Source organism: Lysinibacillus sp. NPDC097279 (genome assembly GCF_044761745.1).
Classification (GTDB): domain Bacteria; phylum Bacillota; class Bacilli; order Bacillales_A; family Planococcaceae; genus Lysinibacillus.
Genome location: NZ_JBIWDA010000007.1, coordinates 1 through 57,671 on the forward strand (window position 1 = coordinate 1; position 57,671 = coordinate 57,671).

General features: G+C 36.4%; 47 protein-coding genes, 1 rRNA gene and 2 riboswitches (1 of these 50 running past the window's edge). Of the genes, 40 read left to right on the forward strand and 8 right to left on the reverse strand.

The window, feature by feature from the left end; genetic code table 11:
• The 14 genes from rrf to purD all read left to right on the forward strand — a co-directional run.
• Positions 1-95, forward strand: a 5S ribosomal RNA gene (gene rrf, locus ACIQ1H_RS19960); the annotation flags it as partial.
• Between the two features lie 199 nt (positions 96-294).
• Positions 295-489: an NETI motif-containing protein gene (locus tag ACIQ1H_RS19965; RefSeq protein ID WP_340822203.1), complete on the forward strand. Its 195-nt coding sequence runs from the start codon at positions 295-297 to the stop codon at positions 487-489.
• A 91-nt stretch (positions 490-580) separates the two neighbouring features.
• Positions 581-679: riboswitch (purine riboswitch) on the forward strand.
• Between the two features lie 212 nt (positions 680-891).
• The gene (gene purE / locus ACIQ1H_RS19970; RefSeq protein ID WP_173479660.1) at positions 892-1,380 is read left to right on the forward strand and encodes a 5-(carboxyamino)imidazole ribonucleotide mutase; all 489 of its coding nucleotides are present in this window, start codon (positions 892-894) and stop codon (positions 1,378-1,380) included.
• Complete coding sequence (gene purK / locus ACIQ1H_RS19975; RefSeq protein ID WP_402891294.1) at positions 1,377-2,501, forward strand: 5-(carboxyamino)imidazole ribonucleotide synthase; 1,125 nt, start codon at positions 1,377-1,379, stop codon at positions 2,499-2,501. Before purE ends, purK begins: the two co-directional genes overlap by 4 nt.
• Before the next feature lie 13 nt (positions 2,502-2,514).
• Entirely contained in the window at positions 2,515-3,810 is a 1,296-nt protein-coding gene (purB, locus tag ACIQ1H_RS19980) for an adenylosuccinate lyase (RefSeq protein WP_402891296.1), read from the forward strand.
• A 127-nt stretch (positions 3,811-3,937) separates the two neighbouring features.
• Positions 3,938-4,648 (forward strand): phosphoribosylaminoimidazolesuccinocarboxamide synthase, encoded by a 711-nt coding sequence (gene purC, locus ACIQ1H_RS19985; protein ID WP_402891299.1) that lies wholly within the window; start codon positions 3,938-3,940, stop codon positions 4,646-4,648.
• Positions 4,649-4,650: 2 nt separating this feature from the next.
• A complete protein-coding gene (gene purS, locus ACIQ1H_RS19990) occupies positions 4,651-4,899 on the forward strand; it encodes a phosphoribosylformylglycinamidine synthase subunit PurS (RefSeq protein ID WP_024364458.1) in 249 nt (82 codons plus the stop codon).
• Positions 4,900-4,901: 2 nt separating this feature from the next.
• Complete coding sequence (gene purQ / locus ACIQ1H_RS19995; protein ID WP_337980354.1) at positions 4,902-5,585, forward strand: phosphoribosylformylglycinamidine synthase subunit PurQ; 684 nt, start codon at positions 4,902-4,904, stop codon at positions 5,583-5,585.
• A complete protein-coding gene (gene purL / locus ACIQ1H_RS20000) occupies positions 5,572-7,806 on the forward strand; it encodes a phosphoribosylformylglycinamidine synthase subunit PurL (RefSeq protein ID WP_402891302.1) in 2,235 nt (744 codons plus the stop codon). Before purQ ends, purL begins: the two co-directional genes overlap by 14 nt.
• Positions 7,782-9,206: an amidophosphoribosyltransferase gene (gene purF / locus ACIQ1H_RS20005; RefSeq protein ID WP_173479654.1), complete on the forward strand. Its 1,425-nt coding sequence runs from the start codon at positions 7,782-7,784 to the stop codon at positions 9,204-9,206. The genes purL and purF overlap by 25 nt, the downstream gene beginning before the upstream one ends.
• 183 nt (positions 9,207-9,389) lie before the next feature.
• Positions 9,390-10,445: a phosphoribosylformylglycinamidine cyclo-ligase gene (purM, locus tag ACIQ1H_RS20010; RefSeq protein ID WP_402891307.1), complete on the forward strand. Its 1,056-nt coding sequence runs from the start codon at positions 9,390-9,392 to the stop codon at positions 10,443-10,445.
• Positions 10,445-11,014: a phosphoribosylglycinamide formyltransferase gene (purN, locus tag ACIQ1H_RS20015; RefSeq protein ID WP_402891310.1), complete on the forward strand. Its 570-nt coding sequence runs from the start codon at positions 10,445-10,447 to the stop codon at positions 11,012-11,014. The genes purM and purN overlap by 1 nt, the downstream gene beginning before the upstream one ends.
• 183 nt (positions 11,015-11,197) lie before the next feature.
• Positions 11,198-12,724 carry a bifunctional phosphoribosylaminoimidazolecarboxamide formyltransferase/IMP cyclohydrolase gene (purH, locus tag ACIQ1H_RS20020; protein WP_402891312.1) on the forward strand — a complete coding sequence of 509 codons (1,527 nt, stop codon included), beginning with the start codon at positions 11,198-11,200 and terminating at the stop codon, positions 12,722-12,724.
• A 228-nt stretch (positions 12,725-12,952) separates the two neighbouring features.
• Entirely contained in the window at positions 12,953-14,209 is a 1,257-nt protein-coding gene (gene purD / locus ACIQ1H_RS20025) for a phosphoribosylamine--glycine ligase (protein WP_402891315.1), read from the forward strand.
• 92 nt (positions 14,210-14,301) lie between these two features.
• Here purD and ACIQ1H_RS20030 read toward each other — a convergent pair whose 3' ends face one another.
• A complete protein-coding gene (locus ACIQ1H_RS20030) occupies positions 14,302-14,763 on the reverse strand; it encodes a YgaP-like transmembrane domain (RefSeq protein WP_173479649.1) in 462 nt (153 codons plus the stop codon).
• A 310-nt stretch (positions 14,764-15,073) separates the two neighbouring features.
• Between ACIQ1H_RS20030 and ACIQ1H_RS20035 the strand changes: the two genes are divergently transcribed.
• From ACIQ1H_RS20035 to rlmD, 16 genes are all read left to right on the forward strand, one after another.
• Positions 15,074-16,795, forward strand: coding sequence for an adenine deaminase C-terminal domain-containing protein (locus tag ACIQ1H_RS20035; RefSeq protein WP_402891318.1), 1,722 nt, complete (start codon positions 15,074-15,076; stop codon positions 16,793-16,795).
• Between the two features lie 86 nt (positions 16,796-16,881).
• Positions 16,882-17,934, forward strand: a complete 1,053-nt coding sequence (locus tag ACIQ1H_RS20040) for a DUF3048 domain-containing protein (RefSeq protein ID WP_402891320.1) — start codon at positions 16,882-16,884, stop codon at positions 17,932-17,934.
• A 16-nt stretch (positions 17,935-17,950) separates the two neighbouring features.
• Positions 17,951-18,271 (forward strand): YerC/YecD family TrpR-related protein, encoded by a 321-nt coding sequence (locus tag ACIQ1H_RS20045; RefSeq protein ID WP_004225717.1) that lies wholly within the window; start codon positions 17,951-17,953, stop codon positions 18,269-18,271.
• Between the two features lie 109 nt (positions 18,272-18,380).
• Positions 18,381-19,070, forward strand: coding sequence for a heptaprenylglyceryl phosphate synthase (gene pcrB / locus ACIQ1H_RS20050; protein ID WP_337980358.1), 690 nt, complete (start codon positions 18,381-18,383; stop codon positions 19,068-19,070).
• Positions 19,071-19,101: 31 nt separating this feature from the next.
• Positions 19,102-21,354 (forward strand): DNA helicase PcrA, encoded by a 2,253-nt coding sequence (pcrA, locus tag ACIQ1H_RS20055; protein ID WP_402891323.1) that lies wholly within the window; start codon positions 19,102-19,104, stop codon positions 21,352-21,354.
• Positions 21,355-21,368: 14 nt separating this feature from the next.
• On the forward strand, positions 21,369-23,366 hold the full coding sequence (gene ligA / locus ACIQ1H_RS20060; protein ID WP_402891326.1) for an NAD-dependent DNA ligase LigA: 1,998 nt from the start codon (positions 21,369-21,371) through the stop codon (positions 23,364-23,366).
• A 106-nt stretch (positions 23,367-23,472) separates the two neighbouring features.
• Positions 23,473-24,609: a CamS family sex pheromone protein gene (locus ACIQ1H_RS20065; protein ID WP_173479643.1), complete on the forward strand. Its 1,137-nt coding sequence runs from the start codon at positions 23,473-23,475 to the stop codon at positions 24,607-24,609.
• Between the two features lie 334 nt (positions 24,610-24,943).
• Positions 24,944-25,231 carry an Asp-tRNA(Asn)/Glu-tRNA(Gln) amidotransferase subunit GatC gene (gene gatC, locus ACIQ1H_RS20070; protein WP_024364473.1) on the forward strand — a complete coding sequence of 96 codons (288 nt, stop codon included), beginning with the start codon at positions 24,944-24,946 and terminating at the stop codon, positions 25,229-25,231.
• A gap of 24 nt (positions 25,232-25,255) precedes the next feature.
• Positions 25,256-26,719, forward strand: coding sequence for an Asp-tRNA(Asn)/Glu-tRNA(Gln) amidotransferase subunit GatA (gene gatA, locus ACIQ1H_RS20075; protein WP_402891328.1), 1,464 nt, complete (start codon positions 25,256-25,258; stop codon positions 26,717-26,719).
• Between the two features lies 1 nt (position 26,720).
• The gene (gatB, locus tag ACIQ1H_RS20080; protein ID WP_173479640.1) at positions 26,721-28,148 is read left to right on the forward strand and encodes an Asp-tRNA(Asn)/Glu-tRNA(Gln) amidotransferase subunit GatB; all 1,428 of its coding nucleotides are present in this window, start codon (positions 26,721-26,723) and stop codon (positions 28,146-28,148) included.
• Positions 28,149-28,317: 169 nt separating this feature from the next.
• Entirely contained in the window at positions 28,318-28,878 is a 561-nt protein-coding gene (locus ACIQ1H_RS20085) for a thioredoxin family protein (RefSeq protein WP_402891332.1), read from the forward strand.
• A 176-nt stretch (positions 28,879-29,054) separates the two neighbouring features.
• The gene (locus tag ACIQ1H_RS20090; RefSeq protein ID WP_402891335.1) at positions 29,055-29,969 is read left to right on the forward strand and encodes a diacylglycerol kinase; all 915 of its coding nucleotides are present in this window, start codon (positions 29,055-29,057) and stop codon (positions 29,967-29,969) included.
• A gap of 358 nt (positions 29,970-30,327) precedes the next feature.
• A complete protein-coding gene (locus ACIQ1H_RS20095; protein ID WP_402891338.1) occupies positions 30,328-31,674 on the forward strand; it encodes a cytochrome ubiquinol oxidase subunit I in 1,347 nt (448 codons plus the stop codon).
• Entirely contained in the window at positions 31,671-32,696 is a 1,026-nt protein-coding gene (locus ACIQ1H_RS20100) for a cytochrome d ubiquinol oxidase subunit II (RefSeq protein WP_402891340.1), read from the forward strand. The genes ACIQ1H_RS20095 and ACIQ1H_RS20100 overlap by 4 nt, the downstream gene beginning before the upstream one ends.
• Before the next feature lie 12 nt (positions 32,697-32,708).
• The gene (gene cydS / locus ACIQ1H_RS20105) at positions 32,709-32,831 is read left to right on the forward strand and encodes a cytochrome bd oxidase small subunit CydS family protein (protein ID WP_402891343.1); all 123 of its coding nucleotides are present in this window, start codon (positions 32,709-32,711) and stop codon (positions 32,829-32,831) included.
• 188 nt (positions 32,832-33,019) lie between these two features.
• Positions 33,020-34,393 (forward strand): 23S rRNA (uracil(1939)-C(5))-methyltransferase RlmD, encoded by a 1,374-nt coding sequence (gene rlmD / locus ACIQ1H_RS20110; protein WP_402891346.1) that lies wholly within the window; start codon positions 33,020-33,022, stop codon positions 34,391-34,393.
• A gap of 29 nt (positions 34,394-34,422) precedes the next feature.
• On the opposite strand, the gene ACIQ1H_RS20115 is transcribed toward rlmD, so the two are convergent.
• The 5 genes from ACIQ1H_RS20115 to ACIQ1H_RS20135 form a co-directional block, all read right to left on the reverse strand.
• Complete coding sequence (locus ACIQ1H_RS20115; protein WP_402891348.1) at positions 34,423-35,907, reverse strand: recombinase family protein; 1,485 nt, start codon at positions 35,905-35,907, stop codon at positions 34,423-34,425.
• On the reverse strand, positions 35,904-36,065 hold the full coding sequence (locus tag ACIQ1H_RS20120) for a hypothetical protein (RefSeq protein WP_332292362.1): 162 nt from the start codon (positions 36,063-36,065) through the stop codon (positions 35,904-35,906). The genes ACIQ1H_RS20115 and ACIQ1H_RS20120 overlap by 4 nt, the downstream gene beginning before the upstream one ends.
• 388 nt (positions 36,066-36,453) lie before the next feature.
• Positions 36,454-37,953 (reverse strand): recombinase family protein, encoded by a 1,500-nt coding sequence (locus ACIQ1H_RS20125; protein ID WP_402891352.1) that lies wholly within the window; start codon positions 37,951-37,953, stop codon positions 36,454-36,456.
• Complete coding sequence (locus ACIQ1H_RS20130; protein WP_402891355.1) at positions 37,950-39,326, reverse strand: recombinase family protein; 1,377 nt, start codon at positions 39,324-39,326, stop codon at positions 37,950-37,952. Before ACIQ1H_RS20130 ends, ACIQ1H_RS20125 begins: the two co-directional genes overlap by 4 nt.
• A gap of 5 nt (positions 39,327-39,331) precedes the next feature.
• The gene (locus tag ACIQ1H_RS20135; protein ID WP_193767404.1) at positions 39,332-39,490 is read right to left on the reverse strand and encodes a hypothetical protein; all 159 of its coding nucleotides are present in this window, start codon (positions 39,488-39,490) and stop codon (positions 39,332-39,334) included.
• A gap of 714 nt (positions 39,491-40,204) precedes the next feature.
• On the opposite strand from ACIQ1H_RS20135, the gene ACIQ1H_RS20140 reads away from it, so the two are divergent.
• The 9 genes from ACIQ1H_RS20140 (at position 40,205) to ACIQ1H_RS20180 (ending at position 54,929) form a co-directional block, all read left to right on the forward strand.
• Complete coding sequence (locus tag ACIQ1H_RS20140; protein WP_402891358.1) at positions 40,205-41,410, forward strand: ABC-three component system protein; 1,206 nt, start codon at positions 40,205-40,207, stop codon at positions 41,408-41,410.
• A gap of 2 nt (positions 41,411-41,412) precedes the next feature.
• Positions 41,413-41,910, forward strand: a complete 498-nt coding sequence (locus ACIQ1H_RS20145) for a three component ABC system middle component (RefSeq protein ID WP_402891361.1) — start codon at positions 41,413-41,415, stop codon at positions 41,908-41,910.
• On the forward strand, positions 41,907-43,850 hold the full coding sequence (locus tag ACIQ1H_RS20150; protein ID WP_402891364.1) for a DUF3732 domain-containing protein: 1,944 nt from the start codon (positions 41,907-41,909) through the stop codon (positions 43,848-43,850). Before ACIQ1H_RS20145 ends, ACIQ1H_RS20150 begins: the two co-directional genes overlap by 4 nt.
• Before the next feature lie 192 nt (positions 43,851-44,042).
• A complete protein-coding gene (locus ACIQ1H_RS20155; RefSeq protein WP_402891367.1) occupies positions 44,043-44,768 on the forward strand; it encodes a hypothetical protein in 726 nt (241 codons plus the stop codon).
• Between the two features lie 20 nt (positions 44,769-44,788).
• On the forward strand, positions 44,789-45,556 hold the full coding sequence (locus ACIQ1H_RS20160) for an HNH endonuclease (protein ID WP_402891369.1): 768 nt from the start codon (positions 44,789-44,791) through the stop codon (positions 45,554-45,556).
• Between the two features lie 409 nt (positions 45,557-45,965).
• Positions 45,966-50,096, forward strand: coding sequence for an NACHT domain-containing protein (locus ACIQ1H_RS20165; RefSeq protein WP_402891371.1), 4,131 nt, complete (start codon positions 45,966-45,968; stop codon positions 50,094-50,096).
• Positions 50,097-50,987: 891 nt separating this feature from the next.
• Entirely contained in the window at positions 50,988-52,196 is a 1,209-nt protein-coding gene (locus ACIQ1H_RS20170) for an MFS transporter (protein ID WP_402891374.1), read from the forward strand.
• Positions 52,197-52,517: 321 nt separating this feature from the next.
• A riboswitch (Lysine riboswitch) is annotated at positions 52,518-52,702 on the forward strand.
• 153 nt (positions 52,703-52,855) lie between these two features.
• Positions 52,856-53,572, forward strand: coding sequence for a cysteine hydrolase family protein (locus ACIQ1H_RS20175; RefSeq protein ID WP_173479634.1), 717 nt, complete (start codon positions 52,856-52,858; stop codon positions 53,570-53,572).
• 13 nt (positions 53,573-53,585) lie between these two features.
• Entirely contained in the window at positions 53,586-54,929 is a 1,344-nt protein-coding gene (locus ACIQ1H_RS20180; RefSeq protein WP_402891377.1) for an APC family permease, read from the forward strand.
• Between the two features lie 327 nt (positions 54,930-55,256).
• Here the strand turns inward: ACIQ1H_RS20180 and ACIQ1H_RS20185 are convergent, their stop codons facing one another.
• Positions 55,257-56,150 carry a 3-hydroxyacyl-CoA dehydrogenase gene (locus ACIQ1H_RS20185; protein WP_402891379.1) on the reverse strand — a complete coding sequence of 298 codons (894 nt, stop codon included), beginning with the start codon at positions 56,148-56,150 and terminating at the stop codon, positions 55,257-55,259.
• 162 nt (positions 56,151-56,312) lie between these two features.
• Between ACIQ1H_RS20185 and ACIQ1H_RS20190 the strand changes: the two genes are divergently transcribed.
• Positions 56,313-57,395: a response regulator transcription factor gene (locus ACIQ1H_RS20190; protein ID WP_402891382.1), complete on the forward strand. Its 1,083-nt coding sequence runs from the start codon at positions 56,313-56,315 to the stop codon at positions 57,393-57,395.
• A gap of 83 nt (positions 57,396-57,478) precedes the next feature.
• Here ACIQ1H_RS20190 and ACIQ1H_RS20195 read toward each other — a convergent pair whose 3' ends face one another.
• Positions 57,479-57,671, reverse strand: the end of a protein-coding gene (locus ACIQ1H_RS20195; RefSeq protein WP_402891385.1) for a FadR/GntR family transcriptional regulator. It continues 533 nt past the right edge of the window; 193 of the gene's 726 nt are visible here — the last part of the coding sequence; its start codon lies beyond the right edge, outside the window — the gene reads right to left on this strand; it ends in the stop codon at positions 57,479-57,481.

The window sequence follows — 57,671 nt, forward strand, 5'->3', positions numbered from 1 at the left end:
GTCACACCCGTTCCCATACCGAACACGGAAGTTAAGCTCTTTAGCGCCGATGGTAGTTGGGGGCTTCCCCCTGTGAGAGTAGGACGTCGCTAGGCAATAGAAAAAGTCAAGGATATATTCCTTGGCTTTTTTGTTTTTCATTTTTTGTACTTTCGTAGATGTTTACCTATCTTTCGTTTTATTACGGCAGTATTAATTGTTACAATTTCGTGCATTCTTGCAGTGGTATATCGGGTATAATGAAGTACAAGTAAGGCAGACTAAAAAACATGAGCAAGCGGAAGGAAGAACAGTTTGGGAAAAAAGCAAATTTGGTATGAAGTAGAGGAAAATGAAACAATTGATCAATGTTTAGAAAGAATGCGTCAGGATGGGTATATAGCGATGGGACGGAAAGAGGAACCTATCTTTCATCTGGTGAATGGTGAACCTACGTATTTACGTCAAAAAATACAATTTAAAGCGATGTTGTGTCAAGATTCTGAATAAACACGACTTAAAACCGAACAATATTTAATACCAAAAATAAATTGTTCGCATTTTAGCATTGACGCCAGTGTGTGCAATTGTTAAAATGTGATAAGGAAAACAATTAAATCCCCATATATGCTAGAGAATTGGCTCTAGTGTCTCTACCCGGCACCGTAAATGCTGGACTATGCGGGAAAGCAACTTTTGGCATGTTACGGGAAGGTGTGTGTACAGATGTCTAAATCTGCATATTCTTTTCATAATAAGTCCTCAAGTAAGCTGCTTTCACGTGTAGTGTGGAGAGTAGCTTATTTGAGGATTTTCTTTGTTCAAAAAGTAAAGAAATGCAGTGACTATTGAATAATAGAGGCTTGCACAATAATCGATCATTTTTCTATCGTTTAAAAGGAGCGACAATTCATGAATCCGAAAATCGGTGTCATTATGGGTAGTTCAAGTGACTGGGAAACTATGAAACATGCGTGTGATATTTTAGATGAATTACAAGTACCGTACGAGAAAAAAGTAGTATCTGCACATCGTACTCCTGATTTAATGTTTGAGTACGCAGAGGCAGCACGTGAGCGAGGTATTCATGTGATTATTGCAGGTGCTGGTGGTGCGGCGCATTTACCAGGTATGGTAGCAGCTAAAACAACATTACCTGTCATTGGAGTGCCTGTACAATCTCGTGCACTTAATGGACTTGATTCACTTTTATCAATTGTACAAATGCCAGGTGGAGTACCTGTAGCAACCGTGGCAATTGGAAAAGCTGGTGCGACAAATGCAGGCTTACTTGCAGCGCAAATTTTGTCGACAACAGACGTAGAGCTTGCTAATAAACTAGATGCTAGACGCGAGGCGACGAAGCAACAAGTATTGGAAAGCACAGGTGACTTAGTGTGACGAAAATTATTTATCCTGGACAAACGATAGGAATTATCGGAGGAGGACAGCTTGGCCGTATGATGGCTCTCGCAGCTAAGGAAGCAGGCTTTAAAATAGCTGTTCTTGAACCGACAATGGATTCACCATGTGGACAGGTTGCAGATGTTCGTATTGTGGCACCTTATGATGATGAGGCCGCACTCGAGGAACTTGCCGAAGTCAGTGACGTTATTACGTATGAGTTTGAAAATATCGATTACGAAGGCTTAAAACGTTTAACTCAAATGGCTTATGTACCACAAGGAGCAGAATTAGTACGCATTACACAAGACCGTGTGACTGAGAAGGCAGCAATTGTGAAAGCTGGCTGTCCAGTAGCTCCTTATATTGTAGCAAATACATATGAGGAGTTAGTAGCTAGTATTGATCAAATCAACTACCCATGTATCGTAAAAACTGCAAGAGGTGGCTATGATGGCAAAGGGCAGCAACTTCTCAATTCAGCAGCAGATTTACCATTGGCAAAAGAGCTTTTTACTCATTCTCAATGTATTGCTGAAGGTTTTGTACCTTTTGTTAAAGAAGTATCAGTTATTGTACAACGAAACGGTGATGGCGAATTATATTGTCAGCCAGTTGGTGAAAACATTCATGTTCATCATATTTTACATGAAACAATTGTACCCGCTCGTATCCAAGAGGTGACAGCACAGGCTGCTGAACAAGAGGCTATTAAAATAGCTGATTACTTAAATCTAGTAGGAACGTTGGCAGTGGAAATGTTTGTTTTAGAAAATGGCGACATTATTATTAATGAACTAGCACCGAGACCTCATAATTCTGGTCACTATTCGATAGAGGCATGTAATATATCACAATTCCATCAGCATATCCGTGCTATTTGTGGTTGGCCACTGCGTAAACCACAACTTTGGGAGTCATCTATAATGGTGAATGTATTAGGGCAGCATGTTATGCCACTTAGTAACTCAATTGCAAAATATCCTGAATGGTCATTACATCTTTATGGGAAAGCTGAAGCTAAGGTGAACCGTAAAATGGGCCACGTAACGATTATGACAAAAGACTTAGAAGCAACACTACAACAAATCGAGAGTTCTGGCATTTGGTCAGAATAGAAGGAGATAAGCGATGATTGAACGTTACACAAGACCTGAGATGGGTGCAATTTGGACAGAACAAAATAAATACCAAGCTTGGCTAGAGGTTGAAATTTTAGCATGTGAGGCTTGGGCAGAGATTGGCGATATTCCAAAAGATGATGTGGCTAAAATTCGCGAAAATGCTTCATTTGATGTAAATCGTATTTTAGAAATTGAGAAAGAGACACGTCACGATGTAGTTGCCTTTACACGTGCTGTATCTGAAACACTAGGCGAGGAACGTAAATGGGTACACTACGGTTTAACTTCAACAGACGTTGTGGACACAGCCCTTTCTTATATAATTAAACAAGCAAATACTATTTTAAGAAAAGATATTGTGAATTTTATTGATATTATTGCCGCAAAAGCAAAAGAGCATAAGCATACCGTTATGATGGGCCGTACACATGGCGTGCACGCTGAACCAACAACATTCGGTTTAAAATTAGGTTTATGGTACGAAGAGATGAAGCGTAACCTAGAACGCTTTGATGCTGCTGCAGCTGTGATTGAAACAGGTAAGATGTCTGGCGCTGTTGGCACATATGCAAATATTGATCCACGTGTTGAACAATATGTTTGTGACAAATTAGGGCTTGCTGCATCGCCAATTTCTACGCAAACATTACAGCGTGATCGACATGCACAGTATTTAGGTGCTCTTGCATTAATTGCAACATCTATCGAAAAGTTCGCAACGGAAATACGTGGTTTGCAAAAATCTGAAACGAGAGAAGTAGAAGAAGCTTTTGCAAAAGGCCAAAAGGGTTCATCTGCTATGCCGCATAAACGTAATCCAATCGGCTCTGAGAATATGGTTGGTATGTCACGTTTAATGCGTGGTTACATGGTGACAGCTTATGAAAACGTAGCATTATGGCATGAGCGTGATATTTCACATTCATCTGCTGAGCGCGTTATTTTACCAGATGCGACAATTACATTGAACTATATGCTAAATCGCTTCGGTAACATCGTGAAAAATTTAACAGTATTCCCTGAAAACATGAAACGTAATATGGGTCGTACATTTGGTCTGATTTACTCCCAACGCATTTTATTAGCACTAATCGATAAAGGATTAGTACGTGAAGAAGCGTATGATACAGTTCAGCCATTAGCGATGCAGGCGTGGGACGAGCAAGTACAATTCCGTACGTTAGTTGATGCAAGTGAAAAAATCACTTCATACTTAACGAAGGAAGAGCTTGATGAGTGTTTCGATTACAACTACCATTTACAGCATGTAGACATGATTTTTGAACGTCTTGGACTTAACTAACCGTATTGAATTGATAGACAGTTAGTGCCACGACGGATGTTACGGATTTTGAATCTTATTGTAGATTCAAAATCCATAACATCAATACGTCGAGGCGTATTTCATAATAATCTGGGGGAATGACGAAATGACGAATGACCAACTTTTGTATGAAGGTAAAGCCAAAAAATTATATGCAACAGAAGAGCCTACTATTCTCTTAGTAGAATACAAGGATAGTGCAACTGCATTTAATGGTGAAAAAAAAGAAGAGATTGAAGGCAAAGGCGTGTTAAATAACCGCATTACTTCCTTAATTTTCGAAAAATTAAAAGCTAACGGAATTGCGTCACATTTCGTAAAACAATTGTCTGCTACGGAACAACTAGTGAAAAAGGTTGATATTATTCCAATTGAGGTTGTCGTACGTAATATTGCGGCAGGTAGCTTAGCAAAACGTCTTGGCTTTGAAGAAGGCACACCATTAAAGCGCCCAATCGTTGAATTTTATTATAAAGATGATGCGTTAGGCGATCCAATTATTACAACGGAGCATATTGATGTACTTGACTTAGCGACAGCAGATGAAGTAACAGCAATGTATGATGGTGCATTAGCCGTTAATAAAGTACTGCAACCGATTTTCGCTGATGTAGATGTCACGCTAATTGACTTCAAACTGGAATTTGGCCGTGATACAAACGGAGATGTTCTACTGGCAGATGAAATCTCACCAGATACGTGCAGACTTTGGGATACAAAAACAAAGCAAAAGTTGGACAAAGATGTCTTTCGTCGAGACCTTGGTAATTTAACTGAAGTATATACTATTATTCTTTCTAGACTCGGAGGCAAATAACAATGAAAAAAGTTAAAATTTACGTAACATTACGTGAGAGTATTCTAGATCCACAAGGTTCAGCTGTACAAGGTTCTTTAGCAAAAATGGGCTATGGTGAAGTAGAAGATTTACGTATCGGTAAATATCTTGAACTAACTGTCGGAGATTCAGCGCGTGATATAGATACTCTAGTTAAAGAAATGTGTGAAAAAGTTTTAACGAATGTAGTAATTGAGGACTACCGTTACGAAGTCGAGGAGGCTAACTAATCATGAAATTCGCAGTACTCGTATTCCCTGGGTCAAACTGTGACATCGATATGTATCATGCGATTAAAGACGAACTAGGTGAAGAAGTAGAATATGTATGGCACACAGAATCAGATTTAAGTGGCTTTGACGGTATTTTAGTACCTGGAGGTTTCTCTTACGGCGACTACTTACGTTGTGGCGCTATGGCAAACCAATCAAACATTATGGTTGAAGTTAAAAAAGCAGCAGATGCTGGTAAGCCTGTATTAGGCGTTTGTAACGGGTTCCAAATTCTTACTGAGGCAGGATTATTGCCAGGTGCTTTACTTCGCAATAAAAATCTGAAATTCATGTGTCGTACTATACAGCTGAAAGTTGAAAACAACAATACATTATTCACAAATCAATATGAGCAAGGTCAAGTAATTAATATTCCAATCGCACACGGTGAAGGCAACTACTACTGTGATGAGGAAACATTACAAAAACTAAAAGATAACAATCAAATCGTGTTCACATACTCAGGAGAAAATCCAAACGGTTCTTTAGAAGATATCGCAGGGATTATTAACGAGCGCGGCAATGTATTAGGAATGATGCCTCACCCAGAAAGAGCTGTCGATACACTAGTGGGCGGAGCAGACGGTCTAGCAGTATTTAAATCAATTGTGAAGCAGTGGAGGGAAAATCATGTCAACAACTAAGTTTGAGCCAACAGCACAGCAAATTAAAGATGAAAAGCTATACGCTGGAATGGGGATGTCAGACGAAGAATTTGCAATGGTAGAAGGTATTTTAGGCCGTTTACCAAACTGGACAGAGACTGGTCTTTTCTCAGTAATGTGGTCTGAACACTGCTCATACAAAAATTCAAAACCAGTTTTACGTAAATTCCCTACAAAAGGACCTCAAGTATTACAAGGTCCTGGTGAAGGAGCAGGTATTGTCGATATTGGTGATGAGCAAGCAGTTGTATTTAAAATGGAGTCACATAACCACCCTTCAGCAATTGAACCTTATCAAGGTGCAGCAACAGGTGTAGGCGGCATTATTCGTGACGTTTTCTCAATGGGTGCACGACCAATTGCTATGCTGAATTCACTACGCTTTGGTGAGTTGAAATCAGCACGTGGTAAGTACTTATTTGAAGAAGTTGTTGCTGGTATTGCTGGATATGGTAACTGTATCGGGATTCCAACTGTTGGGGGCGAAATTCAATTCGACCCATGCTACGAAGGAAACCCACTAGTGAACGCAATGTGTGTTGGTTTAATAGACCACAAAGATATTCAACGCGGTATTGCTGCAGGTGTAGGAAATACAGTGATGTACGTAGGTGCAAAAACTGGTCGTGATGGAATTCATGGTGCGACATTTGCATCTGAAGAATTAACTGAGGAATCAGAAAACCAACGTCCAGCTGTGCAAGTAGGGGACCCATTTATGGAAAAACTACTACTTGAAGCTTGCTTAGAAGTTGTTAAGTCTGATGCGCTAGTTGGTATTCAAGATATGGGTGCTGCAGGTCTTACTTCTTCTTCAGCAGAGATGGCTTCTAAAGCTGGCTCTGGTGTAGAAATGAACCTAGATTTAGTACCGCAACGTGAAACAGGTATGACTGCTTACGAGATGATGCTATCCGAGTCTCAAGAGCGTATGTTATTAGTTGTGAAAAAAGGTCGCGAAGATGAAATTAAAGCGATTTTCGATAAATATGATTTAGATGCAGTCGCTATTGGTGTCGTTACAGACGATAAAATGCTTCGATTACTTCACAACGGTGAAGTTGTAGCAAATGTACCAGCGGATGCACTTGCAGAAGATGCACCAGTTTACCATAAACCATCTGCTGAGCCTGCATATTATGCACAATTCCAAGGAATGGCTAACACAGAACCAGTAGTAACAGATTACAAAGAAACGTTAAACGCACTTTTAAAAGCACCGACAATTGCTTCAAAAGAATGGGTTTATGATCAATATGATTATCAAGTACGTACATCAACAGTTGTAGCACCTGGATCAGATGCTGCAGTTATCCGTGTGCGTGGTACAAACAAAGGCCTTGCAATGACTACAGACTGTAACTCTCGCTACATTTATCTTGATCCTGAAGTGGGCGGTGCCATTGCAGTAGCTGAGGCGGCTCGTAACATTGTAGCAACGGGTGGTACCCCACTTGCCATTACTGACTGCTTAAACTTCGGTAATCCAGAAAAGCCAGAGATTTTCTGGCAAATCGAAAAATCTGCTGATGGTATTTCTGCTGCTTGTACAGCATTAAATGCACCAGTAATCGGTGGGAACGTATCTCTTTATAACGAACGCTCAGGAGAAGCGGTTTACCCAACACCAACAATTGGTATGGTAGGTCTAATTGAAGATTTAGCACATGTAACAACACAAGATGTAAAAGTGGCAGGCGATGTCGTATTCGTTATTGGTGAAACAAAAACGGAATTCGGTGGCTCTGAGCTTCAAAAGCTAGTAAATAACGGTGTCATTTCAGGAAAAGCACCAGCTATCGACTTAGAGGTGGAGGCAGCCCGTCAACAAGCATTGCTGAAAGCGATTAAAGCGGGACTTGTACAATCTGCGCATGACGTAGCGGAGGGTGGACTTGCCGTAGCACTTGCAGAAACTACATTTGGAGCGCAAGGTCTTGGTATTGATGTAACGTTAACAGGTTCTGCAACAACGGCTCTATTCAGTGAAACACAGTCCCGTTTTGTTGTAACAGTGAAAGAAGAAAATGCTGCTGCATTTGTAGAAACAGTAGAAGGTGCACTAAAAATCGGTGTCGTAACGAACGATGCGCTTGTTAAAATCAACGGGGACAACGGTGTGCTTGTAGAAGGTACAGTGGAGGAATTCCGTTCTAATTGGAAAGGAGCAATCCCATGCTTGCTGAACTCAGAGGCTTAAACGAAGAATGTGGGGTGTTTGGTATTTGGGGCAACCCAAGTCCAGCACACCTTAGTTATTACGGGCTTCATGCTCTTCAACACCGTGGACAAGAAGGTGCGGGTATCGTCGTTTCTGACGGTCTTCACCTTCGCGCGGTGAAAGGCGAAGGATTAGTAAATGATGTTTTCAATGAAGAGAAATTAAAAGCAGTGGACGGCAAAGCCGCAATTGCGCATGTTCGTTATACGACTGCTGGTGGTGGCGGTATTGAAAATGTACAGCCATTACTATTTCATTCATCAACAGGTAGCCTTTCCATTGCTCATAACGGTAACTTAGTCAATGCGACACACTTAAAGCAGTATTTAGAGCGACAAGGAAGTATTTTTCACTCAAGCTCAGATACAGAAGTGTTAGCGCATCTTATTAAGAAAAGCTCGCATTCACCTTTCAGAGCAAAGGTGAAAAATGCCCTTTCATTACTAAAGGGTGCGTATTCGTTCTTAATTATGACAAAAGATGAAATGCTTGTTGCGCGTGATCCACATGGTTTACGTCCATTATCTCTTGGCAAACTAGGAGATGGATGGGTTGTTGCTTCTGAAACTTGTGCGTTTGATTTAATAGGGGCAGAGTTTGTTCGTTCTGTGGAACCAGGGGAATTATTAATCATAAACGATGAAGGTGTAAAATCAGACCGTTTTGCTAATATGGAAAATCGCGCAATGTGTGCGATGGAATATGTATACTTAGCGCGTCCTGATTCTGATATTGATGGCATTAATGTGCATATGGCACGTAAACGTATGGGGAAACAACTTGCACGTGAATGTGCACATATTGAAGCGGATGTCGTAACAGGTGTACCTGATTCAAGTATTTCTGCGGCTATTGGCTTTGCTGAAGAAAGTGGTATCCCGTATGAGTTAGGGTTAATTAAAAACCGTTATGTTGGCCGTACGTTTATTCAACCGACGCAAGAATTACGTGAACGCGGAGTGAAAATGAAGCTTTCGCCTGTAGTTCAAGTTGTGAAAGGAAAACGTGTGGTGATGGTGGATGACTCGATTGTTCGTGGTACAACATCACGTCGTATTGTCAAAATGCTAAAAGATGCAGGTGCAGCTGAGGTACATGTAGTAATTTCTTCTCCACCAATGACTGACCCTTGTTATTACGGTATTGATACTTCGACACATGAAGAGTTAATTGCTTCAAGCCATAATGTGGATGAAATACGAGATGCGATTGGTGCTGATTCACTAACATTCCTTTCAGTTGAAGGTATGGTGGAAACAATCGCACGTCCATTTGAGGACGAAAATAAAGGTCTTTGCCTAGCATGCTTTACAAGCAAATACCCGACTGAAATTTTCCCAGATACAATCTTACCGCACGAAAAAGAACTTTTACGCTAAGTGTATGTTCATCAATGAAATCTTGTCGGACTGCCCATAGATAGTTAGTCGGTGGGTATCCGCTAAGAATGGAATGACATGGAGGAAGGATTGCTATTCCTTGCTGGATGTTGAACAGGCACATATCCTCTACTATTAAAAGTAATGGATTGCTGCGTATATAATTTAAAGGAGGATCTCTGCATGTCAAAGGCATATGAACAAGCAGGTGTAAATATTGAAGCAGGCTACGAAGCTGTAAAACGAATGAAGTCTCACGTTGAACGGACGAATCGACTAGGTGTGATGGGTACGTTTGGTGGCTTTGGTGGTATGTTTGACTTGTCAGAACTAAATCTTAAAGAACCTGTTCTTATTTCAGGTACAGATGGTGTTGGCACAAAATTAAAATTAGCATTTATGGTAGACAAGCACGATACAATTGGCGTGGACTGTGTTGCTATGTGTGTAAATGATATCGTAGCGCAAGGTGCAGAACCACTTTACTTTTTAGATTATGTGGCACTTGGTAAAGCAGAGCCAGCAAAAATCGAACAAATCGTAAAAGGTGTTGCAGATGGCTGTGTGCAATCTGGTGCTGCCTTAATCGGTGGTGAGACAGCTGAAATGCCTGGTCTTTATGAAGAAGATGAATACGATTTAGCAGGATTCGCTGTAGGCGCTTGTGAAAAATCAGCCATTGTAACTGGTGACAATATTGTCGAAGGTGACGTGCTTGTTGGTTTAGCGTCAAGTGGTGTCCATTCAAACGGCTATTCATTAGTACGTAAAATCGTATTTGCAGACAACGGCTATGCAGTAGACGCAGTTGTTGATGGCTTTGAAGATTTAGGTCCAATCGGTGAAGCACTTCTAGTACCAACTAAGCTATATGCAAAACCAGTGCTTGCAGCATTAAAAGCAGCTGATGTTCATGGCTGCGCACATGTAACAGGTGGCGGCTTCTATGAAAACCTACCACGTATGATGCCAGAAGGCTTAGCAACAGAAATTGACTTAGGCTCTTGGCCAGTTCTTCGCATTTTCGAATTTTTAAAGGAAAAAGGTCAGCTTGAAGACAAGGATTTATACAATGTCTTCAATATGGGTATTGGTTTCGTGTTAGCTGTACCAGCAGCAGAAGCAGATAAAGTAATTGCTACAGCAGAAGCGAATGGTGAAAAAGCATACAAAATCGGTCGCGTTGTGAAAGGCGAGGGTGTTGTATTTAACGGCTCACATGATGGGAGCTTAGTGTAATGACTGCACCAGTTAAAATTGCCGTATTTGCATCAGGGAGCGGCAGTAATTTTCAAGCTATACAAGAAGCGATTGAACGTGGAGAACTACATGCAAAAGTTGAGCTCGTTGTAACAGATAAGCCCGCTGCATTTGTTGTGACACGTGCTCAACAATTTGGTATCCCAGTATTGGCTTTAAGTCCGAAACAATTTGCATCGAAAGTAGAGTACGAGACTGCTATTATTGAAGCTTTACGTGAATGTGGAGTGCAGTGGATTGTACTTGCAGGGTATATGCGTTTAATTAGTGAAGTGTTGTTGGCGGCATATCCACAGCGTATTGTTAATATTCACCCTTCACTTTTACCATCCTTCCCAGGAAAAGATGCGATTGGTCAAGCAATCGAGCATGGTGTTAAGGTGACGGGTGTGACGGTGCATTTTGTGGATGAAGGCATGGATACAGGGCCTATTATTGCGCAAGCTGCTGTTGCTGTGATCGAAGGCAATCGCGAGGCAACAGAAACGGCTATTCATAAAGAAGAGCATGTACTATATACAAAGGCATTACAGCAATTATTAAAGTAGATTGGTAGGTAGTTAGGTCTGGCTTATTGAACGGGAACGCGAATGACTCTCGTAAGATTCGTTCCAATCATGATGAACTCCGCTCAAGTAGAACGAGTCATTCAATTTGCACCTAACTCCGCTAAATCAAGTTGGCTAGATATTTTCGTGGCTAAACACGAGACAAATTAGGAGGATTTCGTTGTGACAAAACGTGCATTAATCAGTGTTTCCAATAAAGATGGTATTTTAGAATTTGCAAAAGAATTAGTGGCATTAGGTTATGAAATTTTATCAACTGGTGGTACAAAAAAAATGTTACAGGACAATGATGTCGCAGTAACAGCAGTGGATGAAGTAACAAAATTCCCAGAAATTTTAGATGGTCGTGTAAAAACGTTAAATCCGATGATTCACGGTGGACTATTAGGGAAATTTGATGATGCTTCACATCAAGCACAAATGAACGAGCACGGCATTGAACCAATTGAAATTGTGTGTGTTAATCTTTATCCGTTCGTTGAAACAATTTCAAAGCCTAATGTAACATGGGATGATGCCATCGAAAATATTGATATTGGTGGACCGACTATGCTACGTTCTGCTGCTAAAAACCATCAATACGTAACAGTTATTGTAGATAGCAATGACTATGCAACTGTATTAGAAGAACTGAAAGCAACTGGTGCGACAACGATTGAAACACGTCGTAAGTTAGCGGCAAAAGTTTTCCGTCACACGGCAGCTTATGATTCGTATATTTCGAATCATTTAACTGAAGAAGCATTCCCTGAAAGCTTAACGCTTACTTACGAGTTAAAACAAAATTTACGTTATGGCGAAAATCCTCATCAAAAAGCAGCATTTTATCAAAAACGTCTCGGTTCTGATTTCTCTTTAGCGTACGCAACGCAATTACATGGGAAAGAATTATCATATAATAACATCCAAGATGGGAACGCAGCACTTCAAATCGTAAAAGAGTTCGAAATGCCTGCAGCTGTTGCGGTGAAACATATGAATCCTTGTGGTGTTGGTACAGGTGTAACACTAGAAGAAGCTTTTGACAAAGCATATGCAGCAGATTCTACGTCTATTTTTGGTGGCATTATTGCATTAAATATGGAAGTAGATGCGGCAACAGCAGAAAAGCTAAGTCATATTTTCTTAGAAATTATTATTGCACCTGCTTTCTCTCAAGAAGCATTAGCCATTTTAACACAGAAGAAAAACATTCGTTTATTAACAATTCCATTTGAGCTAGCTAAAAAAGACCAATTTAACGTTGTCTCTGTTGAAGGTGGTTTACTAGTACAAGAGCCAGACAGCTACGGCTTTGCAGACGCTGACATTAAAGTAGTGACAGACAGAGAACCGACTGAGGAAGAATGGGAAGCATTACAGCTTGGATGGTCTGTAGTGAAACATGTGAAATCCAATGCAATTGTTGTAACGGATTCGCACATGACATTAGGTGTTGGTGCTGGCCAAATGAACCGCGTAGGTGCGGCGAAAATCGCCTTTGAGCAAGCGGGTGATAAGGCAAAAGGTGCATCTCTAGCATCGGATGCATTCTTCCCTATGAGTGATACTGTAGAAGCTGCGCACGCGGCAGGTATTACTGCAATAATTCAACCAGGTGGCTCTATTAAAGACCAAGATTCGATCGATAAAGCAAATGAATACGGAATTGCAATGGTATTTACAGGCGTACGTCACTTCAAGCATTAATATTGAATTTGCAATTATAAACAAATCAAAAGAAAAAAGGTCTGTCCTAATAGGGAAAATAGTATACTGGACGTGTTTCTAGTATGCTATTTTTCATATCCACGTAAAAGTCGATTAAACAGCTATTGGCAAGTGCTATGCAGTGAAAAGCGAAGTGGGCTTTGCTAGAAAGATGATAGAGTGACATATAAGACAGCCTTTACTCTTAAAGAGGAGGATTTACTAATTATGAACGTATTAGTTATAGGAAGTGGCGGTCGTGAGCATGCAATTGCCAAACAATTTAGCATTTCTCCGTCCGTCGAAAAAGTATTCGTTGCACCAGGCAACGACGGTATGCGACAAGATGTAGAGGTTGTAGCAATTGATACAATGGACTTTGCAGGTCTTGCACAATTTGCAAAAGAAAATGCAATAGATTTAACATTTGTTGGTCCAGAGCAACCACTGGCAGAAGGTATCGTAGATTTCTTTACTCAACGTGGTCTACGAGCATTTGGTCCGACAAAGGCAGCTGCGCAAATTGAAAGTAGCAAATCATATGCAAAAGATATTATGAATAAATATAATATCCCAACAGCAGCACATGCAACGTTCACAGAAGCAGCAGAAGCAATTCACTATATTCAAGCTCAGGGAGCACCCATCGTTGTAAAAGCAGATGGCTTAGCAGCTGGTAAAGGTGTTGTTGTAGCGATGACTGAAGCAGAAGCGATTGAAGCAGTGCAAGATATGATCGGTAATCAACGTTTCGGTGAGTCTTCATCTCGTGTTGTCATTGAAGAATTCCTTGATGGTGAAGAGTTCTCCTTTATGTCCTTTGTCCATAAAGGTCAAATTTATCCAATGGTTATTGCCCAAGATCATAAACGTGCATATGACGGCGATAAAGGACCAAATACAGGGGGAATGGGTGCGTATTCACCTGTACCACAAATTTCACAGGATGTAGTTGATGTAGCATATCAAACAGTCGTTGAACCTACTATTAAAGGGATGGAAGCAGATGGGGTATCATTTACGGGTATTTTATATGCAGGTCTTATTTTAACGAAGAGCGGACCTAAAGTAATTGAGTTCAATGCTCGTTTTGGTGACCCAGAAACACAGGTCGTATTACCACGTATGCAATCTGACTTCGGTGCATTTATGAGCGCATTAATGGATGAAAAACCATTTGATTTGCAATGGTCAAACGACGCTATGCTAGGTGTTGTTATTGCTGCTGAAGGCTATCCTGGTGATGTAGTAAAAGGAAATGCTTTACCGAACTTAGAAGCATTATCTGCTTCACATGCAGTCTACCATGCAGGTACGAAGCTAGTAGATGAAAAGTTTGTAGGGAATGGCGGACGAGTTTTACTAGTCGCTGCCAAAGCATCGACATTACAAGAAGCACAAGAAAAGGTTTATGCTGGTATCGCAACAGCTGAATGGGATAACTTCTTCTACCGTAAAGATATCGGCTGGCGTACATTTAAATAACAGTTTTACCTGAAGTAATTATTTTTCATAGACATATCGTTTCTCTAAAAAAGTAAGGAGCCGTCTCATGTGGATTGAGACGGCTTCTTTGACTAAGAAGGATTTTGTGCTTTATTTGTAGAATTTTTACTGTCCGAGGAATTTTGTGTTGATGTGCTGGTGTCAGAAGCATTAAAACTTGCTGTCATATCTGACGCATTTCCAGTAATAGCAGAGGAGAAATCCTTCATTAGCTTATTGATTTGTTCAGAAGACATAGGATTTTGCTCAGAAGACATAGAATTCTGTCCGGAAGACATAGAATTTTGTCCACTGAACATACTTTGCATAGAGGTGTTCATGGCACTTTCCACATTTGTGCTCAACATTGCCTTTGAAGGACAATACTTAAAAATACCTTCAGCCATTTTCATGGCACCTAATGCAATCATAAGTCGTCCTTTCATACAGCTAGGATTTCTAGATACCTTAGCGATACCGAATGCCGTCATACTTGTCCCAAGGGCAAAGCGGCAAAAGGCATTTTTATCACTTAGATTAGCTTGTTGCATCATATAATTTCCTCCTTTAGTCATAGTGGAAAAAATAAAGCGGGGTGCACTTTGCTTTATGAAAGTGCTGTGTTACGATTGAAACAAGATGATTGCATAAAGCAGCATTATTTTATCCTCTTTTAGTAGATAAAATAAAAGAGGATATAAGGCACGGATTTTGAAAGGCGTCAATTAAGAGTCCTATTCAAAATGCGAATCATCACGCAAAAGACGCAATGAAATCAAATAAGCGTTTATGCAATAGTAGTATGTGAATTCAAGTAGGAATTACACAATGAAATTTTACGCAAATTAGGAAGGAGCGATATACATGGATCCGACATGGAGAATTTCGCAATTGCGTCAACATATAGCTGTTATAGATGGCAAAAAATCGCCTAATATTGTCTTGAAAAATGCGCGTTATTTACATAGCATGTTAAAGCAATGGGTGATAGGTAATATATGGATTTCAGGAGACCGTATTATTTATGCGGGGGAAAGAATGCCTCCATTAACCGAAGGCACAGAAATTATTGATTGTACACATAAAACGATTGTTCCAGGTTATATTGAACCTCATGTTCATCCGTTCCAGTTGTACCATCCACAGTCCTTTGCTGATTTTTGTGGGCAACTAGGTACGACCACTTTTATCTCTGATAATTTAAGTTTTGTATTATCTTTAGAGAACAAGAAAGCGTTTTCAATATTAGATGAACTAAAGAAATTACCGTTCTCTTTTTATTGGTGGACGCGTTTTGACTCACAGACTGAAATGGAACAGGAAGAAGAGATTTTTTCAAATACGTCTATTTTAGAATGGTTACAACGGGATGATGTACTGTTAGGTGGCGAGCTAACTGGTTGGCCTAAATTATTGCATGGTGATGATTTAATGCTATATCGCATGCAAATGGCTAAGGCGCATGGCAAAAAAATTGAAGGCCACTTCCCTGGTGCTTCCGAACGCACTTTAGCGCGTATGAAATTACTTGGTGCAGATGGCGACCATGAAGCGATGACAGTGGAAGAAGTAGAAAGACGGATTATGCAAGGATTTGCAGTAACGCTTCGTCATTCTTCGATTCGTCCTGATTTACCGAATCTATTAAAAGGAATCGTAGAAAAACAACTACCTATTTTCGACCATTTAATGATGACAACGGATGGCTCAACACCTTCATTCCATCAAGATGGCGTAATGGATAAATGTATTCAAGTCGCTTTAGATGCAGGCGTAGCACCAATCGATGCCTACCAAATGGCATCATATAATGTAGCGCGTTATTACAATATGTCAAACTTACATGGCTTTATTGCGACTGGTCGCTTTGCCTCTCTAAATATTTTACAAGATGAATGGCATCCAGTTCCAGAAAGTGTACTGTCAAAAGGTGTATGGTTAAAACGTGATGGCGAACGAGTGCATCGCTTTAATGCAATTGATTATAAAGCAATTCCATCATTTAAATTGGATTTTTCACTAACTTCCCACGACTTCCAATTTTCAATGCCTTTTGGAATTGAATTAGTAAACGACGTTATTACAAAACCTTATAATTCGTTAATCATTAGAGAAGGACAGCTTGCAAGCCATGATGAAAGCTATTTAATGCTCATTAACCGAAGTGGTAACTGGCATGTTAATACGATGATTAAAGGATTTGCAACAAATGTTCAAGGCTTTGCATCGTCCTATTCAAACACAGGAGATATTTTGCTTATCGGGAAAAATAAAGACGATATGCTTAAAGCATTTGAAGAGATGAAGGCATTGGGTGGAGGTATTGTCCTTGTAGAAAAAGGAGAAGTAGTAGCATCCATTCCACTTACAATTGGTGGTCTTCTATATCAAGGAGATATGGAGGAGCTTACAGTAAAAGAACTTGCCTTAAAGCAAGCATTAGCAGAACGAGGCTATCGTTTAGGAGACGCCATTTATACTTTACTGTTTTTACAATCTACGCATTTACCATATATTCGAATTACACCGAAAGGAATTTTCGATGTAATGAAGAATAAATTATTATTACCTGCAGTTATGCGTTAGGTTTAGTAGCATATTTTTTATTAGCGCCAGAGCAACAGCATACACTTTTACATCAAGGCGGTATTGACTAAAGGAGAGTAATGCAAGTGTTGAAATCAAAGAAACTATTAGTTGGCTTAGCATTTAGCGCCTTGTTTATCGGCGGATGTTCTAAAGATGCCTCTGAACCAGAAGAAGAAATATCCAAAATAGAGGATGAACCAGCTATTGAAGAGCCTGTGAAGGAAGAGACAATTTTGGCACCATTAACGGGAGAGGCTGTTACAGAAGAAGTGACACAGCGACCAATTATTGTGACTGTAAACAATCATCCTGCAGCTCGACCTCAATCAGGATTGGCAGCGGCAGATATGATTTACGAAATGTTAGCAGAAGGAAATGTCACTCGTTTACTAGCAGTCTATCAAAGCGAATTACCAGAAAATATTGGACCAGTACGAAGTGCACGTTCATATTTTATTGATATGGCAAAAGGCTTTGGTGCATTTTATGTAGCACACGGCTACAGTCCAGAGGCTAAAACGATGCTAAGCAATAATGTCGTTGATAATATTAATGGTATGAACTATGATGGCACACTATTTAAACGTTCTAATGATCGGGTAGCGCCACATAACTCCTATATAACTTCTGAAAATATTTTAAATGGTGCTGAAAAAGTAGGCGCTTCAATGAATTACAGTGAAAAAGTACATCAGGCTTTTTATGAACCCGATGAACGTGGTAAAATAGGCGTTGAAACAAGTCAAGTTGACATTTACTATGGGAATAGTAATTCTTTCCACAACACGTATGTATATGATCATCAAACAAATCGTTATGGACGACAATCGGCAGGCGTAGAAACAAAGGATATGTTGACAGGTGAAGCATTAACAGTTGCAAATGTTTTATTTTTTGAAATGAAGCACCAAACAATTGATGATGTTGGCCGCCAAGATATTGATTTAACCTCTGGTGGAAATGCGTATGTATTTCAAAATGGTTATTTAAGAGAAGTAAAATGGGCTAATATCGATGGATTACCAATGGCTGTCGAAGAGACTGGCGAACTTGTGAAGCTAGTTCCAGGAAAGTCATGGGTTCATTTCGTACCAGCTTCACCAGGGTTACAAGCAATGGTGAAAACGCAGCCTTAAGAGGGAGGAAAACCGCATGCAAATCGAAAAAATTCGAGGGCATCAAACAGATCAGTTATTTAAAGCAGTATTAGAACTGAAGGACATTGAAGAATGCTATAAATTTTTTGATGATTTATGTACGATTAGTGAGATACAATCGCTAGCACAACGATTTGAGGTAGCACATTTATTACGTTTAAAGAAAACCTATGAATCCATTAAAAAGGAGACAGGGGCAAGTACGGCAACGATTTCTCGTGTACGTCGATGCTTTGATTATGGAAATGATACATATGATGAAATGTTAGGTCGTTTGTATCCAGATGAAAAGCCATTTCAAGCGCCAAAAGAATAGTAAGTATGAGGCTGGGTAGAGTTTCTGCTCAGTCTTTTTCATTCTTTTGTAGAGAGTCATAAGCTATACTTGTAAACGGATAGATAGAAAAAGATAGGTGGTAAAATAGATGGATTATTTACAGTGGAGACATGTGTTCAAATTAGATCCAGCAAAGGAAATATCAGATGAAGCATTAGAAAAAATTTGTGAATCTGGAACAGATGTCATTTTAGTAGGCGGAACAGATGGAGTAACATTAGATGGCGTATTAGATTTACTTGTCCGCGTACGCCGTTTTGAAGTGCCGATAGCGCTGGAAATCTCTACGATTGATGCCGTAACGCCAGGCTATGACTATTATTTCATTCCAACAGTATTAAATAGTGATGACCCGAAATGGATTAAAAATTTACACCATGAGGCAATCAAAGAATATGGAGATATTATGGTGTGGGATGAGTTGGTCGCTGAAGGGTATTGTATTTTAAATCCAAATTGTAAAGTTGCAGAAGTAACACAAGCAAAAACAGATTTATCAGTGGATGATGTGGTTGCCTATGCACGTATGGCTGAAAACTTCTTTAAGCTACCTGTATTTTATTTAGAATATAGTGGTCAATATGGTGATATTGAAATGGTACGTGCTGTAAAAAATGAATTGCAAAAAACGAAACTATTTTATGGTGGCGGCATTACTTCTACTAAGCAAGCGGCGGAAATGGCACAGTATGCTGATACTGTCGTTGTAGGAAATATTATTTATGAAGATTTAAAAGCTGCGCTTGCGACTGTTAAGGCAGTTAAAAATGCGATATAATTAGGAACAAACGTTTGTAAGGTGGTGCGAAATGGAGCATTTAACAAAAAACTTATTAGTAGGAATGAACCCTGAACAAGAAAAAGCAGTGAAAACAACAGAAGGGCCATTACTTATTATGGCAGGTGCTGGTTCGGGAAAAACAAGAGTATTAACGCATCGTATTGCGTATTTAATCATAGAAAAAGAAGTATACCCATCGAAGATTTTAGCCATTACGTTCACGAATAAAGCAGCTCGTGAAATGCGCGAGCGTCTAGATGGGATTCTCGGAAATGGAACGGGCGACAGCATGTGGGTATCAACATTTCACTCGATGTGTGTACGCATTTTACGACGCAATATTGAGCAGCTGGGTATCTCGCGCAACTTCACGATTTTAGATTCTACAGATCAACTTTCCGTCATAAAGAATGTCTTGAAGGACGAAAATATTGACCCTAAGCGTTTTGAACCTCGTGCAATCTTAAACGCAATTAGCTCAGCGAAAAACGAATGTATAACTGCAGATGAATATGCAGGGCAAATTAATGAAAATAATCCTTATGAAAAAACGGTAGCGCGTGTTTATAAAGGATATGAAAAAAGATTACGACGCAATCAATCACTTGATTTTGATGATTTGATAATGACGACGATTACTTTATTTAAGCGAGTACCAGAAGTACTTGAATTTTATCAAAATAAATTTCAATATATCCACGTTGATGAATACCAAGATACAAATAAATCCCAATACTTACTTGTGCAATTACTTGCGAAGAAATTCAAAAATATTTGCGTAGTGGGGGATTCAGACCAATCCATTTATCGTTGGCGCGGCGCGGATATTGGGAATATCCTGTCTTTTGAAAAGGATTATCCAAATGCAAAGGTTATTATGCTAGAGCAAAATTACCGCTCAACAAAACGCATCCTTCAAGCTGCGAATGACGTCATTCAACATAACACAAGCCGTTACCCAAAAGAGCTGCGCACAGAAAATGCACATGGTGAAAAAATTGCTTTGTACAAGGCTTATAATGAGCAGGAAGAAGCTCAGTTTGTCGTGCAAACAATCCAACAGCTGATGGAAAAAGAAAATCGTTCATTCGATGACTTTGCCATTTTGTATCGTACGAATGCACAGTCTCGTGTAATGGAGGAAGTGTTAGTTAAGTCCAATATGGCTTATCAAATTGTCGGTGGTACAAAGTTCTATGACCGCAAAGAAATTAAAGATTTATTAGCTTATTTACGTCTCATTGCCAACAATGATGATGATTTATCACTTGCGCGTATTATTAATGAACCGAAGCGAAGTATTGGTGCGACCTCATTTGAAAAAATGGCGCGCTATGCAATCGATCAGGATCGCTCTATTTTTGATGCGATGAATGATCTCGTGTTTATGGGATTAACAGGGAAAGCTGCTGCTTCAGCAGAACATTTTTATGCAATGATTAAAGGCTTTACTGAAATGCAAAATTACTTGTCCGTTACGGAAATCGTAGAGCAAGTAATAGAGAAATCAGGCTATCGAGCAATGCTACAAAACGAAAAGAGCATTGAAGCGGAAAGTCGTTTAGAAAATATTGAAGAATTTTTATCTGTGACAAAATCATTTGAAGAACGTAGTGAAGATAAGAGCTTAATTGCCTTCTTAACTGATTTAGCGCTAATTGCAGATATTGATGCGCTTGATAAGGAAGATGCATCTAAAGGCAATATCATTTTAATGACGATGCATGCCGCTAAAGGATTAGAGTTCCCTGTTGTATTTATTATTGGTATGGAAGAAAATATTTTCCCTCATTCTCGTTCTCTTGATGATAATGATGAAATGGAAGAGGAAAGACGCCTTGCATATGTCGGCATCACACGGGCTGAGGAACGGTTATATTTAACATGTGCACAATCTCGAACGATCTTTGGTCGTTCAAGCTTTAACAATGCTTCCCGTTTCTTACGTGAAATTTCAGAGGAAATTTTAGAATCTATTTCAAAAGGTGGTCCAAAGCCTGAAGTACCATTTGGCTCAAGTAATCGTTCGGCAAGTGGTTATCAAAAACGGACACTTGGCGCGCAACAGCATACACAGCCAGCAACAGCACGTCTGCAAGCAACTGGTGGTGACCAGTTTGGTTGGAAAGCTGGAGATAAAGCGGTTCATAAAAAATGGGGAACAGGTATGGTTGTTAGCGTAAAAGGTGAGGGTGATAGTACAGAGCTAGATATCGCTTTTCCACAACCAATTGGTATTAAGCGACTACTAGCGCAGTTTGCACCTATTGAAAAAGCGTAAGCGGAGGAACTTAAATGAACGAAATTGAACAGCGCATAGCGGAGTTAAATAAATTACTGCATGAATATGGGCATGCGTATTACGTGCTAGATAAACCTCTTGTTGCAGATAGTGTATATGACCAACTACTACACGAACTCATTGCATTAGAAGAGGCAAATCCTTCACTCATTTACCCAGATTCACCGACACAGCGTGTTGGTGGTGCTATTATCGAGGGATTTAAAAAGGTGACGCATGATTATCCGATGCTAAGTCTGTCCAACGCATTTGATGAAGCGGGCTTACGGGAGTTTGACCGAAAAATTCGTCAAGCAATCGGTGATCACTTTTCGTATGTATGTGAACTGAAAATTGATGGTCTTGCCATTTCCCTAAAATATGAGAATGGTGTTTTTATCCAAGGTGCAACACGTGGTGATGGCGTAGTTGGTGAGGATATAACAGCGAATTTAAAAACAATTCGTGCTGTGCCACTTCGATTAAAAGAGCCAATTACGATTGAAGTGCGTGGCGAAGCATATATGCCTAAAAAGTCTTTTGAAAAATTGAATACACAGCGTGCTGAAAACGGTGAAGAACTATTTGCAAATCCTCGAAATGCCGCTGCTGGCTCATTACGTCAATTAGATCCGAAAATTGCCGCAAGTCGTCAACTATCAACTTTCATTTATGCAATTGGAGGAGATGGTGAGGCGTACGGTATTGATGGGCATGGCGAGATGCTAGATTATTTAGAAGGACTTGGCTTCCCATCAAATAAAGAACGTCAACGCTGTGCGTCAATCGAGGAAGTATTAACTTTTATCGAAACATGGACAGAAAATCGTCCGAATTTAGCCTATGAAATAGATGGTATCGTAATTAAGGTCGATCGTTTTGCGCAGCAAGATGAACTCGGCTATACAGCAAAAAGTCCACGCTGGGCAATTGCCTACAAATTCCCCGCAGAGGAAGTTGTAACGACATTGCTTAATATCGATTTAACAGTAGGTCGAACTGGCGTCGTGACACCAACGGCAATTTTAGCACCTGTACAAGTAGCGGGTACAACTGTGCAACGAGCATCTTTACACAATGAAGATTTAATTCGTGATAAAGATATTCGAATTGGGGATACAGTCATTATCCGAAAAGCAGGCGACATTATCCCACAAGTAGTCGGTGTATTACTAGAACAACGCCCAGAGGATTCAATTCCTTTTGAAATGCCAGCAAATTGCCCTGTTTGCGATAGTGAGCTTATTCGAATTGAGGGAGAAGTAGCCTTGCGCTGTGTAAATCCAGCATGTTTTGCACAAATTGCCGAGAGCATTAAATACTTTGTCTCCCGTAACGCCATGAACATTGATGGACTTGGTGAAAAGGTTGTTGAGCAGCTATTGCGTGCAGATTTAATTCATGATGTATCTGATTTATATCAGTTAACAGTGGAGCAATTAGTTGAGCTAGAGCGTATGGGCGAAAAATCAGCTACAAACTTAGTGAATGCTATTCAAGCATCGAAGGATAATTCGATGGAACGTCTACTTATTGGTTTAGGCATACGACATGTTGGCGAGAAGGCGGCGAAGATTGTCTCAGAAGAATTTGAGACGATGGAAGGCGTAATGGCTGCAACTGAGGAGCAGCTCGTAGCTATTCATGAAATTGGCGATAAAATGGCATCTTCACTCGTTGAATATTTTGCCAATGAAGATGCACGTGCCGTTATTAAGCGTCTTGCTGAAGCGGGTGTCAATATGACATATAAAGGCAAAAAGGTAGAGGTCGTCGTAGGTGACAATCCGTTTGCAGGGAAGACAATCGTACTAACTGGTAAACTTGAGCAATTGACACGGAACGATGCAAAGGCGAAAATAGAAGAGTTAGGTGGAATTGTCACAGGAAGTGTCAGTAAAAAAACGGATCTTGTTATAGCTGGTTCCGATGCAGGATCTAAACTGACAAAGGCACAACAATTAGGCATTGAAGTTTGGAACGAGGACGACCTAATTGAGCAACTAACTTAAACAATAAGTAAAAGATAAGCACTGGCAGATATTTGCGCTTAAACGTAAGCGTAATAGAACAGTTGCCAAAGACGAATCTGATAATAAGTAAAGGGGTACTAAAATAATGAAGTCATTTCGACTCATTCCAGCAATTGTAGCTGCTGCAATGCTAGTCGGCTGTGTGCCTTCGAACAAGAAGGAGACAGAGCTTACACAGGAAACGCAACAGGAAAAAGCGGAAACAACAATTATTCCAAGTCTACAGATTGATGAATCTTTCTATAAAACACTAATACCATATAAAGAAAGTGCAAGCCGTGGGTTAGTCGTTTCGAATATTTACACGAAATATGATATGAAGGAAGTAGAAACAGGATTAATGCGCCTTTCTCAAAATGAGTTTGACACAGAAAACTACTATTTCCAAGAAGGACAATATTTAGCTGAAAGCACAGTAAGTTCTTGGTTAGCACGTAGCTCGCAAACAGAGGATGGTTTAAACCCACCAACTACTGATGCGATGACCGCAGAAGAGCGAGCAACGAAAGCGCCTATTTATTTATCTCATATTGTGGAGCAAAATTATTTAAAGAAAACAGATGATAATAAGGTGAAATTAGCTGGTATATCAATAGGGCTCGCTTTGAATTCTATCTATTATTATCAAAAAGAAAAATATGGTGAGTATTACGAGGAGCCTATTCCTGAGTCTGCTCTTGTAGAGCAAGGCAAAAAAATGGCGGCCGAAATTGTTTCCCGTATGCGTACACGTGATGAATTAAAAGATGTGCCGATTGTCGTTGGGTTGTTTAAACAGCAAGCGCGCAACGAAATTATTCCAGGTACGTATTTTACTTACGGTGTGGCAAAAGAGGGCCAAAATGATATTGGCGATTGGCAACCTCTTGATGAAGAATATGTGATGTTCCCAACAGATGACACACATGATACTTATCGAGATGTTAGTAATAACTTCAAAAACTTCAAGCAAGATGTCGATAAATATTTTTCTAACTATACAAGTGTTATTGGCACAGGCTTCTATCAAAATAAAAAAATACAAAAGCTAACGATTGAAATTCCAATCCAATTTTTCGGCACTGCTGAAATTATAGGCTTTACACAATATTTGACGGGCGCCCTTATCAATCAGTTTGATAATATAAATGTCGAAGTGAGCATTACTTCTATTAATGGGCCAGAGGCTTTAATTATGAAAGAAGCGAATGATAAAGACCCGTATGTACACGTTTATGAATAAAAAATAGTCAGCCTTGTGCTGGCTATTTTTATGCAAATTCGCGCTTCAATCCAATAGGTATTGTTTAATAGAAGTGGACAATGTCCATCATACGTAAGTAGCTGTTAGGAAAGCCTCCAGGAAATGGAGACAAGCTAACGAGGATAGTCTTTGTTCAACAAAAGATGACATGTAAGGACAACACTTTGTTATAGTAGTGAAAGTTTCTGTATTTTTGGTGAAAGTTGTGATTTTTAATAGGAAAAATGTTATGATTATTGGCATGGTTAACTTTATTCAACCCTATTGTTATCAACAAAAACAATGAATTGGATCGTATTCGGAGGTGTAAAAAATGGCAAAATTAACAAAAGAAGAAGTTAAGCACGTTGCGAACTTAGCACGTCTTGCAATTACAGAAGAAGAAGCCGAAAAATTTGCTGAGCAACTTGGGAAAATTACTGACTTTGCAGAGCAGCTAAACGAGTTAGATACTACAAATGTTGAACCAACAACACACGTATTACCATTAGTAAACGTAATGCGTGAAGACGTGGCAACAAAAGGTCTAGACCGTGATGTAATGATGTTAAACGTAAAAGAACAAGAAGATGGTCAAGTAAAAGTACCAGCTATCATGTAATACTAAAAAATAGGAGGATTCCTCATGACGTTATTTGAACGTTCAGCAAAGGAGCTACAAGCTGAAATTAAAGCTGGTAACCTAACAATCGCTGACTTAACAAAAGAAGCATATGAACGCGTAACAAAGCTTGACGGCGATGTACAAGCATTCCTTGCTTCAAACGAAGAAAAAGCAACTGCACAAGCAGCTGAAATGGACAAAGTGCCATTTGAAGAACGTGGACCACTTTTTGGTCTTCCTATTGGTGTAAAAGACAATATCGTAACAGAAGGCTTAGAAACAACTTGTGCTTCTAAAATCCTTGAAGGATTTATGCCTATTTACGATGCGACAGTCGTTAATAAGCTACGCGAAGCTGGCATGATTACAATCGGTAAATTGAACATGGACGAGTTTGCAATGGGTTCATCAAATGAAAACTCATACTATAAAACAACAAAAAATCCATGGAACTTAAATCACGTACCAGGTGGTTCTTCAGGTGCGTCTGCGGCAGCAGTTGCAGCAGGAGAAGTACCATTCTCACTTGGTTCAGATACAGGTGGTTCAATCCGTCAACCAGCAGCATATTGCGGTGTCGTAGGGATGAAACCTACATACGGTCGTGTATCTCGCTTTGGACTAGTAGCATTTGCTTCTTCATTAGATCAAATCGGACCAATTACACGTAATGTTGAAGACAATGCGCTATTACTAGAAGCTATTTCAGGATTAGACACTAATGATTCAACTTCAGCAAATGTAGAAGTACCAAACTTCGCAGCAGCATTGACTGGCGATGTAAAAGGTTTACGTATTGCTGTACCAAAAGAATTTTTAGGTGAAGGTGTTGGCGAAGCAGCACGTCAATCAGTACTTGATGCACTAGAAGTACTAAAAGGCTTAGGTGCGACAGTAGAAGAAGTATCACTTCCACATTCTAAATATGCACTTGCGGCGTACTATATCCTTTCTTCTTCTGAAGCGTCTTCAAACCTTTCTCGTTTTGATGGTATCCGCTATGGTTTCCGCGCAGAGAACGTTAATAACTTAATGGACCTTTACAAAGAAACACGTGCACAAGGCTTTGGTGATGAAGTAAAACGCCGTATCATGCTAGGAACGTATTCACTTAGCGCTGGTACTTACGATGCTTATTACAAAAAAGCACAGCAAGCACGTACACTAATTAAAGCTGACTACGACAAAGTATTTGAAGACTTTGATGTAATCATTGGACCTACAGCACCTACGCCAGCATTTAAAATTGGTGAAAATGTTGATGACCCAATGACGATGTATGCTAACGATATTTTAACAATTCCAATGAACTTAGCGGGTGTGCCAGCGATTTCAATTCCATGTGGCTTTGAAAACGGTCTACCATTAGGCTTACAAATCATTGGTAAATACTTCGATGAAGCAACAATTTACCGTGTAGCGCATGCATTCGAGCAAGCTACAGAATTCCATAAAGAAGTTCCTCAAATTTGGGAGGGAAAATAACATGAACTTTGAAACAGTCATTGGTTTAGAAGTACACGTTGAGTTAAAAACAAACTCAAAAATCTTCTCGCCAGCGCCAGCTCACTTCGGCGCTGAACCAAATACAAATACAACAGTAATCGACCTAGGCTATCCTGGTGTCCTTCCTGTCTTAAATAAAAATGTTGTAGATTTCGCAATGCGTGCAGCACTTGCACTAAACATGGAAATCGAGCAAGAAACAAAATTTGACCGTAAAAACTACTTCTATCCAGATAATCCGAAAGCATATCAAATTTCACAATTCGATAAGCCAATTGGGAAAAACGGTTGGATTGATATTGAAGTAGATGGTTATACAAAACGTATCGGTATTACGCGCCTTCATATGGAAGAAGATGCTGGTAAACTATCTCATGCTGGCGACCATTCTTTAGTGGACTTTAACCGTCAAGGTACACCGCTTGTAGAAATCGTTTCTGAGCCAGATCTTCGCACAGCAAATGAAGCGTATGCTTACCTTGAAAAATTAAAATCAATTATCCAATATACAGATGTTTCAGATTGTAAAATGGAAGAAGGTTCACTGCGCTGTGATGCCAACATTTCAATTCGCCCATATGGCCAAGAAGAATTCGGTACAAAAACAGAGCTTAAAAACCTTAACTCATTTAACTACGTACGTCGCGGTATTGAGCACGAAGAGTTACGCCAAGCGGACGTATTACTTTCAGGTGGCGTGATTGATCAAGAAACGCGTCGCTTTGATGAAAAAACAGGTAAAACTATTTTAATGCGTGTGAAAGAAGGAACGGATGATTATCGTTACTTCCCAGAGCCAGATTTAGTGCGTCTGTCAATCGACGATGAGTGGTTAGAGCGCGTAAAATCAGAAATTCCTGAACTTCCAGATGCTCGTAAAAAACGTTATGTTGAAGATTTAGGATTAACTTCATATGATGCTGGCGTGCTTGTTATTTCTAAAGAAATTTCTGATTTCTTTGAAGCAATGGTAGCTGAAGGCGCGGATGCAAAACTTTCTGCAAACTGGTTGATGGGTGATGTTTCTGCCTATTTAAATGCTGAACAAAAAGATCTTAAAGATACTGCATTAACTCCAGAAAACCTAGCAGGCATGGTGAAATTAATTACGGACGGTACAATTTCTTCTAAAATCGGTAAAAAAGTATTTACGGAGTTAGTCGAAAATGGTGGTTCAGCTAATGACATCGTGAAGGCAAAAGGATTAGTACAAATTTCTGATGAGGGTGCATTATTAGCTATTGTCACAGAAGTATTAGATAACAATGCACAATCAATCGAGGACTTTAAAAACGGTAAGGATCGTGCAATTGGCTTCTTAGTTGGACAAATTATGAAAGCTACAAAAGGCCAAGCGAACCCACCAATGGTTAACAAATTATTACAACAAGAAATTGCGAAACGCTAATTCTTTGTTTTTACAATGAGTCAAGAGAGTGAATTCACTTTCTTGGCTTTTTAAATGCAAAGATTGTACATACTAACAAATCGTATAACACTAAATAGTTGTCTAAAAAGAGTATTCATAGCAAAATATAGAATAGAACAATCACTTCACTAAAAAAGGGGATAAGTATATGAAAACTGAACAACAATATTTTGAAGAAGCCATTTCAATTCAACAATATATGGACAATATGACAACACTTAAAGAAGACAGCTTCCGAATTTATGATGGCTTTGAAGTGCCAATGAATGATGGTTTTGTAGCTTTATTGAAGGACAAGCAACCGAAAATTTTAACAATTACTGAAGATTGGTGCGGTGATGCGATGTTAAATAATCCGATTATTCGCCGTGTTGCAGAGGCAGCTGGATTAGATATGCGCACAGTATTACGTGATGCAGATACAGATTTAATTGACCGTTATTTAACAAACGGTGGCCGTGCAATTCCAATGTATATTTTATTAAATGAAGCAGGTCAGGTTATAGGAAAATGGGGACCACGTGCGCCTGAATTACAGGATATTGTTGTGAAGAAAAGAGCGACATTACCAGACAAAGAAGATCCAACGTTTGAGGACGCACAAAAAGCACTTTACAGTGAAATTCGCGAAGATAATATTACGAACAAACAAAATTGGACATATGTATACGAGGATTTCAAGAAACATGTCACAGTAGCATTGCAATAATCTGGCATTGCTTAATTAAAGCTGTAACGTACAATACGTGTTTATTTTGGCGTATTAAAAGCATATGGTGTAATTTGAGTTGCAAGGCGTAGTACTTCGCATGAAATCATCTGTGCAACATTTCAATGGTTTATTCGTTGAAAGTATTAGAATCTTATGAAGCAGGAAGGTATGTTATGAAACGAGCAAGAATCATTTATAATCCTACATCTGGGCGAGAAGCGTTTAAAAAGCATCTACCAGAAGTATTGGAGAAACTAGAGGTAGCAGGCTATGAGACATCTTGTCACGCAACAACTTGTGAAGGCGATGCTATAGAAGCAGCAAAAAACGCAGTAGAACGTGGATTTGATATTATCATAGCAGTTGGTGGAGATGGTACGTTAAATGAGGTTGTTTCTGGTGTAGCCCAATTCGAAAAGCGTCCGAAGATTGGCCTAATTCCAATGGGGACAACGAATGATTTTGCACGTGCTGTCCATATTCCACGAAATATTGATGAAGCCGTTGATATTATTATTAAAGGCGATACCTTACCAGTTGATGTTGGATTGTTAAATGGAGAACGCTATTTCATCAATATCGCTGCTGGGGGACGTATTACTGAGCTAACATACGAAGTGCCAAGCAAAATGAAAACGATGCTAGGGCAGTTAGCTTATTATTTAAAAGCAGTTGAAATGATCCCTTCCATTAAGGCATCACATATGCGTATTGAATATGATGGTGAAGTATTTGATGGAGATGCAATGATGTTTTTATGTGGCTTAACGAATTCTGTAGGAGGCTTTGAAAAGCTTGCACCAGATGCAAGCATAAATGATGGCTACTTCACTTTATTAGTATTGAAAAAAGTGAGTCTTCCAGAATTTATTCAACTTGCGGCAATGGCGTTACGAGGGGAACATTTAAAGGATGATCGTGTTATTTATAAAAAGGCAAGTGTTGTAAAAGTTACGACGGAAAACGAAGTGCATTTAAATCTAGATGGCGAGTATGGTGGAGATGCGCCTGCTACATTTGAAAACTTAAAACGCCATATTGAACTTTTTGTACCACTTGAAGACATTCGTGAGGAAGATCGTATTTAAATTTCATCATATGGAACAATTGGAAGATAAGAGTGAATAATTTTAGCGTTTTTACACTTATTTGTTAATAATCTCCTCGGTAATTGGGATTGTGAACGAATTAAGAAAAATGTTTGGCGAATATACGTATATTAAATGAACAATATTTGAAACCTTTATATTAGGCCGAAGTTTCGGTCCATTATAAAGGTTTTTTGCGTTGAAATAGTAGAAAATATGGGTAGGGATAAGGGAAAGGAAGTGGTGCAATGTGTATAAGTCACAGGAAAGAAAGCTTATCTGGTTAAGCTTTGGTGTTGCGATTATCATGCTACTTTCCATACTTGGAAGAATATTCGGTAGTTAGGAGGGCAATAAGATGATTAATGAATCAGCAGTCTTTTGGAGTCGTGCATTAACAGAGCTTACGTTATCGTTCCACATCATTTATGCAACGATTGGTGTCGGCGTGCCGTTAATGATTATGATTGCGCAATGGACTGGTTATAAAAAGAATGATGAGCATTATATATTAATGGCACGACGTTGGGCACGAGGTTTCGTCATTACCGTTGCTGTAGGGGTCGTTACAGGTACAGCAATCGGTTTACAATTATCGTTACTATGGCCGAATTTTATGCAACTTGCAGGGCAAACTATAGCATTACCACTCTTTATGGAAACCTTTGCATTCTTCTTTGAAGCCATTTTCTTAGGTATCTACTTATATACTTGGGATCGTTTCGATAGTCAGAAAAAACATATGCTCCTTCTAATACCTGTTGCTGTAGGTGCATCGATGTCTGCCGTTTTTATAACAATCGTCAACGCCTTTATGAACGCACCACAAGGCTTTGACATAGTGGACGGTCAGCTTATTAATATTCAACCATTTCTAGCAATGTTTAACCCAGCAATGCCCACTAAAGTCGCGCACGTGCTTGTAACCGCATACATGACATCCGCATTTGTGTTGGCAGCAATCGCAGGTTATCGTATGCTTAGAGGCTCAGATCATATTTATCATAAAAAATCATTATTTTTACTAATGAAAATTGGCTTAGTTTCGTCCATTGCAGCAGCCATTATAGGAGATTTCTCAGGTAAATACTTAGCGGAATACCAACCAGAAAAATTAGCTGCAGCAGAATGGCATTTTGAAACAACAGATAAAGCATCGCTTATATTACTAGGTGTATTGGATGGCGAAGAGGTGAAGTATGCTATAAAAGTTCCATATGCATTAAGTATACTTGCACGTAATAATCCAAATGCAGAAGTAATCGGTTTAGATCAATTTGCGGAGGAAGACCGACCACCACTCTATATCCACTATCTGTTTAACATCATGGTCTTTATCGGCATGTTCATGGTTTTAGTATCATTACTTTACGTAGTAGGTAAACCAAGAGGTTGGCAGTTTATTCATTCTAGATGGTTTAGATGGGTTATCGTTGCGGGTGCACCACTGTCCATAATTGCCATTGAAGCAGGCTGGTGGCTTGCAGAGGTTGGACGTCAACCATGGATATTATACGGTATTATGCGAACACCAGAGGGAGCTACAACGAGCGATCACGTCGATTTAATGATGCTGTTATTCTCTGGTGTGTACGCCGTACTTGGAGTTGGTAGTACTGTCGTATTAATTCGAATGTTTAAAAAGAACCCGATTGAGCGAGAAATTGAAGATCGCAATACAGAAAAGGGCGGTGACATCATATGACATTAGAAGTATTAGGGATTTCAGTATTGTGGATTTTCCTTTTTGGTTATGTGATGATCGCATCCATTGATTTTGGTGCAGGTTTTTTCAATGCGTACAGTCTCCTTATTGGGAAAAACCATATCATAACGAATATTATTAAACGATATTTATCGCCTGTATGGGAAGTAACGAATGTCTTTTTAGTATTTTTCTTTGTAGGGATTGTAGGATTTTTCCCTCAAACAGCATTTTATTATGGCACGATTTTGCTTGTGCCAGTTAGTATTTCATTAGTGCTACTGGCGATTCGTGGCTCGTACTATGCCTTTGAATCGTATGGTGCACGTGGACATATCGGGTATTCACTGACATATGGCTTAACTGGTTTACTGATTCCAGCATCACTTTCTGTAGTATTTGCTATTGCAGGTGGTGGCTATGTGGATATGGTGGAAGGGCAACCAGTATTAAATTATTGGACACTATATACGAGTACATTTGCTTGGAGTATTGTCGTACTAAGCATAGCAGCTGTCCTTTATATATCCGCAGTATTTTTAACGTGGTATGCACATAAAGCAACCGATGTAGAGGCAACAAATTTAATGCGAAAATATGCATTAATTTGGGCTGCACCATTAATGATTAGTGCACTGGGCATTATGTATGAGATGAAATCCATTAACCCAGAAAGCTATCAGCATATGGTCAACTTATGGTGGATGTTTGCCATTTCAGCAGTATTATTTATTATCACGGTCATATTGCTATGGATGCGAAAAAATTATGGGCTTGCTGTAGGATTATTAATCGCACAATTCGCGGTAGCATTTTTTGCTTATGGTATTGCGCAATACCCATATTTACTGTATCCATATTTAACAATCTACGACAGCTTTACAAATACACAAATGGCCATTGCGTTAGTCATCGTATTCGTTTTAGGATTATGCCTGCTTCTGCCTTCACTCTATTTATTGTTGAAACTATTCTTATTTAACAAAAATTATGTGACAGGGAAAGAAGACCATCATGCATAGGAGGTTACAGCGATGGAAAAAATTGAAATGTTTTATGCACCATTTATAGTAGTTATTATTAGTATTATCATTATGTTTTGGTGGGCACCAAAAGATGATTATGTAAGGAACAATAAGAGAAAGAGTCGCGAATAGCGGCTCTTTTTTACACTGTATAGGCTAAAACTATTGATCAATTGAAGATACGCTAAGGAAAACGGGGAGTTCATTCACATTGCGAGTCATGGTGTTTCAGGCAGAATAGCATGATAATTTCATGCCTTGTTCTTTTTTCCTCCGCTATCACATGCTACAATAAGAAGATTGAAATGGAGGATGTACGAATGTCAGCACCCGTAAAAAAGAATGACCAACTTACAGTTTATATAGAAGATTTAACACATGATGGCAATGGTGTCGCAAAAGTCGATGGCTATCCATTATTTATTCAAGGTGCATTACCGAATGAAACAGCAGAAGTACACGTTTTAAAAACGTTAAAAAATTATGGCTTTGCAAAAGTGAAGGAAATTATTAAACCGTCACCAGATCGAGTAGATGCACCATGCGATTATTTTAAGCAATGCGGTGGCTGTCAGTTACAGCATCTATCCTACGAGGGGCAGTTAAAGTGGAAGGAAAATATGGTAAGAAATGTTATGCAACGTTTAGGCAAAATCGACGCACCTGTTTTACCAGTGAAGGGCATGGAGGAGCCATGGCAATATCGCAATAAAGCTCAAATACCATTTTCCACAAATGACACAGGACAAGTCATTGCTGGCTTCTACAAAACAAAATCACATACAATTGTTGATATGGACCGTTGTCTAATCCAAACAGGCGAAGCGGACGCGATTCTTTCTGGATTAAAAAAAGAATTAACGGCAATTGGTATTCAACCTTATAATGAAGCATCACATGATGGGATGCTGCGTCACGTTGTTATCCGAACTGCACGTGCAACTGGAGAGGTGATGGTTGTACTCGTTACGAAAAAGAAAAAATTCCCGCAAAAAGAAGCGGCTGTAGCGAGCATTTTAAAGCTTGTGCCAAACGTGACATCTATTATGCAAAACATCAATAGCGATAAAACAAACGTTATATTTGGGGATGAAACGATCAACCTTTGGGGCAAAGATGTAATCATTGATTCTATCGGTGATGTGCGCTTTGAAATTTCGGCACGCTCTTTCTACCAAGTAAATCCTCAGCAAACAGAAGTACTATACAAGCAAGCGTTAGACTACGCTGATTTACAAGGGCATGAACGCGTCATTGATGCCTACTGCGGTATCGGTACCATTTCTTTATTCCTTGCACAAAAAGCGAAGGCCGTAATGGGTGTCGAAATCGTTCCACAAGCTATTGAAGATGCAAAACGCAATGCAGAGCTTAACGGCTTTACCAATACGTACTTTGAGGCAGGACCAGCAGAAGAAGTGATTCCACGCTGGTATAAGGAAGGCAAGGAAGCAGACGTCCTTGTTGTAGATCCACCACGTAAAGGATGCGATGAGGCACTTTTACAAACGATTTTAGAGCAACGTCCAAAACGAGTTGTTTACGTATCCTGTAACCCAGCAACACTCGCACGCGACCTTCGCATCTTGGAGGACGGCGGATACAAAACACAGGAAGTTCAACCTGTCGATATGTTCCCGCACTCTACACATGTAGAGTGTGTCTCGCAACTCATTTTAAAAGAAGGCAACTAACCATGGCTAGTTGCCCTTCTATACAGTTTTTATTCTACTTGTAAGGGGTTCACGAAGGTATAATGAATGTGGATATTACCATCGTGAGTACAAGTAATTTTCTCAACCAATGAATGAAGTATAGGAGGCGTTAGTGCATCTAAGGAAAGAACATCTTTTAGTTTTATTCCTATAGATACTGCATAATTTTCGTCTTCACATTCGGATACTTTTTCATTTAGTTGAACTTTCTTAGTTTGTAGTTCCTTAATATTGTTATCTGTTAGATCTCGATACTCAATCAGTTCTTCTTTCGAGATAATATTGTCAGTATACAAATGGACATATTCGAGTTTCTTTTGTTTTAAAGCATCGATTTCAGATTGAGTTTTTTCTAGCTCTTTTTGAATCTGATGCTTTTTCTTATTAAGCTTTTTCAAGAAGGTCTGTAAAAAACTTTCCTCTTTCAAAGTATTATATAGTGGCTTTAGGTCATTCATGATAACGTCTATTAATTCTCTTTCACGAACTGCAGTTTTATTCAAGCAGTACGTATCACCATGCCTTAAGTTGCCACCACACCTATATCCTTTCTGATTGGCTTTGTACCACATACCTTTCTGACATTCTTCACAGTAAAGTAAGTTTGTAAAAAGGTGTTTTTGTGGAGCAGTACCTGATTTTGTTCGACGTTGCAAAAACTCTTGAACTTTATTGAATGTTTCTTTTTCAATAATAGACTCATGAGTGTTCTCATTGAAGATTTGATTCTCTTCATCAATTTCTCTTCTATATGATGAAGTTACAGATATCATTTCAGATCGACCTTGTACGAGATCCCCAATATAATGTCTGTTCTTAAGAATTTTCTTAATTGTAGAACCATGCCATTGTGTTGATGCATTTGATTTCTTGGCAACTTGTGCAGGTGTAAGCACTTCTTCTGCCGTCAAATTTTTAGCAATGGTATCCATACCTATACCTTCGAGATAATCGGAGAATATACGCCTAATAATATTTGGCGTATTGTCTTCTTTTATTTTCAATACACCATTATCAACTGAATAGCCATACGGAGGATGGGAACCAATGTATAGTCCGCGTTGTGCTTTTACCTTTTTTGCTTGTTTATTTCGACGGCTGCTATTTGCTGACTCAGTTTCATATAGCCAAGCGAATAATCCAAAGTTTTGAACATTTCCTTCCAGTGTATTTATGGAATTATCAAGGCAGACTATATGGATATTGTTAAATTGACAAATATCCCGTAGTTCATAAGAAAGTTTACCGTTCCTCGCTAGACGGGATAATTCCTTTGCTAAGATAACATCATACTCTCCATCTTTACCATCTTCAATTAAAGCCTTCAATCCAGGACGATTGCTCTTTGTACCAGTTTTTTTATCTATATAAACTTTTACGATTTCCCAGTTTTTTTGAGCAGCATAATTATTAAAAATGTCGATTTGATTTTCAATAGATGTTGCTTGTGAATCCATGTTTGTTGAAACGCGTGCGTATACTGCGCATCTCATGCATAATCACCACCATGATTAATTTTTTTATGAGATGCTGGTGGGTTTATAGCATTAGTATTTACTTTCTTTTCGAGTTCTAATTCAATTAGTTGACGTAAAATATGTGAAGCATTTACTGCTTTATCAGACGATGCATATGATCGAATAATTTTCATTAAAATGTTTCTCCTTTAATAATTAGTTATAAAAATAAAAAAACCGCAGAATCACATAGCCAAAAAAGTTTGACTATGTGACCTCTGCGGTTTTCGCTTATCGGGTTACAATATTGGATTAAGTATTTCTTAAATCATTATATCTTTGCATTTTTATATTTTAAGACTCTTAAAAAAATAATTATTTTTTAAGTTTAGATTTTCGGTTACTTGACCATAAATGAATTATAGCTTCGGTTATATAGCCATCGAAGTATACTAAGATGGTTGGAAAACCGAATGACTATGCTCTAAATCGTTTGATATCAAGGGATTTAGAGGGAAGCAGTTTTGTGAAAGTGTAATTAGTAAATTTTATTTCGATTTCCTAACCAGTCAAAATATCGTTTTATTTAAATTGTTCGGTAATATAACCAGTTGAAATATCTAATGAAACAAATGGAGATAGGCGATAATTAATATTAATTTCGTTGTTATTCTCAAAGTTAATTGCAACCTCTTCAAAATACATTAAGAAAAATACTCTTAATTCAGTATCAGTAAAATTAAAAAAGCTTTGTTGTATCATTTCTTTTAAAATTTTGTCGATATAATCATCTTTAAGAATAGAGTCCATTTCATCTAGTGTTTCATTTGTATAAATTAATTCATTTTTTAAATGCTGCTGGGTAGTATGAAAGACCTCGGCTAAAAGAGAGTTATTCTCAATATCTGTAGACATCATAATTTGGTTATATTGTACTTTTTCAAGAAGTTGTTTTATGCTACTTATTGTTTTAGTAAGTTTAGTAGACCAACTTTTTAGCTGCTCCTTAGAGGTAGCAGAAAAGTTAAGGAGCTGTGTATTCCATTTTTTCTGCAGATCATTTAGCACAGCTTGATGAGTAGGGATTATTGGTATAAATTTTTTACATCCTGTACATTTATAAATCATGTATTTTCCGTTTTTACCCTTTGGAGAATTATCTTTTGCTACTAAAAAACAATTACACTTTTTACATTTTATTATTGTGCGGAGATAATATGGTGTATTCATCGTGCCAAATTGCTTTTTTAAATCATTTACTTGTTTAGATAAGTGAAAGACTGTTGGACTAACAATGGGTTCATGAACATTTTTGAATAAATCTATCTCGGATTCATGCTTCGGTTTACTAGAGTCATAGCTAGTCCTAACGTACCAAGCTAGATTTCCTGAGTAAACCTTATTTGAAAGAATATATCCGATTGTGCTACTGTTCCAATACTTCACTTTTTTAGTTGTAATGTTACATTTGTTTAGGTAATCAGCAATTTTTTCATGAGAGTGTCCCCAACAAGCTAGATGGAAAATTAACTGGACTATTTCAACATCTTCATTAGGATATAAAACCCCGTTAATCATATCATAGCCAATAGGGGTACGACTCCCAGGTCTTGTTGGTTGCTCACGATGCAGTAAACTTTTTTGAGCATCTTTTGCGCGGACAGATTTTATTTCTGATTCCTCTGCAGCAAAGACAAGCTTTGCCTGCACGATCGGATCATTTGGATTCCATTCTGATTCATATTGAGTACTAAAGAATTTGACATGAGGATACTCCGTTTTAATCGGTAAGTAAACCTCATTGTAAAAATCAGTAATGCTTCTAGTTATACGAGACTCTTCATAGAAGCAGACGGCCTCTGCACCATTCTTAATATCTTCAAAAATTAGTTGAATACCTTCTCGTTTACTAACGTTACTATGAAATGCACTAGTAGCCTTATCAGCTCGCCAAGAAACGATTTCAAGATTCTCCCTTTCTGCTAATAATTGAATATGGCTTTTTTGGATTTCTAATGAGTGATTATTGTCCTGTTTCTGATCAGAATATCGTAAATATCCAGTACCGTTTAGTTTTGTCATGAGACTCTATCCTCTTTTCCATATGATGAAAGGAATAATTCAACATGTACATATGTTTCGAAAACTTTAACTTTATTAATAAGCAGTTCAGACAGTCGCTGAAGGTCTTGTTGTGTGAAATCTAATGTAAGCTGTGATAAAAGTGAATGAATTTCAATAATTTCGTTCCCCAGTTTCTTTAGACTTTGTAAATCTTGTTCTAAGTTATTGTGCTTATCTTTTAGTAATTGTATTTTATTTAATAGCTTTGCTATAGCAGGTTTTCTTTTTATATTAATAGTGCATAGCGTTAGAGAATTATCGAGGAATTCAGATCTAGTTTTCTCTAATTCTTTTTGTAGTCTTTTATTTTCTGCTATGATGCGTTTAGAAATAATGCTTCTTAAATGTTTGGTGGAAATCGATTGGATGTGTTCCAACAATGTTTCTTTAACTAAACTATTTAACTCTTCAACAGTGATTGAAAGTCTTTTGTGATTATTACTACAGACAAAGTATCCTATATCAAATATATTTTCTCTTCGATGCTTCATTACATTTCTGCAGTTCCCGCAATATGGTAAAACTAAAAACTGGTTATTGGCCCTTTCAACACTTTCTTGATAATAGGAAAAATACTCATCAAGTTTAGATTTACCTCTAAGAAAAAGATTTAGATCAATTATTGGTTTTACATGAGGTAATATCTGATAACCATTTTTTGTTTCATAGTGTCCAGCGTAAAATGGATTTGATAAAATGCGAAACAACTTTTCAGGGTTATTTAAACCTTTACGTCGTGCCATTAAAAAGTCTAGAAATTGCTCACCGTCTTGGACATTACTAAAATCTTCAAATAATGAATGAATTACATCTCTCTTATCCTCATTAATTTGGTAACGAACTTGTTCACCTTCTTTTATACGTGTGTAGCCAAAAAGACGTGAAGGATATTGTTTGCGAGCATCATCCGTACGTGTTCGAATATTTTCGCCTTCAAGTTGCCCAAACATTCCATAAAACGCTTCTAGGGCTAGTTTGTTTTTAAAGGATGGTTCATTACTGGCTGTGTACACAACTTCCACATTATTTTTAATGAAAATTTTTGTTAAATCCACAAATTCATAAAAGTTTCGAGCTAAGCGATCACGTTTATAAACGATTAGCTTTTCTACTTTCCCTTCTTTAATGAAGCTAATTAATTCAACCAATTTTGGTCGCTGATCCATTTTTAATTTTGTTGCAGAAACATCATGATCTGATAGATAAATAATTGTTTCCTCGTCTCCGTTTAAACCAATCGTTTCGAGATATCTTTTTGCAGCAGTTTCTTGTAATTCAAGACTTTGTGCTGCTGAACTGACCCGCATATAAATAACTATTATTTTTTTCATGTAAATTATCCTTTCTTATTAATCAGTAAAGCTCGTAGTCTATAATCATCTTTCACGACATGGTCTAATAGCGTTTTCTCAATAAAACGTCTAAACCATAGTTCTGATTCTGATGATAGCTCTTCAGAGTAACTGACTTTAACAACTCGATATTTTTCTTTCATTTTTGTTCCCTCCAGTATGATTTTGTAATAATCATTGCCTGGAGAGAAATTTTTTATACGTTAGTTCTCCGAATCTCTTTTTTCATCCTTATTAAAATCCAGTGATAATTGCACAACATCTGCTATCGAAGATTTTTTCTTCCTTGGATTAACAATCACTTTTGTTTGGTATCCGGGAATTTGAAGTTTTCTTATAATTTTGTTCATGCTTTTGTTCCTGTAGGTGGATGAACAAATTAATAACAGTTCTAGAGATACCGGAGGTTTCACAATGGTCTAAACATTGTTTATTCGATTCAGTGTTTTTTAGATAATCTCTGTACTCCACGGTAGGGGGACCTCCTTTCTAAATAGAGTGTAAAAGTTATAAAGATGCTCTTGGCCTCAAGCGTTATACATCTTACTCTTGGGGTACGAATTTTCTTATAGGTCAAATTAATCATTTACATCTGATGATATCTACTCTTTTTTTATTTAAAGAGAAAATAAAAAGACATAGTGGGAACATCCTCTTCGTCTTTTGATATACAAGTTGCATTCACAACATTAATATTATTCGTATTTAAATCTAAATTTTTCGTTGGGAAATTTAGTTTGAAATTTAAAAACAGAACACAAATATGTAATTTTCCCATTTTCATATAAAATAATATAGTATTATACAATTGTGTTTTTAGGGTAAATACCCTAACATTTGGATGGGGGGTTGATAGAATGACAAATCCACATTCTGCAGTGGACTCATATTTAGGTTATTACTATCAGGGAATGTATGCTTTAGTGACATTACTAGATGCTAATGACTACGATAAAGTTAGTATTGAAACAGCAGATGATGTTTATTTAGTAGGTAGGGAAAAACATTTATATCAATTAAAACATAGTATAAAAGTCTCGGGGTTTTTAAATGAAAAAAATGATGGATTGTGGAAAACTCTAAGAATTTGGGCGGGATTGATACAAAAAGATCTTATTGATGAAAAAACATACTTTATTTTTGCAACTCCTTTAAAAATAGATGAAAAATGTTCGTTAAATAAATTATCTGTTACTGGATCAGAAAGACAAGATGTTATTGATTCACTTTTATATGAAGCAAAGAGAGTTGCTAATGCTAGAGTTCAGGCTGAAAAAGAAAATAAAGAAATACCATATAAAACGAGATGGCCTGGATGTAAGGCGTATCTTGAGTTAACAGAGATACAAAAGAAAGATTTGATAGATAGATTAACAATCCATCCTAGTAATTTTAATATTAAGGGCATTAATTATGAAGTAGAGAAAAGAATTAAAAATACTATTCCACCCAAAATACGAAAAAAATTCGTGGAAAGATTACTAGAGTGGTGGGAACGTAGAGTAGTATTAGGTCTAATAGAAGAGTCTGATAGAGAAATAAGTAAATTAGAACTAACACAACAAATTCATAATTTGTATATTAGTTTTCAGGAAGATAGCCTCCCAGATGATTATAGTGATAAAGCTGATGAGGCAGATATTGATGGTGAACTGGGTGGGAATATGGAATTACAAATTGAAATTGTTAACGGGGGATCTAGTAGAAAAAAAAGAGCTGCTAAAGTAAGATGGCAAGCTAGAAATCAAAGAGAAAAATGGTTAGAAGATGATATTTTATTTAGTAATGAATTAAATAAGTATGACAATCAATTAGTTCAACTTTGGGAAGATTCTTTCCTCCCTATGAGAGATGATTTAGAGGGATGTGAAGAAGAAAAGAGAATTAGAATTGGTCGAGATTTGTTAGACTGGTCTCATAAAACAGCACCATATGAAGTAGTATCTATTAAGTCTAATTGGAAGCAGTCTTACTTAGTACAAGGGACTTATCAGCAACTTGCAGATGAACTTAAGGTTGGTTGGCATCCAGATTATGAAATGAAAATCAAAAAGGAGGAATAAGTGTGATTTCTTCTGATATATACGCATCAACTAACCCCGCTTTTTGTTCTTTAGTTCTTTGGCATTTTCTAAAGGGGTATGAGGAAGTAAGTACTGAAGGGTGTGAGTTACCAATTCTTTTCTTACCTATTCCAATTGTACTATCGAAAAGTAATAGAGAAGCTTTTATTGGAACAAATACAAGTACAGGATTATTAACATGGCTAACAAGAGAGCCACAAGTTTTAATTAATATTGCAGAAAGAATAGAGTCGACAAACAATATCACTAGAGAATCGATAATATTTGGTAGCGGGAATGATATAATTTCGATTAATAATTATGGCAAGTTTTACCAAAATAATAAAGGTATAGTACAAAAACGTCTTAAAATATTTTTAAATACACCACCTGGGGAGGATTTAAAAGAAATTTTTTCAGTATCTAAAAAACTAGGGAATTGGTGTGGACAAATGAATTCTTCAAAAATCATATTAAATATTATGGGGTTAACATTATGAACAGATGGAATATAAAAAAAATATTTCTTTATAGTCATCATGAAAAAATGAAAGAATTAGAATTTAATCTTGAAGATGTAACAATTATTACAGGAGATTCTCAGACAGGTAAATCTGCAATACCAGAAATTATTGACTACTTAATGGGGTCAAGTGAATGTCATATTCCGAGTTTTGTGCGCTCTAGCCTTAGTTGGGTAGGTATTCTTTGGGTTAAAGGAAACGTAAATTTTGCTTTTTTTAGAAAGGTTCCTAATATCGGTATAAAGTCGAGTGGTGAAATTTATTTTGATAAAGGAGTTAATATTAACATTCCCAATAGAGCTAGTGAAATTAAAAAGACTACTAATTTAGAGGGAGGGCTTAATCACTTTGAAAGTATATTAGGAATTGGTAATGTTAAAACCGAATCATTTATAGAAAATAGTACTTCAAAAAAGATCTCAGTTAGAAATACTATGCCATATTTAATACAAGATGATGACGTTATTATAAGTAAAAATACATTATTAAGAGGTGCAAACGAACCTGAGAAAAAAAATAATATAGTTCAATCATTGCCATATTTTTTTAATGTTATAGATGAGAGTACTTTAGAAAAAGAACTTGAATATAATAAAATGAAAAAGCAAATTACAAGATTAGAGAAAAAAATAGAAATAAATAATAAATTGAATGAGGGAGTTAATAATAAATTGTTGAGCTTAATTCAAGAAGCTTCACAACTCGGATTATGTGATGATATTAATTCTATGAATTATTCAGAAAAAGACTATGTAGATACTTTAAAAAAAGTGATACGTTGGAATGTGAAAAAAGAAACAAAAATAGTTGAAGATAAAACCCCTCTTTTACATAATCAGTTAGCAGAAGCGCAAGCTAAAGCTATAGAAATAAAGAATAAAATTCATTCTGCGCGTGATAGGTTAAATGTTATGAATAATTTCGATAAAACTGTTAATAATCAAAGAAGAAAACTTGAAGTTATAAATATATTTAAAAATCCATCAGATATTCATGAGTGTCCACTTTGTTCTAGTACAATAAAAACTGAGGTTTCAGCGGTTAAAAAAATTAACGATTTAGTTAATAAAGTACAAACTGATTTAGGCGGAATTGAAAGAGATCGTCCTAAATTAGATAACTACATTAATGAACTTCAAGTTGAATTAAGTTCAGTAGAGCAGAAAATAGATACTTTGAAGAATCAAATTAAAACGATCATTAACGAAAATGAGCAAGCAGAAGAAAACTTAAATATTCTTGAACGTAGATATAGAACAATCGGAAGAATAAGTTTGTATTTAGAAACTATAGAAAATGATTATAATGATACTCCTGATAAAGATGTCAGATTGCTAAATTCTTTAAAAGAACGATTTAATTATTTACATGAAGAAGTAAACATTGAAGGAAGATTGGAATCTTTAAAGAATATAGAAAGACGAATTTCTTCAGATGCAACACAAATAATATCTAATTTACCATTTGAGGGCAGATATAAAGATAATCCGGTTTATATAAATTTACGAAATTTAAATGTAGGTGTTTCATTAATAACGCATAGTGAAAGTATGCGTGATGTGGGTTCAGATGAGAATTACCTTAGTTTACATGTAGCATTTTTATTGGCAATGCATCGCCAATTTGCTAAATTAAATAGTCCAGTTCCTGGAGTATTATTATTCGATCAGTTAAGTCGACCTTATTTCCCACCAGATAAAGAGCCAGAAGAGGTACAAATTGATAATGAGAGATCAAGTTTATTAACGTTTTTTGAGGCCCTATTTAATGAAGTCGATCGTGGAGAATCTTTACAAATTATTGTACTAGAACATGCATATTTTAGAAACAATGATAGATATAAATCAGCAGTAAAGTATAGATGGAAAAAAGGTACAAGTGGATTAATACCAAAAGGATGGCCTGAAAAGAAATAAATATTTATATTCTAATTTTAAATATGACTTCCGCAAATAAGGATTTAAGATATGCCACCTCTGTTTTTTACAAATTTTTATATACGACAGCATGATCACTTGTATCACTCTAAAATCAAAAGAAACTATTTGAGCAATTTCAATTTTTACAGATATTAAACTATTAATATGTAAATTAGGAGAGAGCAATAAATGAATAATTATAAGCAATTTAGAGTAGTCTCGAAAAATGATTATTTAATTTATTTAAGACAAATTATTGTAGGCTTAAATAAGCATTTTAAATCATTAAAAAAGTATATTAATGAAATGGAGAATTTAGTAAATAATAAAGGTTTATTGGAAAATCCGAAGCTTGAGATTGAAGCAACTTTATACGAGGATTATAGAGATAAAACTCAATTTGTTGAAACCAAAATATTAAATTTACTTGGGGATATGCAAAATGATTCGATGTCCTATAATAAATTTAAGAGAAAGCTTGTGAAACGCAATATAGAAGTTAAACAATTAATTGGAGAAATACCAAATGAATTATCAGAAATGCTTAATGAAATGAATAACTCTAGAAACTGGGGGCTACATGAACCTGAATCTCTTTTAAATGCGCATCTTGAAAATATTAAAGAGTTTTGGCCGAAAGAAGAGTTGGAACGGTATTTAAATAATTTTAATCCAATTTATATAGCAAAATTCAATAAGTATGAAGGACATTGGTTATTAAGTCTTTATCATAGTTGTTTTCATAGCTTAGAAAATTATAAAGAAATTTATAATTACATTATTAAAGATTATGAGATTTTGAGTGGAAATAAAGATGTTCAAATAGTTTTTAATGAGGCAGGCACTCGTCCATTTAAATTAGATATAAAAATACCTGAAACTTCTATGAAAATTCAGAAAAGGCAATATAAATAGAATTCAAGGAGGAACTTTTAATGGGAATCACTGATCCTACTAGAAAAAAATTATGGAGTCGTTCAGGTAATAAATGTGCTATGTGTAAAACCCAGTTAATTTCAGATAACGAAGATGTTATAGGCCAAGAATGTCACATTAAGGGTAAAGAGCCAGGAAGTGAAAGACACGATAGTACGCTGAGTAAACAAGAAGTAGATAGTTATGGAAATTTGATATTGTTATGCCCAAATCATCATGTTCTAATCGATAAAAAAGGTAATGGTATGGTATATACAGTTGAATTTTTACTTGAATTAAAAGAGCAGCATGAAGAAGAGGTTAGATTTAGAGAAGTTTTCTTATTTAAAGACCAACTAAAAGAAAGTGATTTAGTTAGAGTTTACAATAAATTAAGTTTTGGAACATATTATGAGTTGTTTAAAGAATCAATTGAAGAGTTTTTTGATCTAACAACATCAGAACAAAATATGATGTTTTACCTTTTTGGAAGATATGATCTTGGTAAGTTTAATATTCCTAAAATCTCTAAAAAAGGTGGGGATAATTTGATAATTATCAAGGCTTTATTAGACAACAACTTTTTAAGTTTCCGAGAAGAAATTTCACTATATGTAGAAACCGGTTTTGGTTTAGATGATTTAAATAGTAATATGGATGTAATAACTCAAAAGGCATATGAACATAATTGGGATTTAGGGAAACATGGGAAGATAGTGTTGAAATGTTTTAAGGATTTTGGACGTCCTACAGATCTATCTTCATTTAAGAAAAAATTTAAGAACTAAAGATTTCAAGGATACTACTACATCATCTTAAAATATATTGTTCACTATCAGCACTGACCACTTTGTGAAGCGGTTACGTGGTTGGAGCTTTTATAATATACAACGTACACACACGATTCAGAAACAATTCTGAAATTCTTATTCGGAAACCTCGCAAAAGGTTTTCGGATTTTTATTTAGATTATAAAGTAATGCTTTTTACAAAAACGTATACAGAAGAAGTTAAGACAGATTAAACATGACTATATACAGGAGGAAGACACTGTTGAGGTGTATGACTTTATTAGTTATTTATATATGAAATGGGAAAAGGGAGAGTTGAACTTGAAAATATTTATTCCTTTTTCACGATAAAGAATTAGACCGTCAAATTTAAAAAAGACGTAATATTCATCAAAGGAGAATTAATTTGATAGAAATTAATTGGGATGTCTTTAAAGTAAAGAATAAAGATTATACAACTGCTTTTGAATTGCTATGTTATCACATTTTTTGCAGAAGATTTGGACAAACAGAAGGAATTATTGCTGATTTTAATCAAGTGGGTCTTGAAACTATGCCTATTTTATATTCTGATGGAAAGTATTATGGCTTCCAAGCTAAATTCTTTGAAAGAGCAAATTATAGTAATATTGAAAAGTCGATAAGTAAAGCACTTAAAACATTTACTAACGAAGAACAAGAAAAAAATCAATTAAATCATATAGTCATCTTTTTAAATTGTAAAATTCAATCAAGTAGTAAGGGTGCTCAAAAAATTGTAGATCTATGTGCAAAAAAAGGTGTGACGGTGGAGTGGTTTATCACAAATCATTTCGAATCAGTTTTAAATAAACCTAAGAATTTAGATTTAGCTCATCTCTTCTTTGGTGAGCCCGATAAGTTAGGATTTATTTTAGATAGTAAGAACATTAGATCAAATACTCTTCTTTTATCGAAAGAATTTATAGAATTAGAGCTACAGGTAGAGGAGAAAAGAAAATCAATCACTGATTACTCTAAAGAAATTCTAAAAAGTAAAAATAAAATACATTTATTATCAGGTAGTCCCGGATCAGGGAAAAGTGTATGTATGAATAAATTATTACAACTTTATACAGGGAATGATAAAAGTAGTGAAGCGGAAAAAATAGCTGTTATAGATAAAATTGAGGCTATGACGATGTACGTAAATTTAAATATTGTTTCCCTAGACAATTTAGAAAATATAATTCGTAACCGACAGAATGATTATAGAATTAGGGGTCGAGGTACCAAGTTTATCTACCTGTTTGATGGTTTAGATGAAGTATCAGATCTTAGAATTGATACAACATTGTCATATATTTTTGAGTTAGCGGACAAAGTATCAACTAAATCAATAATTATTTCTTCAAGATTAGCAAGTCCAAATAAATTCAAATTGAAAATGGGTTATAAAAATATTGTTGAACATCAAATAGTTGGCTTGTCAAAGAAACAAATACAAATGTATTTTTCAAGTAAAGGTGTAAGTGAAAAACAGAAGCTGCTTAGTACACTTGAAAAATCTAATCCAACATTTTTTGAAAGCATTCAAGATACTTTGACATTATCAATATTATGGAAAGAAATTGATAAAATCAACCGAGATAGTTATATAACAGACTTAATAGAAATCCATATTAATGAGACTTTAAATAATATAGCTCATACAAAATATCTATATGAATTAAATCTACCAAATCCCAAAATAGAGACTATCATTGAATTAAATAAGCAAATATCTTTATATAGTTTTGAACATCAAATTATCAGTATTAAATATGAGGAAATATATTCATTATTTTTAGAGCTATTACCAAGATGTGATTATCAAGAAATAAATAGGATAATTGATTTCATGGCAGAGAATTACTTTGATGTCTACGGGACTAACACAGTACAATCATATACCTATAAGCATAGAAGGTATTCTGAATACTTTCTTATGCTAAGTATTGTTGAGAAAATGGAGGATGATAGCAATTTTCTCCGTGAAAAGTATTTGTTAACAAATAATGACTTTTTCTATAAAATGTTAATCCCATATTTGAAAAATAAAGCTAATAAAACAAATAATATAGTTTTATCTCAAAGTTTAGGATTATATGATGTTTACTTGGGTAACAACAGAAATTGGGGAGCTGATGATCCTAATTATAAATGGTCAGACTACTTACCATACGCTTTAACTAGCCAGAAAAACGAGGTATTTGAAGTTATCATAAATGATAATAATCTTATGTTTAGAGACTATCTATTAGGGTTGCCAAATAAGATTATAGAGAAATTGCAAAGTTTAAAAACCAAAGCCAGATTTAAAGATACAGAAATTGATTATTTTTTAAATATCTATCTTAGAAGTATAGTCGAGCTACATAAACAAAATAAGAGGGAAACTGTAAAACTTTTTGTTGCGAAATATGAAGAAATTATGCAGATAATTATTGAAGTTAAATATAATCTCAATTACACAGATGAAAAATCTGCAAATGAATTTTGGAGAAATAAGTTTTATATTGATATTGTTATAATACAAAGAAACATAGATGATTATAAAAAAATGCTATCCGAGAATGCACGTGATTTATTTGCAGAGGATTTTATGAGAGAAAACCCCCCAATGAAATTAACTGTTATGAAGTCATTAACGTATATTTTAACTACGAAACACCCAAATGAATTTGTGTCATTTATAAAAGACTTCAATGAATACCAATTGGGAGCCTATCTAATTTCCATTTGTGAACCTGAGTGTTTAGCGTTAATTCACCAACATCCAGATTTGAAAAATGAAATCACAAAAAGAGTTAGCTCTTTAAATCCTACTGAAGGTTTAAATCAGGCCTTATTATACGGGTTTAAAAAATATGTAGGTGAAGATTTAACGGATGAAGAAATTAATTGTATTGAAAAATATGTAACCGAATTAGGAAGAATAGAAAGTTCTGTATTTTGGAAAAACCATCATAATGTTATTGCATTTTTATCATTGCCAAATAGAAACAATAAAAGCATGGAAATTATTTTGCATAGAAGTTTAATGACATACAACGATTTTTATAAAATGTATGTTTTATTGTTAGATGGAACTGGTTCTTTAGCTAAAATGGTAAAATTATTCTCCTCCTCTACTCTTTATAAAAATTCAATTGTTGGATATTATGCTCGTTTGCTACTTGGTAACGCATTTGTATTTAATGAGGAAAATATAAAATCGGTTAAGGGTTGTATTAATTACCTCAATCATAAGAAAATAGAAAATATTCAAGTGATTTTTTTCCAAATAAAGAAAACCAATTGTAAAAAGTATAGGGAATTATTTAGTGCTTTTGAGTTATTAGGGTTAACATCTGAAGAAAATTACAAAGATATAGATTACTCGAGTACAAGCGAATCTATGTTCATATTATCCTATTTGTTATCTGATTTTGATGAAGATAAAAGCTATGAATTTTTATTAAGCGGTGTCGATCATGGGATTATGAGGATGAATTCCAGAAAAGATACTTTAGCTGATGAGATACTTATTGGATCCTTTGAGATTTTACTTCAAAATCATTGGATTTCAAAAGAACAGGCATATGTATACATTGATAAACTAATAGATATAGCTCTTACATTAAATAATAACAATGTAGCCAATAGTGTATCTGAGATGTTAATTAAAGTATTGATTAGAACTAATTTTGAAATCGCATTCTATTGTTATAAAAAGTTAATCAAGTTTGAAAAGTTAAGTAATGAGTTACATCGTGAAGTTGCAGTGACAATGGTTGATTTAGGATTACCTTTAACAGAAGTTGAAGAATGTATCATGAATTTTGATTCTTATTTCGATAATTATAATCAAACAACAAACTTTTCCTATTTTTATGGAAAAATACAAGTATACTTAGCTTTAGCCTTATCAGATTTTTATAGTAAAAGAGAACAAGTCGAGGTTTTTGAAAATATTCGAAATGAGATAGATAGGCTTGATTATGCAGGTTGGGGAAGAGAGTTATATTCACCAGAGTTTCAGAGTTATAGCAGATTATGTGAACAATTTTCGAAACCGATAGATGTAGATGAGAAAAAAGAAGCAGAATATAATACGACTCTAACTTTATCTAACTCAGAAAAAATGGACTTAATGAAAATTATTAATGAGTTGGATTCTGAAAAAAAAGTGGAACAATTTTTCGCTGATTTTGATTCTAAGTATTGTGTGGATGCCCTTGAACATTATGAATGTTTGGTTAGTATATCCTTAGAATTTTTTGGTGGTATTGATATATTAATTAATCATATGCGTGAAAATAGATATCCGGATATGACCCATCTAAAGAAAAACAGTAAATACTTATATTTGGGGATAGTTGCAGCTTTAGATAATGGAAATTCAAAACAGCAAATGGTAAATTACCTTATAAATGAAGGTGGTGGACATGATAGTTATTTAGAATTGATGAAAGTATATGAAGTATTAGGAGACAAAAATATGTGTTTAAACTTATTTAAGAGCTTAGTTAATGATGTCAACCTATTCGTTTACTAGCCTTTTATTATACTTCTTAACGTTTTTTGAAATGTTTTAATGTCTATTTCCAAATGGATAAGGTTAAAGCAGTTAGAGCTATCTTGCAGCAGATTTCTTATACAAAATTTGAACAAATTCAACAAGTTGCTAAGTATAATGAAGGAATATAAGGATAATGATGATTTTGTATTTGATAATTTTGTTTTAAGAATAAAGAATTATCGAGATGCAATTAGTTTTTTGAAGGAGAGTTACGAATTAAGTCCTTTATATGTCTTGCGAACTTATGTTAATTTAGCAAATGTTTATAATGAAAATAGGCTAGATCCCACTGAAATAGGAACCTAGCCATTATTGTAAACCCACCAACATCCCTTATGTTGCCACATACACTCCACGCATTGTGAGGCGGTTGCTTGGTTGGAATTAGCATAATGTAAAAGAACGAATTTTCGAGGAGAAAATTCGTTCTTTTTTTTGAACTGACGAGTTGTTTTTTCCGTGTGAGCAACTGTTTAAAATTTTTTTATATAAGCTTAAAGCCATACTAGAAAAGCCTTCAAGCTGTTTTTACCAAAATTTTCTTGTATGAAAATATAGATAACTTTGCTAAGATAGCTTTTGAAATAATTTACCTTTAATACGGTCCAGAGAGGCTGAGAAGGGCTATATGATGTTTTAAGTTATTATTTTTATAATATCTTTGTTTATTCATGCCCTTTTGTCCAATCTGACGAAAGGGCATTTATTTTGCATTTTAGCTGTGATTACACAACTAACGTACCTCTTTTAAAGGAAGTCCCGTGAGGCTTAAAAGGAGAATGGAAACGTTATATTTATATAGATACATCCATTCATTCGTAAATAAAAGAGATTTATTTCATCTAGAACATACTGGAGGAGAGTAGAATGGATTATCGAAAAAAAACCGTGGTCGCATCGGTAGCTGGTTTAACATTAGAGGGTATGGACATCATGTTTATCTCCTTTGCGATGACAATGATTATTGCGGAATTTAACATTGATTTAGCAACGGGAGGACTTATTTCTTCTATCACGAATGTAGGGATGCTATTAGGAGGAATTGTTTTCGGCGTTTTAGCAGATAAGTATGGCAGGGTAAAGGTCTTTACGTATACCGTCCTCTTGTTTGCCATTGGTACGGCTTTAACAGGATTAGCTACAAGCATTGAACAAGTGTATCTATTTAGATTTATTGCAGGAATAGGTGCTGGGGGAGAATACGGTATTGGTATGGCGCTAGTTGCAGAAGCATGGCCGAAAAATAAACAAGGGCGTGCATCTTCCTATGTCAGTGTAGGTGCGCAGTATGGCGTTATTTTAGCAGCATTACTAAGTGCAATCATTCTTCCTACTTTAGGATGGAGAGCATTATTCTTTGTTGGAGTAGTACCTGTTATTTTTGCCTTTATCGTAAGAAAAAATTTAGACGAATCTCCTGAGTGGCTTGCCGCTCAGAAAAATAAAAAGGCTAGTAAGAAAGCTGAAAAGGGTAAGTTGGTACAATTGTTTGAAACGCCACGAACAGCGATTACAACAATTTCACTAATTATAATGGCAACAGTTCAAATTGCAGGTTATAACGGATTAATGATTTGGTTACCATCGATGCTGCAACAGTCGCAAGGTTTATCTGTTTCAAGCTCTGCCATTTGGACAATTAGTACAGCAGTAGGCATGATTGTTGGTATGTTAACCTTTGGACTATTTTTAGACCGATTTGGCGCAAAGCGTGCCTTTGGTGTGTTCCTTATTGCCTCAGCATGCGCTGTATTCTTATACTCTTATGCTACTGGTAGTGTGGGTGTTCTAATTGGTGGCGCAATTGTTGGATTCTTCTCAAATGGCATGTTCGCTGGATATGGAGCGTTGATTGGTAGTCTATATCCCGTTCAAATTCGAAGTACGGCAACAAACACAATCTTTAACTTTGGACGAGCGATAGGCGGTTTTTCACCTATCCTTGTCGGCTATATTTTACAAAGTTATGATATGAAAGTTGCGATGCTCTACTTAGCAGGCTTATATTGTATTTCCTTTATTGTGATGTTAATGCTCAAAAAAGAGAATATAGCGAATGTAAGCGAAACTATATAACATTGATTTAACCATCAATTAAAATGCCTTTGCGTTTTAATTGGTGGTTTTTTTATAAGACTTTTATAAAACAGGAATTGCTTTGAAGCTTTATCCATCAAACTGAAAGAGCAGGAACTCGGAAGAATAAATTGCTATAAAATTATTATTCGATTATTGTTATATTTATTTCATTTCATTATTGTATGAAAGCGTTTTATTTGTCATTTTTTTATAATGAGGCACAACAAATCTTATGAAATATAGTAAATTTATCGTTGACATAGAAAAAATGCAATAATATAATTATTTCAAACAATTAAATAAACCTCACTTTTCCGATAGTGAGGTAGAGGCGCGACAGTTAACAGTACCTAATGGAGTCCGAGAAGACGAAGAGATTAGGTAGAAGGAAATGTCGCCGAAGTGTATGGTGAGTTCTCGCCATCATATGCTGGGTCTGTAGCGAATAGCTGCAGGACTGTCTTCGTAAACATTCGTGTTTATGAAGTTGTGCTATCTCTGTTTAGACAAACAGTGGGAATTTTAAATGGTCGATTCATTTTTAGTTTCTAAATGAGTAGATCATTTTTGTGTTAGACAGATTCTTTTGCACAAAGAATCTGTCTTTTTATTTACCTATAACATATCGGAAATAGAGGGAATTTGGAGGAATTATTATGGAAAATACATCAACATTATATTATGAATTTTTACCGACTGACGGTCAAAAAATAAACGTGAACCCAGATAAAACAGCATTACTAATCGTAGACATGCAACATCAGTTTATTAGCCGAGATGGATTAGATGCACAAGTTGCAAGAGAAAAGGGCATGTTTGAACAATGGGAATACTTCTTTAATCGTATCGACACTTTAACAATTCCGAACAATAAAAAGCTTTTAGAGTTTTTCCGTACAAATAAATTAGAAGTAACATTTGGTCGTATTGCTTGCCATCATAAAGATGGACGAGATCGTTCTCCAGTACAACGCCGTCCAGGTTGGAACAATATTTTATTGCCAATCGGTGATCCTGGAGCGGAGATGGTGGAGGAGTTAAAGCCACTTGATGATGAAATTGTAGTTAATAAAACGACAGATAGCGTATTAAGTGGAACGAATTATGAATTTTTACTGCGCAATATGGGCATTGAAACAGTAGTTTGTACAGGTGTTGTAACGGACCAATGTGTTGCTTCAACCGTTCGCAGCTTAGCTGATGCAGGCTTTGAAGTTATTTTAGTTGAAGATGCATGTGCAGCTGCAACGCAACAGCTTCATGATGCAGAAATTATGATTATGAATCAAATTTATTGCCAAGTGATGAGCACTGATGAAGTAATTGATTTAGTAACGGAAGAACTAGCAAAAAGCAATCCAGTGAATGTGTGAGAGGAAATAGACTATGAGTCAAACAGCCAATGATCATACACCACAGTTAAAACGTGTTTTAACATTAAAAGATTTAGTCATATATGGTATTGCTTTTATGACACCGATTGCGCCAGCTTATATTTATGGCTTTGCAGCAGAGTCTACAGGTGGCATGTTGCCATTAGCTTACTTGATTGCGATGGTTGCCATGATGTTTTCTGCCTATAGTTATGGCCGAATGGCTGCTGTTTTTCCAAATGGAGGATCCACTTATACATATACGCAACGTGCAATTAATCCACATTTAGGCTTTTTTGCAGGGTGGGCAATGTTTATGGACTATGTTTTAGTGCCCCTTATTGTATTTATGGTTGGTGCCTCATATGCGAATGCATTAATACCATCTGTTCCGTATTGGGTATGGGTCTTATTAATTGCAGGTATTATTACGACTGTAAATATTCTAGGGATTGGTATCGCTGCAAAAACAAATCAAATCCTCGTTATATTTATGGGAATTGTAGTCGTTATTTTCGTAATTTTTTGTGTGAAGACAATTGTTGGTGGGGAAAGTAGTACGTCGCTCTTTTCTGTTGTACCATTCTTCAACGATGAAAAATTCGTTATGTCTGCCATTATTTCTGGTGCAGCAATGGCCTGCTTTTCGTTTTTAGGGTTTGATTCGATTACAACACTTTCAGAAGAGGCAGTTAATCCAAAAGATGATATTTGGAAGGCAGCTATTTTAGCTTGTTTAATTGGAGGACTTATTTTTATTGGACAAGCTTATGTAGCACAGCTCGTATGGCCTGATGTGACAAACTTTAGCTCAGCTGATACGGCTCTATTTGATATAGCGGAAAAAGCAGGTGGTGCCGTTCTTGCAACGCTTTATACCGTTGCGATTATTGTATCGACAATAACAGCTGGTTTAACAGGTCAAGCAAGTGCATCTCGTTTAATGTTCAGTATGGGGCGTGATGAGGTACTTTCCAAAAAGTTTTTCACACATTTACATCCAAAATATCAAACACCAATATACAATATTTTATTAATGTGTGTCATTAGTGTTTTAGGAGCGCTGTTTTTATCAGCGAATTTCGTAGCAGAATTAATGAACTTTGGTGGCCTGACAGGATTTATGTTTGTGAACTTATCAGTAATCGTATATTACTTCTTCCGAAAAAAAGAAAAGAAAATAATTCGATACTTATTAATTCCAGGGTTAGGATTCGGTATTTGTTTCTACTTATTTATTAATTTATCACCGATGACATTGAAGATAGGCTTTTTGTGGCTAGCAATCGGTTTTATTTATGCTTTCATTACGACGAAAGGATTCAAGAAGAAACCACCCACTTTTTCGGATTTATAAAATACCTTCGCAAGCGGACAACAACAGCGCAACAAAAAGAGTTCGATTGATGGCATTATTTCGCTATGAAAAAGAATGATACCTTTGCTGCTTATTCTTTCTTTTGCAATAAATAAAAAAGTAGAAGCTGACACTAGTTGTTGGTAGTGTAGGCGTGACTCCTGTGGGAACAGCACACAATGTAAGACGCGGGCATTCCGCGCGCTAGCGAGGGTTGCGGCTTACGGTGTGCCCGCTGGAAAGCACCGCCGAAGCGGACAACAACAGCGCAGAAAAAAGTGTTAGATTGATGTAGGCAATCTAACACTTTTTCTCTTTTGTCCCGAATTAATTTTGTTTAAGGAAGTCTTTATCCAAATACGCTGGATTCGGATATTTATAAAAACCTTCCCCTGAAGAAGCACCCATTTTCCCTAAATCAATATACTCTGCTTTAATTTTTTCCGCTATGATTTTTGCCATTGGATCTATTTCCGCTTTCATCATATTTAAGTTATATGGTGTCTCCATGCCAACTATATCTAAAAAGCCGAAAGGACCTAGTGGTGAGCCTGTTGAAATCATCCAGTTTTTATCAATTGTATGTGGGTCTGCAATATCATTTGCCCAAAGCCCCATCCCAGCACTTAAAAAGGGAACAGATAATGTATTTAAAATATAGCCTGGTTGTTCTTTCTTTAAATGGAATGGAATCATGCCAATTGTACGTGCAAATTCAACGACTTGTTCAGTGTACTGTGGATCAGTACCAGCATGTCCCATTATTTCGGCTGTATTGTTTTTCCAAATTGTATTTGCAAAATGTAATGCTAAAAACTTCTCAGGTCGTCCTGTAAATTGAGCAAACTGACTAGGTAGCAGTGTTGAAGAATTGGATGCGAAAACCGTTTTTGCTGGTGCTACTTTTGCTAATTGCGTATAAAATGATTGTTTAATTTCAATACGTTCTGGTACAGCTTCAATTACTAAATCTACATCAGATACTGCCTGTGCTAAATCTGTGTAAAACGAAAAGCTTGTTAACGCTTTAGCTGCACGAGCCGTATCGTTAAAATATTCTCCGTATGTGTTCGATAACGATTCCATGCGCTGTTGCGCTGATGCAATAGCATCAGCGTTAATGTCATATACATGCACTTCATATCCAGAAAATGCAGTTTGAAAGGCAATTTGACTTCCTAATACACCGCTACCTGCAACTAATATTTTTTTAAATCCCATATTTAATACCTCATTTCTTGATTCGAATACCCTTATATAAATAGTTGAACGAAATAACAAAATAAAGTTGTTCCTTATAGAGTGTAAATGATAGAGTAAACGCAAGATACCTGTAACTGAGGGTATATAATTTTTAATTAAACATGTAAATGTAGGTGTGCTATGACTAAAATAAACTTTCAATATGTATTGTTTCATAAAATTCATCATCAAGATATTGCCTATGCGTGGAATAAGCATTTGCAGTCTAGAAAAGAGTTAAGTGAGCAAGAAATTATTCAAATTGGTTATTGGTATCGTTCTTGGCTGACGTTTTTAAATGGTCAGTTAAAAAATAAAACGATCCAGCGGGAGGAGCTAATTAACTGGGCGACAATGCATAGTCGACTTTTACCAGAAAAATTGCTTACAACATTTCCTTCATTGTCTTATTCCGCTACTAAAGATGTACTTGTCCAAATTAAGCATCCATATACAGATGAAATGTTAATGTATCATGAAAAAGTCCTTGATGTATTACGTCTTATAAACAGCAAAGTAGTACAGTCTCCGATAAAGGCTGATATGAATATAGAGAGTTTGCTTAAGCTACAGCACTTTAGTAAATTGCTTATTCAATTAGATGGAGTAGATCATATGCCAACGATTTTATCGAAAGCACAGGAGAACTTCGGCTATCAACGAGTTACTTTTCATAGCTATAATCCTTGGCTCAATGAATTTTCAGGTGTATATGGCTCTGAGCTACACAAAGTACAAATGCTAAAAGGCAAGCTGGAAGATGAGCCTGTTTTTGCTATTAAGAAACCACTCTTTTTAGAGCAACCAGCACCATATATAAATGCTATTGCAATTGAATTATTGAATATATCTACGATTATTTTTATTCCAATACAGCAAAATGGACAATTATTTGGTTGGTTAACGTTTGACCAATGTGGCATGCCCTTTTCCTATAGTGAAGAAGAAATGCTACTACTAGAGGAAGCAGGGAACTTATTAGGCTGTTATTTTTCACGGACACGCAGTACACAGCGTCTATTGCATGACTTAAAGCTAACGGATAAAGACTTAGCAGTGCTATTTTTATTAGCAGAAGGATTTAGTAATAAAGAAATGGCAGAGCTTCTCGTTGTTAGTGAGTACACAATTCGTGATTATATACAAAAGCTACAAACGGTATTTAATGCAAAAAACCGTACACAAATCATTGCGACGGCTTTTCGAATGGCAGTTTTAGAATAAATGAAAGCTTTAAACGAAAGGACGAATCCTATGACAGAGGATTCGTTTTTTTTATAAGTAGTTTGATTAAGAATAAGTGCAATTTAATTGTGATGTTCGCCAATATGATTAAAAAGTGACTCTGTCAATTCTCTTCTTATTTGCTTAATATGCTTTTCCATAAGTTGTTTCGCTTGATTAGCATCGCCCGCTGCGATTGCTAAGTATATTTCTTTATGTTCATCAATCGTTTCTTGTGTACGTTCCTGATCTTTCAATCGTTGTGTTCGGGTAACT

Coding starts and splice junctions, on each gene's coding strand:
- ACIQ1H_RS20120 (WP_332292362.1), bottom strand. CDS start 36,065: ATGAAAATTATTCGATCATATGCATCGTCTGATAAAGCAGTAAATGCT.
- ACIQ1H_RS20125 (WP_402891352.1), bottom strand. CDS start 37,953: ATGACAAAACTAAACGGTACTGGATATTTACGATATTCTGATCAGAAA.
- ACIQ1H_RS20185 (WP_402891379.1), bottom strand. CDS start 56,150: ATGGGATTTAAAAAAATATTAGTTGCAGGTAGCGGTGTATTAGGAAGT.
- ACIQ1H_RS20175 (WP_173479634.1), top strand. CDS start 52,856: ATGGAAAATACATCAACATTATATTATGAATTTTTACCGACTGACGGT.
- purC (WP_402891299.1), top strand. CDS start 3,938: ATGACGAATGACCAACTTTTGTATGAAGGTAAAGCCAAAAAATTATAT.
- ACIQ1H_RS20090 (WP_402891335.1), top strand. CDS start 29,055: ATGAAACGAGCAAGAATCATTTATAATCCTACATCTGGGCGAGAAGCG.
- purB (WP_402891296.1), top strand. CDS start 2,515: ATGATTGAACGTTACACAAGACCTGAGATGGGTGCAATTTGGACAGAA.
- ACIQ1H_RS20130 (WP_402891355.1), bottom strand. CDS start 39,326: ATGAAAAAAATAATAGTTATTTATATGCGGGTCAGTTCAGCAGCACAA.
- purD (WP_402891315.1), top strand. CDS start 12,953: ATGAACGTATTAGTTATAGGAAGTGGCGGTCGTGAGCATGCAATTGCC.
- ACIQ1H_RS20115 (WP_402891348.1), bottom strand. CDS start 35,907: ATGAGATGCGCAGTATACGCACGCGTTTCAACAAACATGGATTCACAA.
- ACIQ1H_RS20135 (WP_193767404.1), bottom strand. CDS start 39,490: ATGAAAGAAAAATATCGAGTTGTTAAAGTCAGTTACTCTGAAGAGCTA.
- ACIQ1H_RS20030 (WP_173479649.1), bottom strand. CDS start 14,763: ATGATGCAACAAGCTAATCTAAGTGATAAAAATGCCTTTTGCCGCTTT.
- purS (WP_024364458.1), top strand. CDS start 4,651: ATGAAAAAAGTTAAAATTTACGTAACATTACGTGAGAGTATTCTAGAT.
- ACIQ1H_RS20160 (WP_402891369.1), top strand. CDS start 44,789: ATGGGAATCACTGATCCTACTAGAAAAAAATTATGGAGTCGTTCAGGT.
- ACIQ1H_RS20045 (WP_004225717.1), top strand. CDS start 17,951: ATGCAAATCGAAAAAATTCGAGGGCATCAAACAGATCAGTTATTTAAA.
- gatC (WP_024364473.1), top strand. CDS start 24,944: ATGGCAAAATTAACAAAAGAAGAAGTTAAGCACGTTGCGAACTTAGCA.
- ACIQ1H_RS20095 (WP_402891338.1), top strand. CDS start 30,328: ATGATTAATGAATCAGCAGTCTTTTGGAGTCGTGCATTAACAGAGCTT.
- ACIQ1H_RS20085 (WP_402891332.1), top strand. CDS start 28,318: ATGAAAACTGAACAACAATATTTTGAAGAAGCCATTTCAATTCAACAA.
- ACIQ1H_RS20035 (WP_402891318.1), top strand. CDS start 15,074: ATGGATCCGACATGGAGAATTTCGCAATTGCGTCAACATATAGCTGTT.
- purQ (WP_337980354.1), top strand. CDS start 4,902: ATGAAATTCGCAGTACTCGTATTCCCTGGGTCAAACTGTGACATCGAT.
- ACIQ1H_RS20100 (WP_402891340.1), top strand. CDS start 31,671: ATGACATTAGAAGTATTAGGGATTTCAGTATTGTGGATTTTCCTTTTT.
- ACIQ1H_RS20180 (WP_402891377.1), top strand. CDS start 53,586: ATGAGTCAAACAGCCAATGATCATACACCACAGTTAAAACGTGTTTTA.
- ACIQ1H_RS20170 (WP_402891374.1), top strand. CDS start 50,988: ATGGATTATCGAAAAAAAACCGTGGTCGCATCGGTAGCTGGTTTAACA.
- pcrB (WP_337980358.1), top strand. CDS start 18,381: ATGGATTATTTACAGTGGAGACATGTGTTCAAATTAGATCCAGCAAAG.
- ACIQ1H_RS20155 (WP_402891367.1), top strand. CDS start 44,043: ATGAATAATTATAAGCAATTTAGAGTAGTCTCGAAAAATGATTATTTA.
- ligA (WP_402891326.1), top strand. CDS start 21,369: ATGAACGAAATTGAACAGCGCATAGCGGAGTTAAATAAATTACTGCAT.
- purL (WP_402891302.1), top strand. CDS start 5,572: ATGTCAACAACTAAGTTTGAGCCAACAGCACAGCAAATTAAAGATGAA.
- cydS (WP_402891343.1), top strand. CDS start 32,709: ATGGAAAAAATTGAAATGTTTTATGCACCATTTATAGTAGTTATTATT.
- purM (WP_402891307.1), top strand. CDS start 9,390: ATGTCAAAGGCATATGAACAAGCAGGTGTAAATATTGAAGCAGGCTAC.
- pcrA (WP_402891323.1), top strand. CDS start 19,102: ATGGAGCATTTAACAAAAAACTTATTAGTAGGAATGAACCCTGAACAA.
- rlmD (WP_402891346.1), top strand. CDS start 33,020: ATGTCAGCACCCGTAAAAAAGAATGACCAACTTACAGTTTATATAGAA.
- ACIQ1H_RS20140 (WP_402891358.1), top strand. CDS start 40,205: ATGACAAATCCACATTCTGCAGTGGACTCATATTTAGGTTATTACTAT.
- purN (WP_402891310.1), top strand. CDS start 10,445: ATGACTGCACCAGTTAAAATTGCCGTATTTGCATCAGGGAGCGGCAGT.
- gatB (WP_173479640.1), top strand. CDS start 26,721: ATGAACTTTGAAACAGTCATTGGTTTAGAAGTACACGTTGAGTTAAAA.
- ACIQ1H_RS20065 (WP_173479643.1), top strand. CDS start 23,473: ATGAAGTCATTTCGACTCATTCCAGCAATTGTAGCTGCTGCAATGCTA.
- gatA (WP_402891328.1), top strand. CDS start 25,256: ATGACGTTATTTGAACGTTCAGCAAAGGAGCTACAAGCTGAAATTAAA.
- ACIQ1H_RS20190 (WP_402891382.1), top strand. CDS start 56,313: ATGACTAAAATAAACTTTCAATATGTATTGTTTCATAAAATTCATCAT.
- ACIQ1H_RS20150 (WP_402891364.1), top strand. CDS start 41,907: ATGAACAGATGGAATATAAAAAAAATATTTCTTTATAGTCATCATGAA.
- purE (WP_173479660.1), top strand. CDS start 892: ATGAATCCGAAAATCGGTGTCATTATGGGTAGTTCAAGTGACTGGGAA.
- purF (WP_173479654.1), top strand. CDS start 7,782: ATGCTTGCTGAACTCAGAGGCTTAAACGAAGAATGTGGGGTGTTTGGT.